We start from the raw sequence: 57,671 nt of genomic DNA, 5'->3' as shown, positions 1-57,671 counted from the left end.
ACGGCAGCAGAGCGGTCTGCGTGGTGGAGATGACGCTGTTGGCGATGCCGTAGAGGGCCATCGCGGCGTAGACGATCCACAGCCCGGTGCCGTCCCGCACGAGCAGCAGGGGCAGCAGGGCCGCCGCCATGCAGCAGTTCACCGTGACGATCAGGCGCCCGCGCCGGACGCGGTCGGCGAGAACGCCGTACAGCGGGGAGAGAAGGCCACCCAGCGCCAGAACCAGGTACACCGTGCCCGCGGATCCCGAACTCCCGGTGAGCTGCTTGACCCAGATGCCGGCCGCGAACAACAGCATGCTGTCGCCCAGCGCGGAAATCACGGCGCCGGCCAGGAAGAGCCGGAAGGCGGAATCTCCGAGCACGCGCAAGGTGTCACCCGCCTCCCCCGATGAACTGACCAGCCGTCAGCGCGCGGCCTTCATCCCTCGTGCGAGAGGGAGTCCGGCGGCAACTCGAGCCGGGCATGCGGCCCCACACGCCCCTGACCGGTTCACCGCCCAGGGGGCAGGGGTGGCGGGCGGTGCGGGGGAGGGGGCCGGCATGCGGCGATCGTCCGCACCCCCGGCCGGGGCGCGGGCGATCGCCGGCGGTCAGATGTCCCGGAAAAGACTCGACGACCCTGTGAGCTGCGCAGATTCACTGCGTGAGGCAGGTGACCTGGGAAAATGTCCTTTCCCTTCTTTCACCTTCGTGCCGCTTGATGCAGCTGAAAGTCCCAGAAAAGTCCCAGAGGCAGCCGGAGCCCTTCAGCCTGCCCGCCGGGTCAGGAATCGACCGGCGCCGGACCCGGCCTCCGTCTCGTCCGCCCAGGGCGGGTTCGCACCGGCGACGGAGCATGTCAGGGCGGCGACCTGAGCAGCGAACGAGCAAGCGTCGGTGACGTCGTCGAGGGTCAGCCCATCGAGCCGGCCGCCGAGGTGTCCGAGGGCGGCGAGGCGGTGGAGGAGGCCCGCGGTGAAGGAGTCTCCGGCTCCGACGGTGTCGACCACGGTGACAGGAGGGGCCGTGACGGTGACGCGCATGCCGTCGAATGACGCGAGGGCGCCGTTGCCGCCGAGGGTGATGACGACGAGGCGGACGCCGGCCGCGTGCCAGATGTCGCACGCCTCGTCTAGCCCGGTGTCAGGGGCGAGGACGGCGCAGTCGTCCTCGCTGAGGCGGAGGATGTCGGCGAGGGCGCACCAGTGGGGCAACCGTTCGCGATAGGCGGAGGGGGGTACGAGCAGGGGGCGGACGTTGGGGTCGATGGACACGGTGGCGTGCTCGCGGACCTGGGCGAGGTGTTCCTCGATGCGGTTGCCGGAGGGCCGGCGGATCAACGCGAGGGAGCCGGTGTGCAGGCAGACCGCGTCGTCGTGCCGCGTCGCGGCGAGTTCGCTGCTGGTCCACTGCCAGTCGGCGGCGCCCTCGGCGTAGAAGGTGTATGCGGCCTGGCCGGTCGCGTCGAGGTCGGCGACGGCGAGTGTGCTGGGCTCGGAGGTCGTCACGCTGTCACCCAGGTCGACGCCGGAGGCGCTGAGGCGGGTGCGGAAGAGCGTGCCGAAGGCGTCACGGGAGAAGCGTCCGAGGAATCGGGTGGGGGTGCCGAGCCGGGCGAGGGCGACAGCGGTGTTGGCCGGGCCTCCTCCGGCCAGCGCCCGCAGGGCCAGTCCGCCGGAATCGGACCGGTCGTGGTCCTCGAAGATGTCGGCGACGCACTCGCCGAGGACGTCGACACTGCCGGGGGACCCGGGTCGGGCCATGGTGACTTTCTGCCTTTCAGGTAGGGCGCGGGGCTGTCGCCCCGCGCCGCGGAACGCAGCCGAGGGCGCGGCAAGGGCGTGGGAGCTGCGGTGGACATGTCTGCCGTGCCCGGTGCGGAATGCGCGTGGCCTTTCCGTGTGGTGGGCCGGCCTCCAGGGCTCGTGTGGCCCTGGAATCAAGCGCCTTGCATTCCCCGGCCCGCCAGTTGGGCTTCTCGGGGGAGGTCTTCCGGGATCAGATTCCAGGCCGCGACGGCGAACTCACCGCGTCCTGACCCTGTCGTGCGGGCCTGCAGCTGCCACGGCCCGTCGGTGGACGGGTAGAACCGCAGGGTGAGGACCTGCTCGTCGGCCAGGTAGACCTCGGCTATCGAGCGGTCCACGATCACGCGGAGCTCGACGGGGGTGTTGGGGTGTGCCGCGGCCGGGCAGGGAGCGGTGTACACGCCTCCCCGTGCGCGGGTGTCCGTCGAGGCGTGGGTGCGGTCGACGACGAGGCGGCCTGCTGTGGGGTCGAGGCTGATGTCGAGGTACTCGGAGCCGTCGGCGGAGGTGATCAGGCGCAGCCCGCTGGTACCGGTGGTGTCCGGTGTCAGGGCGGCCGTGAGGTCGAAGGTGTGGCCGATCCGGCCGAGTTCGGCCGGCTCGGCCCGTGTGACGTGGCCGGTTCCGTGCAGGACACGCGGGCCGCGCAGGGCCAGCAGTTCGCGGGCGGGGCGCTGGGCGACCGTGCCGTCGGCGGTGAGGCTGACCTCTCGGGGGAGCGTGAGGACGCCTGCCCAGCCGGTTTCGTGTGCCCAGGCGTCGTCCCGGGCCTCCCAGGCCCAGCCCCACATCAGCCAGCGGTCTTCCCCGGGCGCCTTCAGTAGGGCGGGGGCGTAGAAGTCGGGACCGTGGTCCAGTGGCACGGGGGCCGTGGCCGCTTCGTAGCGCCCCTCCTTCTCCTGGCCGGTGACGACGGTGGTGTGGCTGGGGCCGCCCTGCGGTGTCCAGTCGCTGAGGATCAGAACGCCGTGATCGCCGAAGGTGGCGTACTGGGGGCACTCCCAGCCGATCGGGCCCGCATCAGCGGTGGTGTCGCTGGTGTGGAAGGGGCCGCGGTACGTCCAGTGCTCCAGGTCCTCGGACTCGTACAGCAGCGCCGCGGCGCGGCCGTCGTCGAGGGCGGAGCCGACCAGCATCCGCCAGCGTTCGTTCTGCCGCCAGACGTAGGGGTCGCGGTACATGGTGGTGCCGGCGGGCGGTTCGGGGATGAGCAGGTCGGGCCGCTTGGTCCAGGTGTGGCCGTTGTCGTGGGACTCGGCGGTGGTGACGGGCTGCCACCAGCGGTCGTTGCGGTGGGCGGAGTAGAAGGCCACCATGCGGTCGCCGGTGGAGATGGCGTTGCCGGAGTAGCAGCCGTCGGCGTCGTATCCGCCGGGCGTGGGGGTGAGGGCGACGGGGAGGGGTTCCCAGGTGAGCAGGTCGGGGCTTCGGTAGTGGCCCCAGTGCATGTTCGCGTGCTGGGGGCCGTGCGGGTTGTACTGGAAGAAGACGTGGTAGTGGCCGTCGTGGAAGACCAGGCCGTTGGGGTCGTTGATCCAGTTGCGGGGCGGTCGCAGATGGACGGCGGGCAGGTGGGGGTCGGCAGGCGACGTGGACACACGGGGCCTTTCTCAGGGCGTGCGAGGCACACGGAAGTCATGAGGACGGGGCGGATCCGACAGCGCGGGTGCGGGGTCAGCCCTTGACGCCGGTGGAGGCGATGCTGTTGACGAACGACCGCTGGAACGCCACGAACAGGGCGAGGATCGGCACGGTGATCATGGAGGAGTAGGCCATGATCTGGCCCCAGCCCACGTTGAGCTGGAAGAAGTAGGAGATGCCGACCATCACCGGGCGCAGTTCCTCGCTCTGGACGACCATCAGCGGCCACAGGTAGGAGTTCCAGGCCGGCAGGAAGGTGAGGATGGCGACGGTGGCGACGGCCGGGCCGGACAGCGGCATCACGATGCGGCGGTAGATGGTGAACCAGCCGGCGCCGTCCATGATCGCTGCTTCGTCGAGTTCCTTGGGGATGCTCTGGAAGAACTGGTGGAAGAAGAAGATCGAGAAGGCGTTGGCGACGAACGGCAGGATCTGCACCTGATAGGTGTCCATCCAGCCGGTGGTCCACTCCAGGTGGAAGCCGTTCACGCGCAGGAGCGGCAGCTGGTTGACCCACCACACCAGCGGCAGCGCGAACGTCTCGAACGGCACGATGAGCGTGGCGATGACCGTGGTCAGGACGACCTTGCGGCCGGACCACCGCATCCGGGCGAGCGCGAAGGCGGCCAGGCTGTTGACGATGATGCCGAGGACCACGGTGATCGACGAGATCAGTACCGAGTTCAGCAGGAAGCGCGCCGCGGGGACCCGGTCGAACATGGCCGTGTAGTTGTCCAGCGACAGAGCCCCGACCGGGAGGAAGGCGCTCACCGAACCCAGGTCGCCGAAGATCTGGTCGTCCGTCTTGAACGACGAGACCAGCATGAAAACGAGCGGGAGCGCGAAGACCAGGGCCAGGACGATGCGTCCGGCATGACCGCCGAGTCGCTTGAGGAGGGAGGTCATGTCAGTCCTTCTCCCGGGTCAGGAACCGCTGGACGAGCGACACGGTCAGGACGAGTACGAAGAAGATCAGCGAGATGGCCGCCGCGTAGGCGGTCTGCTGCTGGTCATAGCCGGTGCGCACCGCCTGGAAGACGACGGTGGTGGTGGAGTCGAGCGGGCCGCCCTGCGTCATCACCCTGATCTGGGTGAAGAGGCTGAACGCCGCGATCGTGATGGTGACGAGCACGAAGGTGCGCGTGGAGCGCAGCCCGGGCCAGGTGACGTGGCGGAAACGCTGCCAGGTGGTGGCCCCGTCGAGTTCGGCGGCCTCGTACAGTTCGGCGGGGATGGTCTGCAGACCGGCCAGCCAGATGATCATGTGGAAGCCGACGCCCTGCCACACCGACATCAGGATGATGGCGGGCATCGCGGTGGCCGGGTCGCCCAGCCAGTCCGGGCCCTGGAAGTGGCCGAGGGTCAGGGTCGAGACGATGTTGTTGACCAGGCCGTCCTGCCGGTAGAGGAAGGTCCACAGGAGGGACACCACGACCATCGAGGTGACGACGGGCAGGAAGTAGACGGTCCGGAAGAAGTTGATGCCCCGCACCTTGGCGTTGACCAGCAGTGCCAGGACGAGGGCGAGGCCGGCCTGGAGCGGGACGACGACCACGGCGAAGTAGATCGTGTTGCGCAGGGACTTGTAGAAGACCGGATCGGTGAAGAGCTGGGTGAAGTTCCTCAGGCCCACGAAGCGGGCTGGGGTGGGCGAGATGAGTCTCGCGTCGGTGAAGGCCAGGGCGAAGGCTAGGGCGACCGGTACGACGAGGAAGACGATCAGCAGCACGACGGCCGGGGTGGCCATGCCGAGGGCGGTGAGGCTTTCTCGGCGACGGGCGTTGTTCGTGCGGGTTCGCCGGACCGGGCGCAGCCGCTGGGGGGCTGCGGTCTTGGTGGTCACGGTATCTCCAGGGAGCCGGTCCGGTTCGGGCTGGGTGGTCGGGGGCCCGAACCGGACCAGGGCGGGTCAGCCTGAGTAGTTGTTGTTCGTCTTCAGGTTGTTGTCGATGTTCTTCGCGGCCTGGCCGAGGGCGTTCTTGGGGTCGGCGCCGGCCAGGATGTCCTGCGCCGCCTTCTGGAACTCGGTGGAGATGTAGGGGTAGGCCGGGGTGACCGGTCGCAGGGTCGCGTACTTCTGCGCGAACTGGACGAGCACCGCGAACCTGCCGCCGGGCTGGTAGTCCTCGACCTGTGTGGCGGCCTCGTTGGTGGCGGGGATGGTGCTGGTCGCCTTGGCGTAATCGACGAAGTACTTGGTCTGGCGGGAGAACTTCAGCCACTCCTGCGCGCCCTCCTTGTTGGAGCAGGTGGAGCTCATGGCCCACTGCCAGGAGGCGCCGCCGATCTTCGGGCCCTTGCCGAAGTCGACCGGCGGGATGATCGCCAGGTCGTCACCGAGCTTCTCGGCGTTCTTGGTGGCGTTCCAGCTGCCGTCCCACTGGATGGCGCTCTTGCCGGCGAGGAAGTCCTTGTTGGGGTCGGCGCCGGACTTCTTGGCCATGTAGCCCTTGGTCACCAGCGACTGGAACCAGTCGCCCCACTCCACGGACTCCTTGCCGTCGAGGGTGCCGGTGGCGGTCTTGTAGCCGTTGCGGTCGATCAGGTCGCCGCCGAAGCTCTGCAGCTGCGGGGAGTAGGCGTAGGGCCACCACTCGCCGCTGCCGCCGGTGCCCATCTCCAGCGGGTAGGTGAACTTGCCGCTCTTCTTCAGCTTGGCCAGGGCGGCGTCGAACTCGTCCTTGGTCCAGGGCTTGTCCATGGTGGGGATACGGATGCCGTGCTCGTCGAGGACGGACTTGCGGGCGAAGAAGGCCAGGGAGACGTCGTAGTGCCCGAAGGAGTACAGCTTGTCGTTGTAGGTTCCGACGGTGCTGTCGAGCTGGTCCTCGACCGGCACCTGGCTGCCGGTGACGTCGATGGGGGCCAGGTAGCCGCCCCAGGCCCAGTTCGCCACGTTGGGGCCGTCCACGTCGAGCAGGCAGGGCAGCTTGCGGGCCGAGGCGGCGGCGACGACGGAGTTGTTGTAGTCGGTCTGCGGGAACGACTGCAGCTCGACCTTGTACTTGCTCTGGGAGCCGTTGAAGTCCTTGATGATCTTCTTGACGACGTCGAGCTCGGCCGAGTTGCCGGCGTTGTGCGTCCACAGGGTCAGCGTGTCACCGCTGGCCCCGGACGAGCTCCCGCCACTGCCGGACGCGCATCCGGCGACGAGCGCGGTTGCCGCCGCGGCGGCTACACTCGCAGCAGCGAGGCGCCTTGTTCTGAACACCACGAGGTTCCTCCATCTCACGGAGGCGGGTCTTGCAGGACCCGCCCTGGGCGACCGGTTGCGTCGGTCGCTGTTCTTGGTGGCCGTCCCGCGCCCGCTCCGGACTCTCGGAGCGGGTGGCGGGACGGCTGTCTTGTGTCGCCGGCCTAGTTCCCGGCTGGGGCGCCGAGGGAAGAACGCTCCCGCAGCGGCATGGGGACCCGGTGGACGATCGGGTCGAGGGGCCCTCCGCGCAGGATGAGCTCCACGGCCAGGCGTCCGAGCTGGTAGTGCGGCAGCTTCAGCGTGGTGAGCGCGGGCCGCAGCACGGAGGCGATGTCCTGGTCGTCGAACGAGATCACCGACACGTCTTCGGGCACCGACAGCCCCGCCTCGGCGAGCGCCTGGTAGGCGCCGAAGGACACCCTGTCGGCGAGGCACACCAGCGCCCGGGGCCGGGTCCCCGCCGCCAGCAGGGCGGACACCTCCCGGTAGCCGTCCAGCGTGTCCCAGTCGCATTCGATGACGCCGTCCAGGCGGGCGCCGCCCTCGCGCAGCACTTCCTCCAGGCCGCGCATGCGTTCGTTGCCGGCGATGATCCCCTCGGGCGTGGCCGGGACGGCCTGGTGGCCGCCGATCGCCCAGATGCCCTGGGTGTGGCCGGCCGCGAGCAGGGCGCGGGCCGCGCCCCGGCCGGCCTCCAGCTCGTCCGGGATGACGGAGGGGGCGTCGAAGCCGGGGGCCAGACAGTTCAGCAGCACCACGCGGCGGCCGAACAGTTCCTTGGGCGGAGTGACGTACCGGGTGAACATCGTCGCGTAGATCACCGCGTCGACCTGGCGGTCCAGCAGCGCGTGGACCAGCGAGGACTCGGCGGCGCGGTCGCCGCCCGCCTCGGTGATGAACAGCAGGTTGTCCCGCTCGCGGGCGGCCTCCATGGCGCCGCGGATGACGTCGCCGGCGAACGGGGTGGTGGTGATCCGGTCCGAGACGAACCCGATGGTCTGCGTGGACTTCGTCCGCAGGCTGCGCGCGGTGACGTTCGGGCGGTAGCCCAGCTGCCTGGCCGCTTCCAGGACCCGTTCCCGGGAGGCGTCGGAGATGCGCATGTCGGTGCGGCCGGACAGGGCGAACGACGCGGTCGTCGGCGATACGCCCGCCTCGCGGGCGACGTCGGCCATGGTCACGCGGCGTTCGGACATCGGTGGATCAGCTCCGCTCGGCTAAATCGGATTAGCAAGATGCGATGAGATTGCTTCACTCGTCATGCGCTGTCAACACCCCGGACATCTCGCCTGCGTAACGGTGACTTTCTGTACCGATTTGCACAGCTCTGGGTAGTGCGAAGCTGAGATTCGTATGCGTTAGCTCTTGCTTTAGCGGCGACGGCGCCCGAACCATGCCGATCCATCACCTAAATCGAATTGGCAGGCCGTCAGGTCGCCGTCTGTCACGCAGCCCAGGAGGCAGCATGAGGAGAAGAACAGCCCTCAGGGTCGTATCCGCCGCCGTCGGCGGTGCCGTCGTGCCGCTCTCGTTCGCCCCCGCTTCCGCCGCCCCCGGCGGCCGGCCCGAAGGCCCCCAAAAGCCCACCGCCCGCTGGGACTTCGACGAACGGTCCGGCGCGGTCGCCCGCGAGGCGGTCTCCGGATCGGCCGCCCCGGTGGACTACGTCTTCAACGACGCCCGGTACAAGCCCGACAGCGACCCCGTACGCCGCCGTGGCGTGCAAGGCCGGGCCCTGTACTTCGACGGCTACTCGACCTACGTGACCGCCGAAGGACCCGGCAAGCTCGACCTCGCCGAAGGCATGACCGTCGACGTGTGGATCGCCCCCTACGCCTACGAGCACGGCATCGACGGCAAGCCCCAGGCGCTGGTCAACCAGCACGACCCGGGCGCGAGGACCGGCTTCCTGCTCGGCCTGCGGCGTTTCGGGCAGATCGTCTTCCAGCTGGGCTTCGGCACCGACCTGATCGAGGTCAAGGGCGCCCCGGACCAGCCGGCCGCCAAGGGCCGGTGGAGCCACGTCACGGCCACCTACGACCCTGCCGCCCACCAGCTGCGCCTCTACCTCGACGGCCGCCTGATCGGCACCACCGTCACCCCCGACAAGGCCCCCGAGCCCGCGCCGGGCGAGCCCTTGCTCATCGGGAAGCACAACCGCCCGACCCTGCTCAACGGCGAGTTCCACGCCAACATGTACATGGGCCTGATGGACAGCCTGACCCTGCGCCCGGGCGCCCTGGACGACGCGACGGCGCAGCGCGAGCACGCCGAGAAGATCGCCGCGCTGCCCGGTCACCGCGTGCCTCGCCCGGACCTGACCCACCACCGGTCCCGTTTCGACGGCGACCGGCACCGCCCTCAGTTCCACATGCTGCCGCCCTGGCACTGGATGAACGAGCCGCACGCCCCGGTGTACTTCAAGGGCAAGTACCACATCTTCTACCAGCACGACCCGCTCGGACCGTTCTGGGGACAGATCCACTGGGGCCACGCCGTCAGCACCGACATGGTGCACTGGCGCGACCTTCCCATCGCCCTGGCCCCCGCCGCGGACTCCGCCGGCCCTGACGGCATCTGGTCGGGATCCGCCTGCGTCGACGGCGACCGCGGCCCGGTCCTCTTCTTCACCGGCGGCGACGACCGGCTGCCCTACCGCCAGCGCACCGGGCTCGCCGTCTCCACCTACCCGGCGGACGGCGACACCGACCTCCCCACCTGGACGATGCGCTCCGAGCCGGTCACCGAAGCCCCCGCGAACCTGCCGGCCGGACCGGGAACCGCGTGGGCGGAGAACTTCCGTGACCCGTTCGTCTGGGAAGAGGACGGCGTCTGGTACCAGCTCGTCGGCAGCGGCATCGTCGACTACGACGGCGCCCAGGTCACCCGCAAGCACGGCGGAACCGCTCTCCTCTACACCGCACGCCGGCCCGAGGGCCCGTGGGCCTACAAGGGCCCGCTGCACTGGAACGACCTCGCCACACTGCCCGAGCCCGGTGAGGTGTGGGAGCTGCCTGTGCTCCTCCCGCTCCCCGGTCCCCGCGGCAGGCGCACCGGCAAGCACATCCTGCTGATCTGTCCGTGGTGGGAGGGGTTCAACCCAAACGCCGTCAAGCACACGTACTACTGGATCGGCACCTTCGACAAGCGCGAGCACCGCTTCGTCCCCGACCACGAAAAGCCCCGCGAGTTCGACTTCGGCGAGCACTTCACCGGCCCCTCCGGCTTCGTCACCCCCGACGGCCGATCCGTGGTCTTCAGCATCACCCAGGACCGCCGCACCGAGCAGCAGCACGCCCAGTCCGGCTGGGCGCACAACGCCGGCATGCCCGTGTCCGTCTCCCTGCGCCAGGACGGCACCCTCGGCGTCGAGCCGATCGCCGAGGCCGCCGGTCTGCGGGGCACGCGACTGGCCCGCATCCGGCACACCTCGGTGGCGGAAGCGAACCGGCGGCTCGCCGCTGTCTCCGGCGACCTGCTGGACATCCACGCCGTCATCGAGCCGCGCGGCGCGCGGACGATCACCCTGGCGGTTCGAGCCTGCGCCGACGGCACCGAAGAGACCCTGCTGACCTACGACACGGACGAGCGCCGCTTCCTGATCGACCGCGGCCGCTCCAGCCTCGACCCGGACGTCCGCAAGGGCGTCCACGGCGGCAGCGTGGAACTCGACGGCGGACGCCTCACCCTGAGGGTCCTGCTCGACCGCTCGATGCTGGAGGCGTACGTCAACGGCACCAACAGCATCACCAGCCGTATCTATCCCACCCGCGAGGACGCCACCGGCCTGCGGCTGGCCGCCGACGGCGGGTCGGCACGCGTCGTGTCCCTGGACGCCTGGCGCATGAACGGCGCCTACGACACCCCGGCCGCACCCGCCGCGTACGACCCGCCGCGGCCGGCAGACGTCGACGCACTGCCCAACCACGACTTCGCCACCGGCGACCTCACCGGATGGACCGTCGTCTCCGGCACGACCTTCAGCGACGCCAACGTCACCACCCGCACCGACTGGGGCTGGGGCGGCCCCTTCTACCAGGCCGAGACCGAAGCCGACCCGACCGGCCACCACCTGTGGGGATTCAACCCTGCCGGAGGCGGCGACGGCGCCACCGGCGTCCTGCGCTCCGCCACCGTGGTCCTCGGCGGAGACGGCGTGATCGACCTGCTCGTGTCCGGCGGCAACGACCCCGACCGGCTCTACGCGGCCGCCGTCCGCGCCAGCGACGGAAAGGTGCTGGCCAAGACCACCGGCCGGAGCACCGAGCAGTACCGCCGAGTCGTCTTCGACCTCTCCGCCCACATCGGCGACCGGATCTACATCGAGGTCGTCGACCAGGCCGACGGCGGCTGGGGCCACATCAACGTCGCCGACGTCAACGTCCCCGTCCGGCGCCCCTGACCCCCACCCCCTGCACGCGTCGGCCCCGGGCCGTGCCGCGCCCAGGGCCGACGTTCACCCCGCCCGATCAACCCAACCCCACACCGACGGAGATTCGTATGCGAACCCGTGCTCCATCGAGAACGGCGACCAGCCGCAGTTTGCAGCGCCTGCTGCTCACGCTCGCGATATGTCTGGGTCTGACATCGCCCGTGATGACGCAGACCGCCAGCGCGACCGAAACCAGCCTGTCGAACCCCGGCTTCGAGACCGGCGACCTCAGCGGCTGGACCACCACCGGCACCGCCTTCACCGGGGCGGTCACCGACGACCCGGGCTGGGGCTGGGGCTGCTGCTTCAACCAGCAGGGCTCCCACCACCTGTGGGGATTCGCCGGCGGCGGTGACGCCGCCACCGGGACGGTGACGTCCGAGCCGTTCACCCTGACCGGTACCGGCATGGTCAGCGTCCTGGTCTCCGGCGGACGCAACGACAACGACCTCTACGCCGCCCTGACCACCCTCGACGGAACCGTCCTGCACAAGGCCACCGGCACCGACAACGAGTCGTACCGCCGCGTCACCTGGGACGCCCGCGAACACCTCGGCAAGCAGCTGCGCATCACCGCCGTCGATAAGGCCACCGGCGGCTGGGGCCACATCAACCTCGACGACGTCCGCGTCGGCACCGACCCCGCACCCGATCCGACCGTGAAGGGACTGGCCGCCCACTGGGACTTCACCGAAGGCCAGGGCACCACGACCAGGGAGAAGGTCAGCCAGGCCGCCGACCCCATCAGCTACGTCTTCACCGACGCGCAGTACAAGCCGGACAGCGACCCGCTCTGGCGCCCGAAGAACGAGGCTGACGGTGTTCTCTCCGGCGCCCTGCTGTTCGACGGCTACTCCACCTGGGTCACCCGGGCCGCGGATCAGACGCAGCTGTCCACGGACGGCCTGACCCTTGAGGCATGGGTCGCGCCGCGTGCGTTCGAGTGGGGAGACGACGGCAAGCCGTCCGTCGTCGTCAACCAGCAGGACAAGGCGGCCAAGCGGGGCTTCTCCCTCGGTGTCGGCCGACACGGCAGGTGGCAGTTCGGCATCGGAACCGGCGACGCCTGGTACGAGGTGACGGTCCCCAAGCCGGCGGCCCTGGCCGCGGGCAAGTGGGCACACCTGTCCGCCGTCTTCGCTCCGAACGAGGGAGCGATCAGGCTCTTCCTCAACGGTGAGCAGGTCGCCCAGACCGCCGTCCCCACCACCGCGCGGCTGGCCAAGGCCGACGTTCCCCTGATCATCGGCCGTCACAACCAGCCGGCCATCATCAATGGCACGTTCGCCGTGAACATGTTCAACGGACTCATCGACGAGGTGAAGGTCCACAACAGCGCCCTCACCCCGGCCTCGATCACGGCCGGCCACCAGAAGGACGTGCAGTCCTTCGCGGGCGGTACCACTCCCAAGGCCCAGATGGAGATGGACCGCTCCCGGTACGACGGGGACCGCTACCGTCCCGGCTACCACTTCACCGCCCCGAACCACTGGATGAACGAACCCCACGCCCCCATCCAGTACAAGGGCAAGTACCACCTCTTCTACCAGTTCAACTCCCACGGCCCCTACTGGCACAACATCGCCTGGGGACACACCGTGAGCGAGGACCTGGTCCACTGGCGCGACCTGCCCGTCGCCCTCGCGCCCACCGAGGACAGCGTGGCGCCCGACGGGGTCTGGTCCGGCGATGCCGCCTACGACAGCAACGGTGTGCCCGTCCTGCTGTTCACGGCCGGCAACGACGCGCAGCGCCCCAACCAGGCCACCGGTCTCGCCCAGCCCGTCGACCCGGCCGACACCGACCTGGTCGAGTGGAAGATGCACCCCACCCTCGTCACCAGCCAGACCGCCGACCTGAACGTCGGCGCCGGCCGCAAGGTCCGCTTCGGCGACTTCCGCGACCCCTTCGTCTGGCAGGAGGGAGACACCTGGTTCCAGCTGATGGGCTCGGGCGTCCAGAGCACCGACGGCAAGGACATCGGCGGAACCGCCCTCCTCTACACCTCCAAGAACCTCACCGACTGGACCTACTCCGGCCCCCTCATGGTCGGTGACGTGGCAGCCCACCCCAAGACCGGACAGGTCTGGGAGCTGCCCACCTTCCTGCCCATCGGCAAGGACGCCCAGGGCCGCGAGCGCCGGGCACTGCTCATCAACCCGGCCTTCCCCGCCGGCCCCGGCGAGTACAGCAGCAAGTACGTCTACTACTGGGTCGGCACGTGGGACGCCGCGAACCGCCGCTGGACCCCCGACACCACCGAGCCCAAGCTCATGGACTACGGCGACCACTTCACCGGCCCCAGCGGAACGGTGGACGACAAGGGACGCTCCCTCGTCTTCAGCATCGCCCAGGACCGACGCACCGAACGTGCCCACTACGACGCCGGCTGGGCCCACAACGCCGGCCTGCCCATCGAGCTGTCCATGCGCCCCGACGGAGACCTCGGCTTCCGCCCCGTCGAGGAGGTCTCCCGCCTCCACACCGGAGCACCGCTCCTGGACATCACCACCCCCACCTCCCTCGCCGACGCCAACAACCGCCTGGCCGGCATCAAGGGCGACATGCTCCACATCAAGCTGACCATGGAACGCGGTAGCGCCGGCACGTTCGGCCTCGACGTGCTCCGCAGCCCCGGCGACGAGGAACGGACCCGCCTGTTCTACGACGCCCCCGCAGGACAGCTGGGCGTCGACCGGACACGCTCCGGGAACAACTCCAGCGCCGAACCCGGCTTCGGCATCCACAAGGGCCCGCTGACCCTCACCAACAACACTCTGACCCTCGACGTCTTCGTCGACCGCTCGATGATCGAGGCGTACGCGAACGACCACAAGTCCATCACCACCCGCGCCTACCCCTTCCGCCAGGACTCCCTCGGCCTGCGCCTGTTCGGCGACGGCAGTACCGTCAAGTCCATGACCGTCTGGAAGATGGGCAACATGACCGACTGACCCAGCCACGTTGTTCGACGACACCGGGCATCCATGCCCATGCCGGCCCGGTCCGCGGTCTCGCCGCGGGCCGGGCCGGCGCATAGCCTGATTTCGCTGTTCGCGGGCGGGTACGGCGTGGGCGCAAAGTCCCAGAAGAATCCCACGAAGCGTCGCCACGCCTCCTGATGGTGGGCATTGGCGCAGGTCAGAGAGGTTTCGTCAGTTATTATCTGACGATCTTTCAAATGTCGCGGAAGATCTCGATCTGCGCCCCGATCGAATTCAGCCGCTCCGCCAGGTCCTCGTAACCTCGGTTGATGACGTACACGTTCCGCAGCACCGACGTGCCCTCCGCCGCCATCATCGCCAGCAGGACGACCACCGCCGGGCGCAGGGCCGGGGGGCACATCATCTCGGCGGCGCGCCAGCGGGTCGGGCCCTCGACCAGGACGCGGTGCGGGTCGAGGAGCTGGAGCCGGCCGCCGAGGCGGTTGAGGTCGGTCAGGTAGATCGCGCGGTTGTCGTAGACCCAGTCGTGGATCAGCGTCTTGCCCTGCGCGGAAGCGGCGATGGCCGCGAAGAACGGGACGTTGTCGATGTTCAGGCCGGGGAACGGCATCGGGTGGATCTTGTCGATCGGCGCCTCCAGCTTGGAGGGCCGGACGGTGAGGTCCACCAGGCGGGTGCGGCCGTTGTCGGCGAAGTACTCCGGGGTGCGGTCGTGGTCGAGGCCCATCTCCTCCAGGACCGCCAGCTCGATCTCCAGGAACTCGATGGGGACGCGGCGGACCGTCAGCTCCGACTCGGTGACGACCGCGGCGGCGACCAGGCTCATCGCCTCGACCGGGTCCTCGGAGGGGGAGTAGTCGACGTCCACGTCGATCCGCGGCATGCCGTGCACGGTGAGCGTGGTGGTGCCGATGCCCTCGACCTTGACGCCGAGCGCCTCCAGGAAGAAGCACAGGTCCTGGACCATGTAGTTGGAGGAGGCGTTGCGGATGACGGTGACGCCGTCGTGGCGGGCGGCGGCCAGCAGCGCGTTCTCGGTGACCGTGTCGCCGCGTTCGGTCAGCACGATGGGGCGGTCGGGGCGGACGCCGCGGTCCACCACCGCGTGGTACTGGCCCTCGGTCGCGGCGATGTCCAGGCCGAACCGGCGCAGCGCGATCATGTGCGGCTCGATGGTGCGGGTGCCGAGGTCGCAGCCGCCGGCGTACGGCAGCATGAAGCGGTCCAGGCGGTGCAGCAGCGGGCCGAGGAACATGATGATCGAGCGGGTGCGTCGGGCCGCGTCCGCGTCGATGGAGCCCAGATCGAGGTCGGCCGGAGGCACGATCTCCAGGTCGACGCCGTTGTTGATCCAGCGGGTCCGCACGCCGATGGAGTTCAGCACCTCCAGCAGGCGGTAGACCTCCTCGATCCGGGCCACCCGGCGCAGCACCGTGCGCCCCTGGTTGAGCAGCGAGGCGCACAGCAGGGCTACGCACGCGTTCTTGCTCGTCTTCACATCGATCGCGCCGGACAGCCGGCGGCCCCCCACCACCCTGAGGTGCATCGGACCCGCGTAGCCGAGCGAGACGATTTCGCTGTCCAGGGCCTCACCGATGCGGGCGATCATCTCAAGACTGATGTTCTGGTTGCCGCGCTCGATGCGATTGACGGCGCTCTGCGAGGTGCCGAGCGCCTCGGCAAGCTGTGACTGGGTCCAGCCACGGTGCTGCCGGGCGTCACGGATGAGCTTGCCGATGCGTACGAGGTAGTCGTCTGCCATGGGACTGAGGTTATCTCAGATATGAGATGGCACCTCTTGGGGGGTCCATTCGGGTGACGGCTCGTCAACGCCGCTTCGTGGTACGCGTGCGACGCCATCCGAAAGGTCCGGGCAAATCGACCGATGTCGTACGACGTCCGGTGCTGCTCACGGTCTGCCGCGGGCCGTTCCGGCCGCCCGTGGTGATGGACCAGGAGTGCCGGTTGATGTTCAGGCGCACCCCGGGAAGGATGCGGAAACTCTTACGGAACGTCAGGGGCATGGATGCCTCCAGGTCGGGGTCGGGTCCCTGTGGTGCGGTTACCCCGACTCGGCGCACTGATGACCCCCGGTGACGGCACACGTCGGGACGGCACACGTCGGGATGGCACACCGCGCCGGCGTCCTTGCGCCGAGAAAATCTCGGTTGATCCGGAACCCGGCGCCTGAATACTGGCTGTCGTCTCAGTCGATCCGGAGTCGATCCGGACCAGTTGAAGGGCCTCAGAGATTGGCCATGCACGATGACCAAGTGGACGTGACCATCGACATCGTCGCGGCCTTGATCCGCGAGCAGTTCCCTCAGTGGAGCGGCAAGGCGGTCCGGCACCTGCCGTCGACCGGGACGGTCAACGCCATCTTCCGCATCGGGGACGACCTCTCCGCGCGTTTCCCGCTGCGTCCGGCCGAGGCCGCGGAGGCGCTGGCGGTCCTGGAACGGGAAGCCCGGGCGAGCGCGGAGCTGGCGCAGGTGGTGTCTCGGTTCCCCGTTCCGGAACCCGTCGCTCTGGGAAAGCCTGGAGCGGGCTATCCCATGCCGTGGTCGGTCCAGACGTGGCTGCCGGGAACGGTCGCCCTCGATGCCGACCCGAGTGGGTCGGACGCTTTCGCCGAAGACCTCGCGGCCTTCATCGCGGCCCTGCGGGAAGCCGGGACGCGGGGGCGGCGGTTCAGCGGCGAGAACCGCGGCGGCGTTCTCGCTCACCATGACGACTGGATGGCGAAGTGCTTCGAGGAGAGTGAGGGGCTGCTCGACGTGCCCCGGCTGCGCCGGGTGTGGAGCCGCTTCCGGGAGTTGCCGCGCACGAGTGCCGACGTGATGAGCCATGGTGATCTGATTCCCGGCAATGTGCTGGTCGCGGGAGACCGGCTCGCCGGTGTGCTCGACACCGGCGGCTTCGGCCCGGCCGACCCCGCGCTGGATCTGGTCGGTGCCTGGCATCTGTTGCGGACGGGGCCGCGGGAGGTGCTCAGGCGAGCGCTGGCCTGTGACGATCTGGAGTGGGAGCGCGGCAAGGCTTGGGCGTTCGAACAGGCGATGGGTCTTGTCTGGTACTACGCCGAGAGCAACCCGACGATGAGCCGCCTGGGGCGCAGGACACTCGACCGCGTCCTGGAGTCGATGGAGCCCACTCGCACTCCTGTCGGTACGGCCGCCCGGCACCCCTGGTAGGCCCCTCGTGCGACCGGGTTCGCTGGAGAACGCCTCGACCGGACGACAGCGGACAGCGCACCGCGCCGGGCCGGGGCATGACCATCCGGCCCCCATGTACTAGAGTTATCTCGATATCGAGATATCTGCCGAGGCGCACTGCCGCCGCCACCCTGGTAAGGGTTACCTAACTTAGCCTTACCTTAGCGGATCGGTCTACACGGCGTGGCGGCAGGATGCGGTGAAACGCGCACATCAATGAAGGAGACTGTCGTGTCGGCGAACAGCTTCGACGCCCGCAGCACGCTGCAGGTGGGCGACGAGTCGTACGAGATCTTCCGGCTTGACAAGGTCGAGGGCTCCGCCCGGCTGCCTTACAGCCTGAAGGTCCTGCTGGAGAACCTGCTCCGCACCGAGGACGGCGCGAACATCACCGCCGACCACATCCGTGCCCTCGGCGGCTGGGACTCCCAGGCCCAGCCGTCGCAGGAGATCCAGTTCACGCCGGCCCGCGTGATCATGCAGGACTTCACCGGTGTCCCGTGCGTCGTGGACCTCGCCACCATGCGCGAGGCCGTGAAGGAGCTGGGCGGCGACCCGGCGAAGGTCAACCCGCTCTCCCCGGCCGAGCTGGTCATCGACCACTCCGTCATCGCCGACAAGTTCGGCACCCACGACGCCTTCGCGCAGAACGTGGAGCTGGAGTACGGCCGCAACAAGGAGCGCTACCAGTTCCTGCGCTGGGGCCAGACCGCCTTCGACGACTTCAAGGTCGTCCCGCCCGGCACCGGCATCGTCCACCAGGTGAACATCGAGCACCTGGCCCGCACGGTCATGGTCCGAGGCGGCCAGGCCTACCCCGACACCCTCGTCGGCACCGACTCGCACACCACCATGGTCAACGGCCTCGGCGTCCTCGGCTGGGGCGTCGGCGGCATCGAGGCCGAGGCCGCGATGCTCGGCCAGCCGGTCTCCATGCTCATCCCGCGCGTCGTCGGCTTCAAGCTGACCGGCGAGCTGCCCACCGGCACCACCGCCACCGACCTGGTGCTCACCATCACCGAGATGCTGCGCAAGCACGGTGTGGTCGGCAAGTTCGTCGAGTTCTACGGTGAGGGCGTCGCCGCCACCTCCCTCGCGAACCGCGCCACCATCGGCAACATGTCGCCGGAGTTCGGCTCCACCGCCGCGATCTTCCCGATCGACGGCGAGACCATCAAGTACCTGAAGCAGACGGGCCGCTCCGAGCAGCAGCTCGCGCTGGTCGAGGCGTACGCCAAGGAGCAGGGCCTCTGGCTGGACCCGGCCGCCGAGCCGGACTTCTCCGAGAAGCTGGAGCTGGACCTGTCGACGGTCGTCCCGTCGATCGCCGGCCCGAAGCGCCCGCAGGACCGCATCGTCCTCGCGAACGCCGCCGAGCAGTTCAAGCAGGACGTCCGCAACTACGTCGACGCCGTCGACGAGGCCGGCCAGGAGTCCTTCCCGGCCTCCGACGCCCCGGCCGTCGCCCCGAACGGCGCCCCGTCCAACCCGGTCACCGTGACCGCCCCCGACGGCTCGACGTACGAGATCGACCACGGTGCGGTGACGGTCGCGGCCATCACCTCCTGCACCAACACCTCCAACCCGTACGTCATGGTCGCCGCGGCGCTCGTGGCGAAGAAGGCGGTCGAGAAGGGCCTGACCCGCAAGCCGTGGGTCAAGACCACCCTCGCCCCGGGTTCGAAGGTCGTCACCGACTACTTCGACAAGGCGGGCCTGACGCCGTACCTCGACAAGGTCGGCTTCAACCTCGTCGGCTACGGCTGCACCACCTGCATCGGCAACTCCGGCCCGCTGCCGGAGGAGGTCTCCAAGGCCGTCAACGACCACGACCTCGCGGTCACCTCGGTCCTCTCCGGCAACCGGAACTTCGAGGGCCGGATCAACCCCGACGTCAAGATGAACTACCTGGCGTCCCCGCCGCTGGTCGTGGCCTACGCGATCGCCGGCTCCATGAAGGTGGACATCACCAAGGACGCCCTGGGCACCGACCAGGACGGCAAGCCGGTCTACCTGAAGGACATCTGGCCCTCCGAGGCCGAGGTCAACGACGTCGTCGCCAGCGCCATCGGCGAGGACATGTTCTCCAAGTCCTACAGCGACGTCTTCGCCGGCGACGCCCAGTGGCAGGCGCTGCCGATCCCGACCGGCAACACCTTCGAGTGGGACGCGGAGTCGACGTACGTCCGCAAGCCCCCGTACTTCGAGGGCATGACGATGGAGACCACCCCGGTCTCCGACATCACGGGCGCCCGCGTCCTCGCCAAGCTGGGCGACTCGGTCACCACCGACCACATCTCCCCGGCCGGCGCCATCAAGGCCGACACCCCGGCCGGCAAGTACCTCACGGAGCACGGCGTCGAGCGCCGCGACTTCAACAGCTACGGCTCGCGCCGCGGCAACCACGAGGTCATGATCCGCGGCACGTTCGCCAACATCCGCCTGCGCAACCAGATCGCGCCGGGCACCGAGGGCGGCTACACCCGCGACTTCACCCAGGACGGCGGTCCGGTGTCGTTCATCTACGACGCCTCCCGCAACTACATCGAGCAGGGCATCCCGCTGGTCGTCCTGGCCGGCAAGGAGTACGGCTCCGGCTCGTCCCGCGACTGGGCCGCCAAGGGCACCGCGCTGCTCGGCGTCAAGGCCGTCATCGCCGAGTCCTACGAGCGCATCCACCGCTCCAACCTCATCGGCATGGGCGTCCTGCCGCTCCAGTTCCCGGAGGGCGCCTCGGCCCAGTCCCTCGGCCTGACCGGCGAGGAGACCTTCTCCTTCACCGGTGTCGAGGAGCTGAACAACGGCACCACGCCGCGCACGGTCAAGGTCACCACCGACACCGGTGTGGAGTTCGACGCGGTCGTCCGCATCGACACCCCCGGCGAGGCGGACTACTACCGCAACGGCGGCATCATGCAGTACGTGCTGCGCAGCCTGATCCGCAAGTAAGCGGAACGCCAGAGCGGTCGAGGGCCGCATCCCCGTTCCCGGGGGTGCGGCCCTTCGCCGTGCGCCGACCGTTTACAACCGTCCCGGTGGGCGTTAGCTTCCAGGGCGGGGCAGGGTGGGAGCGCTCCCAAGCGGGCGGACCGGAACCCGTCCATGGGCCGCTCCCGCCCTGCCTGTCCGTCGTGTTCACCACATCGCCAAATGATGCACGTGACCCTTGTCATTTCGATCACTAACTCTCGTATAGTTACGGTCGGTTGATCACGTGAACACTCGACTACGCGCACGTTCCCCCCTGGACGACATCGAGGCCGCACTCGAAGCGGCTGCCCGAGGACCTGATTGATGACCGCGCAAGCCAGTCCCGGCGACCGCCCCCGGATACGACCCCTGCTCCTCATCGCCCTGGCGGCCGCCGCCGCGTCGGCGCTCGCCGTCGGCTGGGCGGTGTCCGAGGCACCGGCCTCCGCGCGCGGTGCCGTCGGCTGGGTCGGCGGCGTCGCCGCCGTCCTGCTGTGCGCGGCCGTCACGGTCGCCGCGCACGGACTCCGCTCCGCCAAGGAGACCCGGGCCCGGCTGCACTCGGTGAGCACCGAGACCGGACGCCTGCTGGGCGAACGGGAGGCGCTCACCGCCAAGTGGCGCCAGGAGCACCAGCGGCTGACGGAGAGCGCCGCGCACGACCGCGCCCTGCTGCTCGACGAGTTCGCCCGTGAGCGGGACCGGCTCGCCCAGCAGCACCAGGCCGACCGCAACCGGCTGGAGCAGGAGGTGCGGCGCCTGTCCGGACAGGTCGAGCGCGCCGTCGCCGACCGCGCCGCGGCGATCTCCGCGACCGCCAACGCCGCCGCCCGGATGCAGGCGCTCGCCACCGGCACCCTCGCGGACCTGCGGGCCATGGAGGAACGGCACAGCGACGAGGACGTCCTCGCCGACCTGCTGCACCTGGACCACCGCACCGCGCAGGCCGGCCGCCTCGCCGACTCCATCGCCGTGCTCTCCGGCGCCCGCTCCGGCCGCCGTTGGGCGCGCCCCATCGGCATGGAGTCCATCCTGCGCGGCGCGATGGGCCGGATCAGCGGCTACCAGCGCATCCGGCTGCACGCCGCCAGCAGCACGGCGGTCGTCGGGCACGCCGCCGAAGGCGTCATGCACGCCCTCGCCGAGATCCTCGACAACGCCGCCAACTTCTCGCCGCCCAGCGCCGAAGTGCACGTCTACGTCGAAGAGGTCCCGGCGGGCGTCATCGTCTCCGTCGAGGACAGCGGCCTGGTCATGAGCGACATCCAGCTGCGCCGCGCGGAGCAGGCCGTCTCCGGCGGCGCGACGGAGCTGGGCGGCCTCACCGGAACCCGGCTGGGCCTCGCCGTGGTGGGCCGACTGGCCCGCAAGCACGGCCTGAAGGTCTCCTTCCGGCCCTCGGCGCGCGGCGGCACCGGCGTCCTGGTCCTCATCCCGCAGGACATCCTCACCGAGGCGCCCGCCGAACCGCGGCCCGTCCGGGACGCTTCGCCGCGCCCGGTCCGCGCGGCGCACCCCGCCCCGGCCGCCTCCGACGCCCCGGCCGCCCCGGTCCACGAGCGGAGCGAGGCGGAGGCGCCCGGCCGGGCCTTTGGCGGGCTGCCCAAGCGCCGCCGCGGCCACACGCTCGCCGCCGCGGAGCGGACGCGCACCACCTCCCGCGCCGACGCTCCCCGCGTCGACGCGGCCGAGGACCTCAAGGTCCGGGCCGCGCGCTTCGGCGACTTCCGCCGGGCGGTCCGCTCCGCGGAGTCCGGCTCCGAGACGACCGGCCGCCACCCGCTGCCGGAGCCGCCCGACGATCCCGAGGCGCGCACCCGTTCCACCGACACGGCACTCGACGTACCGACCCCCTCGCACCCGGAAGGCGACACCACCTCATGACCGGCACGACCACCGTCGACGAGAAGCTCACCTGGCTCATCGAAGGGCTCCTGGAGCGCACGCCGGGCGCGCGACACGCCCTCGTGCTCTCCCGCGACGGGCTCAAGCTGTGCCGCACGCCGGAACTGACGGTCGACCAGGCGGACCAGCTCGCCGCGATCGCCGCCGGGATCCAGTCGCTGTCGCACGGTGCCTCCATGGAGTTCGGCGACGGCAGCGGCGGAGTGCGCTCGTCGATGACGGAGTTCTACGGCGGCACCCTGTTCATCGTCGAGGCCGGTGAAGGCGCCCACCTCGCCGTCGTCACCACCGAGGAAGCCGAGCCGGGCCTGGTCGGGCACAACATGAGCGAGCTGGTGGAGCAGCTGGGCGAGCACCTGACCGCCCAGCCGCGCACCTCATGAGGCGGCCCGGCAGGGACGACGCTCCCGACCGTCTGTACACGCTGACCGGGGGCCGCAGCCGCTCCGGGCCGGACAGTCCGTTCGACCTGGTCACCCTGGTGGTGGCGGAGAGCGACCCGGCTCCCGGCATGCAGTCGGAGCACGCGGCGATCCTGCGGATGGCCCAGCTGCCCATCGCCGTGGTGGAGGTCGCCGCGGAGCTGGGGCTGCCGGTGAGCATCACCAAGATCCTGCTGTCCGACCTCCTCGCCGCGGGGCGGGTCAGCGCCCGCCACCCCCGCACATCCGCCCTTCCCGATCCCGACATCCTGGAGCAGGTGCTCGTTGGACTCCGCAGCCTCTGACGCGCGCACCCCGCTGGGTGCCTCCGCCGACAACGGTCTGAAGATCGTCGTCGTGGGCGGTTTCGGCGTCGGAAAGACGACCATGGTCCGGTCGGTCAGCGAGATCCGTCCCCTCAACACCGAGGAGACGATGACCCGGGCCGGCGAGACGGTCGACGACATCAGCGAGGTGCGCGGGAAGACCGCGACCACCGTGGCGTTCGACTTCGGCCGGATCACCCTCGACCGGCGCAACGTGCTGTACCTGTTCGGGGCGCCGGGGCAGGAGCGCTTCTGGTTCCTGTGGGACCGGCTGTTCTCCGGCACGCTCGGCGCGGTCGTCCTGGTCGACGCCCGCCGTATCGAGGACTCCTGGTACGCGATCGACCGGCTGGAGCGGCACGGCACGCCGTTCATCGTGGCCTGCAACGACTTCGGCGGCCCCCGCCACACCCACGAGGAGGTCCGGGACGCCCTCGACCTCGACCCCGAGGTGCCGCTCGTCGACTGCGACGCCCGCTCCCGTGAATCCAGCAAGCAGGTCCTGATCACCTTGGTCGAGCACATCCAGCGGCACCTCGGCGAACGGACCGCCCCCGCCTCGTCCTTCCGGGAGACCGTGTGACCACCGAAGCCGTTCCGCTCAGCGGCTCCCGCTTCCAGACCGAACCGGCCCAGCTGTACCGCGAGATGCGCCGCGACCACGGCCCCGTCGCCCCCGTCCTGCTGGACGGCGACGTACCGGCCTGGCTCGTGCTCGGCTACCGCGAACTGCACCAGGTGACCGGCGACCCGGTCCTCTTCAGCCGTGACTCGGGCCTGTGGAACCAGTGGGACACCATCCCCGACGACTGGCCCCTGCTGCCGATGATCGGCCGCGACCAGCCGTCCGTCCTCTACACCGTCGGCGAACGCCACCACCAGCGCGCCGGCATGATCGGCAAGGCCCTGGAGGCGGTCGAGCCGTCGCTGCTGCGCCGGCACTCCGAGCGGTTCGCCGACGAGCTGATCGACGCCGTCTGCACCACCGGCACGGCGGACCTCGTCGGGCAGTACGCGATGCTGCTGCCGGTGCGGGTGCTGGCCAAGCTGTACGGCTTCTCCGACGAGGAGGGCCCCGGCCTCGTCACCGCGCTCAACGACATGATCGACGGACGGGAGCGGGCCCTCGACGGCCAGCGCCACCTCGCCGGGTCCATGGCCGAGCTGGTGGCCAAGCGCGCCGCGGTGCCCGCCGACGACGTCGTCTCCCGGATGCTGGCCGACCCCGGCGGGTTCACCGAGGAGGAGGTCATGCAGGACCTCATGGTCATGACCGCCGCGGGACACCAGCCGACCGCCGACTGGATCGGCAACTCGCTGCGCCTGATGCTCACCGACGACCGTTTCGCGGCCTCCCTGTTCGGCGGGCGCCACAGTGTCGCCGAGGCCATGAACGAGGTGCTCTGGGAGGACACGCCGACGCAGAACGTGGCCGGCCGCTGGGCGTCGCGCGACACCCATCTCGCCGGCCGCCACATCCGCGCCGGCGACCTGCTGCTGCTCGGCCTCCAGGCCGCCAACGCCGACCCGCAGGTGCGCACCGACGCCTCCGCGCTCACCGGAGGCAACAGCGCGCACTTCTCGTTCGGCCACGGGGACCACCGGTGCCCGTTCCCCGCGCAGGAGATCGCCGAGGTGATCGCCCGGACGGCCATCGAGGTCGTCCTCGACCGGCTGCCCGACATCGACCTGGCGGTCCCGGCCGAGTCCCTGACCCGTCGTCCCTCGCCGTGGCTGCGCGGACTGACGGAGCTGCCCGTGCGGTTCACACCCACCCCTGCTCTGGGAGGCAACTGACCATGACGTCCGCCACCGAAGAAGTGCGGATCCCCCTGGACCCCTTCGTCACCGACCTGGACGGCGAGAGCGCCAAGCTGCGCGCTGCGGGACCGCTCGCGGCGGTCGAGCTGCCCGGCGGGGTCCCCGTGTGGGCCGTCACCCGGCACGCCGAGGCCAAGGCCCTGCTGACGGACCCGCGGCTGGTCAAGGACATCAACCGGTGGAGTGCCTGGCAGCGCGGTGAGATCCCGGCGGACTGGCCGCTGATCGGCCTGGTGAACCCGGGCCGTTCGATGCTGACCGTGGACGGCGCCGACCACCGGCGGATGCGCACGCTCGTCGCCCAGGCCCTCACCCCGCGGCGCGTGGAGGAGATGCGCGCCCGCATCACCGAGCTCACCGAGCGGCTGCTGGACGCGCTGCCCGCGGACGCGGACGTCGTCGACCTCAAGGCGGCGTTCGCCTACCCGCTGCCGATGTACGTGGTGGCCGACCTCATGGGCATCGACGAGGACCGGCTGCCGCGGCTGAAGGTGCTGTTCGAGAAGTTCTTCTCGACCCAGACCCCGCCGGACGAGGTCGTCGCCACCCTGATGGAACTCGCCGGGATCATGGCCGAGACGGTCGCGGCGAAGCGGGCCGCCCCGGGCGACGATCTGACCAGCGCGCTCGTGCTGGCCTCCGAGGACGGCGACCGGCTGACCGACGAGGAGATCGTCTCCACCCTGCAGCTGATGGTGGCGGCCGGGCACGAGACCACCATCTCCCTCATCGTCAACGCCGTCGTCAACCTGTCCACGCACCCCGAGCAGCGGGCCCTGGTGCTCTCCGGCGAGGTGCCGTGGTCGGCGGTGATCGAGGAGACCCTGCGCTGGTCCACCCCGACCTCGCACGTCCTGATCCGGTTCGCCACCGAGGACGTCCCGGTCGGCGACAAGGTGATCCCCGCCGGGGACGCGCTCATCGTGTCGTACGGCGCGATAGGCCGCGACGAGCTGGCGCACGGGCCGACGGCCGGCGACTTCGACATCACCCGCGAGACGCGGACCCGGCACATCTCCTTCGGCCACGGCCCGCACGTGTGCCCCGGAGCGGCGCTCTCCCGGCTGGAGGCGGGCGTCGCCCTGCCCGCGCTCTACGCCCGCTTCCCGCGGCTCGACCTCGCGGTGCCGGCGTCGGCCCTGCGCAACAAGCCGGTGGTCACCCAGAACGACCTGTTCGAGCTGCCGGTCCGGCTCACCGCCTGACGTCGGCGCACTCGACCTCCGGCGACGCCCCGTACGGCTCGGTCTCCGTACGCCCGCCGGAGGTCGAGCCCGCCAGGCACAGCTGACCGTCCATCAGCCGCAGGTCCACGATGAATTCCACCCGGTCCCCGGACGATCGCGGCCCGTCGACGCTCGCCTCCGGGTAGCCGAGGCCGCGCAGCCGCTCGGCGACCTGCGCGGGCCGCGGCTCGGACAGCTCCCGCAGTGTCTCGGCGATCCGGCGCGCGTGCACGTCGGCCTCGCACTTCTCCGCCGGGGCGAGCTCCACCTCCCGGCTGGGGTCCACCGGGGTGCCGCTGGGCGGCTCGTCCGTGGGCAGGGGCGGGGCGGCGGGCTCGGGCGGGGCGGAGCCGGACTGCCGTGCCGCCTCCAGTTCCGCCAGTTCGCGCGCCTCCTCCTCCGGCAGCGTGGGCATCGGCGGCTCGCCCACGCACGGCTCGGCGAGGTCGATGAGCAGCCGCATGTACTCCAGCAGCTCCGCGTCGCCGGAGGCGGCCCCTTCGTCCGCCGGGGACTCGGCCCCGGCCCTCGCGGCCGGGCGGGCACGGGTGCCGTCGTCGTCCGCCGCCCGCTCGGTGCCGCACGCGCTCATGGCCAGGGCGCAGAGCGCGGCCAGTGCCGCGCCGGAAAGTCTTCTCATGCCCCGAAGTCTGGCCGGGCCCGGCGGACCGGACATGAGTAGCGCTACCTAGGGCGCGGCCGCGCCTACTCACGTCGGGTCCGCCGCCGCGGCCGGCGACTCCGCCTCCGGCGGCGCCCCTTGCGATCCGGCGGCGCCCCTTGCGATCCGGCACCGGCCGGTGCGCCGGGTGACCGGCCGTGCCCCGGCGCATATGCGGACGGAGCCTGACGGGACGGCGTGCGCCGGCGGCCGGGAGACGACCGCCGCCGTCGTGTCGCCGCAGGCCGGACCACGGCGCCGTCAGCGGGACACCGGCACCGTAAGCGGCGTCCCGGGGCCATAAGCGGAACCGTAAGGAGACCCGAGGGGGATCCGAAGGTGCGTGCCGCACAGTGGGAAGCGTGCGTGGGAACGGCGGGGTGGGGCCGAGGGGGCTTGTGATGAATGGCGAGGACCGGCTGCGGCTGGTGATCCTGGTCGGCGCGGCGCGGGAGAGCCGCTTCGGACTGGCGGCGGCCGAATGGCTCGCCGTCCAGGCCCGGCTCCAGAAGGACTTCGAGGTCGACGTCATCGACCTCGCCACCGCCTGGCTCCCGGACCTGATGACCGCCGACCCCGTCGTGCCGCGGCCCTCCGCGGTGCGGGACCTCTCGCCGTGGCTCGCCGCCGCGGACGCCTTCGCCGTGGTGACCCAGGACTACCGCCTGGGCTGTCCGGCTTCCCTCAGGAACGCCATCGACTGGTACGACCGCGAATGGCACGCCAAGCCCGTCGGCTTCCTCAGCTACGGCGAGGCGTCGGGCGGACTGGGCGCCATCGTCCAGCTGCGGCAGGCCTTCGCCGAGATCCACGCCATGACGGTCACCGAGACCGTCAGTTTCCACCACCACGAGAAGCGCTGGGGCCCCGAGGGCCAACTGCTCGACTCGGCGGTCTGCCAGGCGCAGGCCACCGCCATGCTCGGACGGCTCGGCTGGTGGGCCCGGGCCCTGCGGCGCGCCCGCGCCATCGAGCCCTACGAGGATCCGGCCCACGTGTACGCGGAGGAGTGACAGCACATGGACACCAGGTGGTTCCGGCGGTTCGGTGAGCCGCTGGCCGAGGCGCCCCGGTTGCTCTGTTTCCCGCACGCCGGCGGAGCGGCCAGCGCCTACGCGCCGATGGCCCGCCGACTGTCCCCGGAGGTCGACGTGGTGGCCGTCCAGTATCCGGGCCGCCAGGACCGTCGCAACGAGGCGCCGGCCGACGGCATCCTCGACCTCGCCACCCGGATAGCCGACGGGATGGACCTCGACGACCCGAGGCCCTTCGCCTTCTTCGGCCACAGCATGGGAGCCCTCGTCGCCTTCGAGACCGCGCGCGTCCTGCACAGCCGGTCCGCCCAGGCTCCCGTCCGTCTCTTCCTGTCCGGGCGCGGGGCGCCCGGACCCGACCACAACCCGCACGACCGGCTCGTGGACGACGCGGCCATCCTCGCCGCGGTCCGGAACCTCGGAGGCACCGACGCCTCGTTCCTGGACGATCCCGAGCTGCGGGACATGGTGCTCCCGACGCTGCGCGCCGACTACGGAGCACTGGCCGGGTACCGCTGGACCGCGGGCCCCGCGCTGAACAGCCCCCTCACCGTGCTCGTGGGCGACTCCGACCCGGTCGTACCGGTCGCGTCGGTGGACGGCTGGGCACGACAGACGCGACAGGACAACGAGGTCCTGGTCCTCGCCGGGGGGCACTTCTATCTGAGCGAGCGGCTGGACGAGGTGCACGCGATCGTCACCAGCCGCTTGACGACACTGAGTGGGGGAAGCAGTGGAATTCCGGATCTTGGGCCCGTTGGAAGCGTCGGCGGGCGGACGGAAGCTGGCGCTGGGCGGACACAAGCAGCGAGCGGTGCTGGGGATGCTGCTGCTGCGCGCGAACCGGGTCGTCGCGACCAGCGAACTGCTGGCAGCGCTGTGGCCTGAGGACAACCGGCCCACGACGGCCCGCAAGATCGTGCAGAACGCGGTGTGGGGTCTGCGCGCGCTGTTCGCCGAGGACAACGGGGGCCAGCACCCGGCCGCACCCGCCCTCGTCACCCAGGCCCCCGGCTACGTCCTGCGCGTGGACCCCGAGCACGTCGATCTGCACCGCTTCAACCAGCGGGTGGCGGAAGGCCGGGCCTGCCTCTCCGCCGGCCGCCACGAGGAGGCCGCCGGTCTGCTGCGCGCCGCCCTCGACGAATGGCACGGCACCGCGCTCGCCGACCTCGCCGAGACGGGCACCGACTGGCCCGAGCTGACCGCTCTGAGCCAGCTGCGCCTCGACGTCATGGAGGACCGCTTCGAGGCCGAGCTGCGCAGCGGCCGGCACCACGAGATCCTCGGCGAACTGGTCTCCCTCGCCGAGGAGGAGCCGCTGCGCGAACGGCTCTGCGGCCAGCTCATGCTCGCGCTGTACCGGTGCGGCCGGCAGGCCGAGGCGCTGGACGTCTTCAGCCGGGTCCGCCGGTCCCTCGTCGACGAGCACGGACTGGAACCGTCGCGCGAACTCCAGTCGCTCCAGCAGAACATCCTCACCCACGACCTGTCCCTGACGCCCAGGGCCGCCGCCGCGCCGGAGCGCGAAGCGCCCCGGCACAGCCCGGTCCCGCCGCCCGAGCGGCCCGCCGACCGGCCGGCCGCGTTCGACCGGGCGGCCGCGGCGGCCGCGTTCGAGCGGGCGCCGGAGCGGCGGCCGGGCGACCGGTCCGGTGTGTTCGAGCGGGCGCCGGAGCGGCGGCCCGCCGGCCTTCCCGCGCACCGCCTGACGACCGATGCGCCGCAGGCGGGCGCCCCACGCGGACGGGCGGCCGAACCGGTCCTGCGCACCGAGCGCAGGACGGTCGCGCTGCTGCTGGTGCGCAACCGCTTCCCCGATCAGGCCACGGCCTTCGCCGAACTGCGCTCGTCCGTCACCCTGCACGACGCCGTCACCGCCGTCGCCGAGAGCGTCGTCGAACTCGGCGGCACCCTCGCCGGATCGCTCGGCTACGTCTCGATGGCGGTGTTCGGGCTGGACGACGACGGGAGCGACGCCTCCTTCGACGCGGTGCTGGCGGCCATCGAGCTGCGCGCCCGGCTGAGCCAGGTGCCCGGACCGACCTGGCACGCGGTCGTCTCCGCCGGCGAGGTGCTGGTCCGCCGGGACACGCAGGGCGAACCCACGTCCGTGTCCGTCGTCGGGCGGCTGGTCGACGAGGCGCGCTCGCTGCTCGCCGGCGTCCCCGCCGGGGAGATCCAGCTCACCGGCGACGCCGTGCGCGACACCGCCGGACTCGTCCGGCAGGCCCCGCACGAGCGGCCCGGCGTGCGTGTGGTGGCCGGACTGCGGTCCGACGACGACGCCGCGCTGCCCGCCCCGCCCGGCGGCCACGGTGCCGAACGCGCGGTGCTGAAGGGCCTGATGGACCGCACCCGCCGGCATGACGTGCCGCACCTGGTGACCATCCTGGGCGAACAGGGCACCGGCAAGACGCGCTTCCTCACCGATTTCGTCCGCGACATCCAGGGCGGGGCGGCGCGCGTGGTACGCGTGCGGGCCGACCGGGGCGCCTGGTGGACCGTGCCCGACCTGCTGCGGCTGTGCTGCGGGCTGGGCGCCGCCGACGCGGAGAGCGACCGGCTCGCCGAGGTCGTCCGCAGGGTCGCCGGCCGCGGCACGACCGCCGAACGGCTGCTGCGGCAGATCCGCGCGGCTCAGGAGTGCGGCGCCGAGGACGGCGACGCGGACCGCAAGGAGCGCGAGGCGCTGGAGAGCTGGCGCGAACTGCTGGTGCTGCTCGCCCGGGAACAGCCGCTGGTGCTGTGCGTCGACGACGCCCACCTCGCCGAGGACGCCGTGCTGGACCTGCTGGAGTGGCTGGCCTCCGAACCGCAGGACGCGCCCCTGTTCATGGTCGCGTGCGCCCGGCCGGCCCTGCTGGAACGGCGGCCCTTCTGGGGCGCCGGACTGCGCCACACCGGAACCCTCACCCTGGAGGGCATGCCCGGCCCGACCGACCACGCGCTCGGCGCGGGCTGGGTACGCGAACCCGCCGTCCATCAGCCGTCGGGCGGGCATACGTCGGGGCGGTGAGCGCCGGCACCGTGGGTGGAGCGCCGGGCGGGCCCATGACCGGGTGGTCAGCGGCCGGCACGGGAACGGTCGGTGCGGCGCCGGGCGGCCGGTGAGTGGCCGGCGCCGCGGCCGTGGCGCCGGTGGGCAGACGACCGGGCGGTGAGTGGCCTGCACCGGTACCGCGGGCGCGGTGCCGGGCGTGCGCATGACCGGGCGGTCAGCGGCCGGTACGGGTATCGCGGGTGCGGTGCCGGGCGGGCCAGGTTGGTCGCCCGGTTGCGCGGGCGGTGACGGCGAAGGAGGGGAGAGGGCCGGGTCACGGAGGGCGCGCCGTACGGCGGCCGACGGGACCGGGCCCGGAGGGTGGGAGGAGCGGCGTGTCGGGGGACCGGGCCCGGAGGGTGGGAGGAGCGGAGTGTCGGGGGACCGGGCCCGGAGGGTGGGAGGAGCGGAGTGCTGGGGGACCGGGCCCCGAGGTCGGAGGAGCGGGAGTGGGAGGTCCGGATCCTCGAACGCCAAGACTCCGCCTGCCGGACGGGAGAACCCGCGCCGGCCGAGAAGCCCCGCGACGGGGAGGGGCCACCGGGCGGGCCCGGGACCTGAGGACCCCAGCGGGGGCGAGGCACCGCAGGGGACGGAAAGCCCCGCGCCGGCCGAGATGTCCCGCGCCCGGGGAGGGACCACCGGGCGGATCCCGCTCCGGAAGCCCTCACCGGAGGCGAGGACCCGCAGGGGACGGAAAAGCCCTGCACCGGCCAAGAAGTCCCGCGCCGGCGAGGAGCCATCGGGCGAACCCCGGACCGGAGGGCTCCACCGGGGCCGAGGCCCCGCGCAGGGGACGGAAAGCCCGCTGCGCGCGGCGAGTTCGAGCGGCTGCCGGCACCGGCCGAGACGTCCCGCGCCGAGGGAAGGGCCACCGGACGGATCCCCGAACCGGAAGACCCGACCCGACGCGAGGACCCGCGGCGGACGGAAGGACCCGCGCCGAGCGTGAAGGCCGACCAGTCCGGACCCTGCGAACGCGCAGCCCACCAGGCGGACGGATGCCCATCCGAGAAGACCCCCGCCGGGAGGCACCTTCCCCCGGCGCGGGCCCTCTCCGTCGGCGTGCTGCTCCCGTCCGATGGGTCCTTCCGGGCGGCATGTCGCTCTTGGCCGGTGGGGCCTTCCCGGCGGGAGCACCACGCCGCCCGGTCCGACTCGGTCCTACCGGTGGTGAGGTGCTGCCGGTGCCAAAGGCCGCGCGGTGATCGCTCAGCGGGGGGAGTGGGGGAGTGCGCCGGAGCGGGTGGGGTCGCCGCCCGGGCCCGGTTCGGTGGCGAGGACCTGCCAGCGGGCGGGGGCGGTGGCCACCCGGCGGTAGTCGAAGCGGTGCTGGGTCGCGCGGCGCGTGACGTCGCACACGTGGACCTCGCCCGCCGGGGTGCGGCCCAGCATCGCCTCGCACTGGTCGACGAGGTCGCCGCCGGTCCACGGCCGGCCGGTGCCCGGTGCCGGTGCGGGCGATCGGTACACCAGGGCCGTGCCGGTGGCGACCGCGGCGTGCACGGACAGGCCCTGGACCAGCGGGGTGGGCGGGCCGAGCGGGGAGCCGGGGGTGGTGAGGAAGTCCCGGACGGCCAGCGCGGCCCGGATGGCGCGCTCGGCGCCGTCCTGAGGCGCATGCGGGTCTCCCACGAACAGCCCGAGCAGCACGGAGCCGATCGAGGTCGCCACCATGCCGCCCGCCTCGGTGACCTCCTCCCGCGCGAACTCGCACACGCTGTCGAGGACGCGGTCGACGTCGTCGGCTGACATGCCGTCGTACGAACCGGTGCCGAAGCCGATCCGCAGCATCAGCACACTGCCGGGCCGTTGGCTCTCCGTGCCGGTCTGCTCGATGTGCCCGCCCCTCTCGGCCTCGGCGCGCGCGGCGATGCCCGCGGGCGTGGACGGTGCGGTGGGTGCGGCCGCCGGGCGGGGCCGGGTGCCGGCGGTGTCCGGGGCGGCAGCCGGCCCCGCCGAAGCGTGGGCGTCGTGTCCGGCCGGGGCGTGGGCGTCGTGTCCGGACCGGGTCGGGGCCGCGGGTCTCGCCCGGTCGTGGTGCTCGTCGGCGGGGCCTCCGGGCCCGGCGGCGCGTGGCACGGGCCGCGTCGGGCGGCCGTCGGCACGGCCCGGCACGGCCGGGGTGGTGGCGGGGGGCAGGGGGCGGTCGGTGCGCGGCCGGGCGAGGAGGTCCAGCTGGGGGTCCTGGGCGAGGATGGAGCGCTGGAGCTGCTGGATGCCCCGGCCGGGTTCGAGCCCGAGGCCCTCGACGAGGGCGGCGTGGATACGGGTGTACACGCCGAGCGCGTCGGCCTGGCGCCCGCACCGGTACAGCGCCAGCATCAGCTGCTGCGCGGCGCGCTCGCGGAGCGGTTCGGCGCGGACGAACCCGTCCAGGTCCCGCAGTATGGACTGGTGTTCGCCGCATTGGAGTTCGACTTCGAAGCAGTCCTCCATCACGTCGAGCCGCTTCTGCTCCAGAGCCAACAGCTCCGGCCACTCCAGCCCCACCTCGGCCAGATCCGCGAGCGCCGGCCCGCGCCACAGGGCCAGCGACTCGCGCAGCGCGCCCCGGGCCCGCTCCGCGTCACCGGCCGACAGGGCCGCCCGGCCCTGCGCCGCCAGCCGCTGGAACCGCAGCAGGTCCACGCGTTCGGCGGGCACCCGCACCATGTATCCCGGCGCCCGGGTCAGCAGCTGCGCCGTGTCCGGTTCGTCGTCCGGCACGGTCAGCGACCGGCGCAGCCGCCACACCGCGTTCTGAAGGATCTTGCGCGCGGTGCCGGGCACCTGGTCGGCCGGCCACAGCGCCGCCGTCAGCTGCCGCGCGGACACCACCTGGTTGGCGTGCAGCAGCAGATAGGCCAGGGCCGCGCGCTGCCGTGTGCCGCCGAGCCGGACCGGTCCGGCCGTACTTCCCACTTCGAGTGGTCCCAGCAGTCGGAACTCCATGTGTCTCCCCCGTCGTCCGCGCCGGCGGCCAACGCGCGCCGGCGGTGCTGTGCGGGCCGGATGGCCCCAGGTGGGACAACGTCCGGCCGCGCACGTTTGTTCTCGCCGGGTCAGCCGGTGGCCGCTCCCGCCAGTCGCGCGCCATCACCGTCGCGCAGCAGCTCGCAGATGTCCCGCAGGCCGGCCCCCAGCCGGGCGATCTCCTCGTCGGCCAGCTCGATCGACGGCTCGAACCGCAGGGTGTTGACCGCGCTGGCCGTCGGGAAGGTCCGCACCCGGTGCTCGCGCAGCAGATGACCGGCCAGGAAGTACCCGAACAGGCCTGATCCGGCCAGCCCGCGCACCGCCTCCGACGCCGCGTCCGACTGGTCCTGGAACTCCAGGCCCAGCATCAGCCCCTTGCCGCGGACCTCCTTGACCTGCTCGGGGAAGTCGTCGCGGACCGACTCCAGCATGGCCCGCAGGGCCGCGCCGCGTTCCTCGGCCCGGCGGTAGGCGGCCCCGCCGTCGGCCTCCAGCAGCTCCAGGACCTTCAGCGCGATCGTGCAGGAGAAGCTGTCCTTGGCGAAGGTCGAGCTGTGCACGATCTCGAACTCCCGCCGGTAGCGGGCCTCGCGCACCAGCATCACCGAGGTCTTGGCGATGCCGCCGCCGAGCGTCTTGGCCAGCGTGTAGTAGTCGCCGCGCAGGCCCACCTGCGACGAGGCCAGCAGGGTGCCGGTGCGGCCCATGCCGCTCTGGATCTCGTCGACGACGACCGGGCAGTCGATCTCCTCGCAGAAGCGCTGGATCGCCTCGGCGAACTCCGCGGTCAGCACGTGGATGCCGCCCTCGCCCTGGACGGGCTCCAGCAGGAAGGCGCAGAACACCGGGAACTCCCGCTCCACGACGTCCACCTGCTTGCCGGCGACGGTGAGTTCGAAGACGACACCGCGGTCGCGTTCGTGGATCTCCTTCAGCGCCTCGGGCCGGTCCCACGGCACGAAGCGCGCCTGCGCGGCCAGTGACCGGAACGGGGTGCGGTACGCCTCGTTGTGGGTCAGCTGCACACTCGTGCCGAGCTTGCCGTGGAAGCCGCCCTCCAGGGCGAGGAACAGCGGCGGGCGCTCCAGCTGAGCGGTGTTGTGCTCCGCGAGCCGGCGCTCCAGCTCGGCGAGCGCCGCGGCCGGTCCCTCCGCGGCGCCGACGCCGAACCGTCGCAGCACCCGGTCGGCGACGACGGCGCCGTCGCCGGCGACGGCGTCCCGCGCCGAGCGCGCGGACCGCTCCAGCTCCTCGCCGAGCGCGGCGATGCGCATGCCCCGGTCCATCTCGGCGTGCTTGACGGCCGCTTCGACGGCCTCGGCGCCGGTGTTGGCGAAGATGGCGAAGTAGGGCTCGTCGGTGCCGAGTTCGCGGTGGACGATGCGGTTCAGCTCGGACGCGAGGCGGTTGGCGTAGGGGTGGCGGGAGAACTGGGCGTGCACGGGGGTCCCGGCCTCCAGCAGCTCCCGGGCGCAGCGGACGATCTCCGGATGGTTGTGGCCGAGCAGCACCGACCCGTAGCCGCCGGCGAAATCGGTGATCGCGATCTCGCCACCGTCCGCACCGCGCTGGTACAGCGTGTTCCCTTTGGAGCGCACGTACTCGACGGCCAGACCGGCCATGCCCAGGACTTCGCGGAGATACGGTTCGGCGAGTTCCGGCCCTTCGGCCGCGGAGTTGTTGGTGTCCATGAGCACAGATTGCGCCATTCGGGTCAACGGCCGGTCATTGCCAGCTCATAAGCACCGCACAGGCGGGCGGGAGCAGGCGATTACCGGCCGATGAGGAGCCTTCGAAAACGTGGCGGTACGTTGACGAACGCGGGCCCTGGTTCGCCAACGGCAGGGCCTGAGCGTGCCCCGCGAAAAGGATCGGAGAATACGGAATGAATTCCGCGCCCGCTGACCTCGACGCAGTCACCGCGGTCCCCAGCCCGCCAGCCCACGACGCGGTGACCCCCGCGGTGCTGCGATCCGTGATGTCGCGGTTCGCCACCGGAGTCACCGTGATCACCGTGGGCGGCGAGCACCTGCACGCGATGACCGCCAACGCCTTCAGTTCGGTGTCCCTGGAACCGCCGTCGGTGCTGTGCAGTGTGGGGCACAGTGCGGTGATGCACGGGGCCCTGACCTCGGCGGGCCGGTTCGCCGTCAACATACTCGACGTCGGACAGGAACCGCTGGCCCGGCACTTCGCCGACAAGAACCGCACCCTGGGCGCCGCCCAGTTCGACGGCGTCCCGTGGACGCCGGGCGAGCGGACGGGCGCCCCGCTGCTGGGCGGCTCGCTGGCCTGGCTGGAATGCGAACTCACCGCCGCGCACGAGTTCGGTGACCACACCATCTTCATCGGCACCGTGATCGGAGCGGGCCAGTTCACCGAGGGCCGTGGACTGCTGTTCGTCGACGGCCGATTCGGCCGCCCCGAATTGTCCGCGCGCTGACCCGCGGCCTCCCGGAGGCCGGGAAAAGGCGGCAAGGCGATCCGATGACCCGTTCATGACCGCGATGAGATCGGCGAATGCCGTGACCGTGAACTGTTCGTTCCCCGCCCCTGCTTTCATGGCACGTCTGTAAAAGCACCACGGAGTGGGAATTGGAGTTGTACATGACCGGCAATGACCGTTCACCGGTGACCGTCATCGGCCTCGGGCTGATGGGCCAGGCGCTGGCCTCCGCCTTCCTGAAGGGTGGTCACCCGACCACCGTCTGGAACAGGTCCGCCGACAAGGCGGCGGACCTGGTCGCCGGGGGAGCCGTGCTCGCCGGCAGCCCGGACGAGGCGGTCACGGCCGCCGAGCTGATCGTGGTCTGTGTGTCCGACGACGACGCGCTGCACGCCGTACTGGACCCGGTGGCCGAGAAGCTGCGCGGCCGCGTGGTGGCCAACCTGACCTCCGGCTCCTCGGACCAGGCGCGGGCCAACGCCGCGTGGTCCGCGGAGCGGGGTTTCGGCTACCTCGACGGCGCCATCATGACCGTACCGGCCGGCGTCGGGGCCCCGGAGTCGGTGTTCTTCTACGCCGGCCCCAAGGAGGCCTACGACCGCAACGCAGAAGCGCTGGCCCTGCTCGGCGGCGGCACCACCTACCTCGGTGAGAACCACGCCCTGGCGCCGCTGTACGACGTGGCGCTGCTCGGCACGATGTGGGGGACGCTCAACAGCTTCCTGCACGGTGCCGCGCTGCTCGCCACGGCGGACGTCAAGGCGTCGGAGTTCCTGCCCTGGGCGACCAAGTGGGTGGACGCCGTCAAGATGTTCGCCACGGACTACGCCGGGCAGATCGACGCCGGTGACGGCGCCTACCCCGCCCGGGACGCGACCATGGAGGTGCACGCCGGTGCGCTGAAGCACCTGCTGCACGAGAGCGAGTCGCAGGGCGTCAACGCCGAACTGCCGCGGTTCGTCGACGGGCTGATGCAGCGCACCATCGCCGCGGGCTTCGGCAAGAACAGCTACGCCAGCATGATCGAGCTGTTCCGCACCCCGGAGAAGTAGTGAAGTAGACGAGCCACCCGAATACCGAAGGGCCCGGACCGGTTCCCCCGCCGCTCCGGGCCCTTCGTGTGTGTCGTCCGCCGGCCCTGTGCATCTACCCGCACCTGCGCCTCCGTGCGGAGACGGCGGCGGCGGCCCGCACGACCTCGTCGGTCGCGCGGGCCGCCGCCGGCCGGGGGCCGCCGCACCGGCCCCCTCACACAGAGGTCGGTGGGGTGCGAGCGGGCCTCACAGGAAGTACGTGCCGGGTTCCAGACCCATCAGCACCCGGCCCTGCACCTCCAGGTTGGCGCCCAGCTGCACCAGGGCGTGCAGCGAGAAGCCCTGGATGTCGCGGTGGAAGCGCTGGAGGTCCACGTCGGAGCGGATCACCGAACCGCCGCTGGCCGCGTACAGCGTCTCGACCGCCTCCTTGGCCAGCTGGCCCGCGTAGGCCGTCTGGCCGCGGATGACGGCCTTCTCCGCGTCGGTCGGCTGCTCGCCCGCGTCGGCCGCCCGCTGGAGCACCTCCAGCCAGCGCTCCGACAGGGCACGCGCCGCCTCGATCTTGTTGGCGGCGATCGCCAGCTGCTGCTGGGTGGGCGGGTGTTCGCGCTGGTCCGTCCAGTCCGTGTAGGTGATGCCGCGGCCCGGCACCCGCTCCAGGAACAGCTCGTACGCGCCCTCGGCGATGCCGACGAGGGTCGCGGCCACGCTGGACAGGATGTAGCCGAGCAGCCCGTAGTTGCGGCCGGTCGCACCGGTGTTGGAGCGGTCACCGGTCGCGCTGACCATGGCCTCCTCCAGCGGCACGGTGCGGTGCGCCGGCACGAACAGGTCGGCGGCCTTCACCGTGCCGCTGCCGGTGCCCGCGCCGGACGTGACGTGCCAGTCGTCCTCCAGGGTCAGCTCGGCCGTCGGCACCAGCGCGACCAGCTCCTGGTGAGTCCCGTCCGGCTGCTCCACCAGCGCGGCCAGCAGGTCCCAGTCGGCCCCGCGGACACCGGAGTTGTACCGCCAGGTGCCGTCCAGCCGGTACCCGCCGTCGACCGGCTTGAGCGTGCCGCTCGGCGCGAACACGATCGACACCCGCGTCGAACCGGAGGCGAAGACCTCCTCCTGCGCCCGGTCGGGGTAGAGGCTGACCGCCCAGGCGCTGGTCAGCCACACCATCGTCAGCCAGCCGGTCGACGGGCAGCCGCGGGCGACCTCGGAGATGATCCGCGCCTGCTGCGCGGCGTCCAGGTCGAGACCGCCGTACGTCCTGGGCACCGCGGAGCGGAAGACCCCGGCCTTCTCCAGGAGCTGAATGTTCTCCTCGACGATCCAGCGCCGCTGCTCGCTCTCCTGCCCGTTGCGGCGCAGCGTCGGCACGGCGGCACGCACGCCGTCGAGCACGGAGGCGAGTTCTTCTTCGGTGGCCATCGGACTTCTCCTCGTCGCACGGGATTCAAAACGGCGCGGGTCACGCTGTGCGTTCACGCTATGCCGGATGATTCGCGGAACGGAAAACCCGTGATCTCATCCCGGTAATGCGTGCGGAACCCGACGGGAGCCTGCCGGGACCGCGGCGAGGACAGCCGATTACCCGTCGATTACCGATCGATTGCCGCCGGATTGACGGGCGGTGGGCGGGCTTTTCGGCGGCCCGGATCCGTCTGGCACTATGAGCGCATGAATGAGCCTTGGGACGCCCTTGTTTCCGCCGCCGCCGAGGACAGCGCGGCACTTATCGAGAAATGCGCCGGGGACTGGTCCCGGCCCGCCGGTGAACTGACCTGGAGCTGTACGCAGACCGTCGACCACCTCTCCCAGGCGGTGTACGGCTACGCGGCGCTGCTCATCGCCCGGCCGACCGACCGCTATGTGGCGCTGCGGGTCGCCATGGACCCCTCGGCACCCGCCGACGAGATCGCGGAGAGCGTCCGGATCGGCGCCACCCTGCTCGCCCAGACCGTGCGCACCACGGACCCCGCGGCCCAGGCGTGGCACCCCTGGGGTCCGGGCGACGCCAGCGCGTTCGCCGCCGCCGGCGTCCTGGAACTCCTCGTGCACAGCCGGGACATCGCCCAGGGCTTCGGCATCGAGGCCACCGCCCCGGACGACGAACTGTGCGCACCCGTTGTCGACCGCCTGTTCCCCGGGGCGCCGAGCGGCCACCGGCCCGCCGACACCCTCCTGTGGTGCGCGGGCCGGATCGCGCTGCCCGGACTGCCCCGGCGGACGGACTGGCGCTGGTACGGCGAGACGCGCTGACCGGCCGCCGCCGGACACACGAACGCCCCCCGGGCCGGCCCGGGGGGCGTTCGCATGCCGCGTACGGCGTGGTTACTCGGCGGCCACCAGGCCCGTCGAGGCCACCGGCCGGTCGATGGCCATCATCCAGCGGCCGTCCTCGACACGGCGCAGCACATCGGTGCAGACGCCCTCCAGGTGGACCGGCTCGCCGTCCTTGCCCACGGTGTCGATGCTGTACCGGACGCCGACCAGGGCCACGTCGCCGGCCACGTACGAGTGCGTCAGCTCCGCCTTCAGCGAGGGCTTCGCGGCCAGGAACTCCTTGAACCACGCCAGCCGCGCCGCCCCGGTGAGGGGTTCGCCGGAGAAGTTGGAGATGGCGTCCTCGCGGTAGAGGCTGTCGAATATCGCCCCGTCGCCGGTGTTGAACGCCTGGAGGAAGACCTCGTTCTGGGTGTCCGGGTCGTCGGTGAGGTCAGGGTTGTTCGGGTCGAAGTCGGTGCTGAAGTCGTAGGCCATGGTGAACCGGCCCGCCTCTCTGTGAAGGATGACTGGGACGTGCAGGGTCGTGGGACTCGAAACGCTCGGTCACTCCAGGCCGAGGGTCTGCCGGGCGGCGCGCAGACCCGACTCGACCGCCCCGTCCAGGAAGCCCGACCAGCCGTTCGCCACGTCACCGCTCGCGAAGGCGACACGGCCGCTGGTGTTGTGGATGGACGGGTACAGCGAGGTGAGCTGGCCCGGCTTGCGGAAGGCCCAGCCGCCGCGCGCGTAGGGGTCACGGCCCCAGTCGTGCGCCCGCACCTCGATGATGTCCAGCTCGGCGCCCAGCTGCCGGACAGCACTGGTGACCTGGGCCTTGTCGGCGGGGTTGAGGGTCGGGTCGGTGCTGAAGGCCACGTACAGCAGGCCCTGGCTCGTCTCCTTGAAGGGCATGAGCATGGGGATCGGCGAACCGCCCTCGGCGCCCTGTGCGGAGAACTTCCCGGCGCCGGCCTTCGCGTGGATGAACATCTTGTACGCGTTCGGCACCGCGATGCCCTGGGAGCCGGCCGTGGTGTGCGCCGCCGGCAGCGACGGGGAGAACTTGATGGTGGGCCAGACGTTGACCGGTACGGCCACGACCACGTTGGTCGCGCTGTAGCGCACCCCCGACTTCAGCGTCACGTACACCAGCGAACCGGTGTCGGTGACCGACGCGACCGGGGAGTTCAGCCGCAGCACCGGCTTGGCCTCGGCCAGCATGGCGTTGAGCAGCCCGGACGTGCCGTTCGCCATGCGCCAGCGCTGGGTGTCGGCCCAGCCCTGGTTGCTCCAGCCCGCCAGCGACCACCAGTGCGACAGCATGGTGAGCGCGCCCTGCGTGCTGGACCCGCCCGAGTAGATCGCCGTCTGCCCGTTGACCAGCAGCTCCTCCTCGGCGGTGAGGCCGAGCTGGTTGAGCCGGTCGCGCAGCGACAGCCGGTCCAGGCTCGCCAGGAGGTCCGACCGGTACAGCGGCTCGAAGGGCCGCTCGAAGTACTGGCGCGACCCGTCGAAGAGCCGCTCCAGCACCGCGCCCGTGCGGTTGAAGGCGTCCTCCGGGGTGAACTCCTTCGGACCGGAGGGCGTCGGCAGGAGGACCCGGTCCACCGGGTGCTCCTCCGCCAGGGCGATGTTGTACCGCTTCAGTTCGGCGGCGATGTGCGGCTGGGTGGTCTCCACCCAGGTGCCGCCCATCTCCACCTGGTGACCTCCGAAGGTGTCGACGTAGGTGCGGCCGCCGATGCGGCCGCGCGCCTCCAGGAGCAGCACCCGCTTGCCGCGAGCCCGCAGTTCACGGGTGGCGGTGATCCCCGCGAATCCCGCTCCGATCACGATGACGTCGTACGGCCCCTCCTCGGCCGCCCGCGCCGGGGCGGCGGCGAGCACGGGGGCCGCCGCCAGAGCAGCCGAGCCGCCGATCGCCTTGAGCAGGGTCCGGCGCGAGGGGCGCCGCGACGTCGTGGCCTTGGCGGTGGTGTCGTTTAGGTGTCTCATGTCTTCCACAAGGATGTTTGGTGCGCGTCTGACGACGGCCCGACGGATGGGATGCGGGGGCGGGAAGCGGGGGGGAACGGGAGGACGGCGAGAGGCGGGGGGACCGTCCGGGCCGGACTACTCCTGGCCGTACGGGTCGTCGACGGCGTACCGCCAGATGCCGTCCTCGCCGAGGCGCAGCACGTCCACGCCGGTGCCCGTCAGGTGCTCCGGCTTGCCGTCGTCGTCGACCGTGTCGATCTCCCAGTCGACGATCAGCAGCGCGGTGTCACCGGTCACGAAGATCTGCCGCGTCTTGGTGCTGATCTTCGGGCCACGGGCCAGGAATGCCCGCTGGTACTCCCGGCGCGCGTCACCGGTCAGCGGCCGGCCCGGCTCCCAGACGGCGACGGCCTCGTCCGTGTAAAAGAAGTCCATGGCTTCGAAGTCGCCGCGGTTGAACGCGTCGACATATTGCGAGGTGTGCTTTTCCACGGTCTCGTGCAGCTGTGACATGAGAACTGTCGACCTGCCTTCTCGTTGTCGGCGTTCGAGTCATTTCCGGTACGGAAGGTATTCGAGGCCGTTCTGCGGGCCGCTCATCGGGCGGTAATCAAGTGATCTCGCATCGCGGAATTACCCGATCGAGATTGCCTGCTGAGGGGCGGGAGAGAATGCCCGGCCTACGATCGGCCCCAGGTTTCGGCACCAGATCGGAAGTCTCGGTAATTCGGCCGGAAAGGCAGTCGGGCACGATGACGAATCAGCGGAACGTGGAAACAGCCGTGACGGGTGGCGGCGAGGGCGAGGCGATCGCGGTCGTCGGCCTGTCCTGCCGCCTGCCGGGCGCGGACGGGCCCGAGGCGTTCTGGGAGCTGCTGCGCACCGGCTCGGACGCCATCACCCCGGTCCCCGCGGACCGCTGGCGCTCGGCGATCGGCGAGGACACCCCCGAGGACACCGTCCCCGGCATGCGCCGCGGCGGCTTCCTCGACCGGATCGACACCTTCGACGCCGCGTTCTTCGGCATCGCGCCGCGTGAGGCCGTCACCATGGACCCGCAGCAGCGGCTGGTGCTGGAACTCGCCTGGGAGGCACTGGAGCACGCCGGCATCGTGCCCGCCGCCCTGCGCGGCAGCCGCACCGCCGTGTTCGTCGGCACCCTGCGCGACGACTACGCGGCCCTGCTCTACCAGCACGGCGCCGCCGCGGTCACCCAGCACACCATGGCCGGCGTCAACCGGGGCGTCATCGCCAACCGGGTCTCCTACCACCTCGGCCTGAACGGCCCGAGCCTCACCGTCGACTCCGCCCAGTCGTCGTCCCTGGTCGCCGTGCACCTCGCCTGCGAGTCGCTGCGCTCCGGCGAGTCCGACGCGGCGATCGTCGCCGGTGTCAACCTGAACATCCTCGCCGAGGGCGCCGTCACCGAGGAGCGCTTCGGCGGCCTGTCGCCGGACGGCACCACCTACACCTTCGACGCCCGCGCCAACGGGTTCGTCCGCGGCGAGGGCGGCGCCGCCGTCGTCCTCAAGCCGCTGTCCCGCGCGCTCGCCGACGGCGACACCGTGCTCGGCGTGATCCGTGGCAGCGCCGTGAACAACGACGGCGCCACACCCGGCCTCACCGTCCCCGGCCAGGACTCGCAGGAGCGGGTGCTGCGCGAGGCGTACGAGCGGGCCGGCGTCGACCCCGCCACCGTGCAGTACGTCGAACTCCACGGCACCGGCACCCCGGTCGGCGACCCCATCGAGGCCGCCGCGCTCGGCGCGGTGCTCGGCGCCGCCCGCACCGGCGACCGGCCGCTGCACGTCGGCTCCGTCAAGACCAACGTCGGCCACCTGGAGGGCGCGGCCGGCATCACGGGCCTGGTGAAGACCCTGCTCGCGCTCTCGCACCGCGCGCTGCCCCCGAGCCTGAACTTCGGCACCGAGAACCCGGCCATCCCGCTCGCCGAGCTGGGCCTGCGGGTGCAGCGCGAGCTGACCGGCTGGCCCGCGCCCGACCAGCCGCTGATCGCGGGCGTCTCCTCCTTCGGCATGGGCGGCACCAACGCCCACGTCGTGCTGGAGGAGGCGCCGGACACGCCCGCGGCGTCCGGCGCCCGGCAGGAGGACGGCGTCCCGGAGCGGGACGGAACCCCGGTGGACGGCGCCGCCCTGCTGCCCTGGGTCGTCACCGCCCGCGGCGAGAACGCGCTGCGCGCGCAGGCCGGCCGGCTGCGCGAGTTCGCCGCTGACCGCGACGCGGACGCCGCCGACCTCGGCTTCTCCCTCGCCGCCACCCGCACCGTGTTCACCCACCGCGCCGTCGTCCTCGCCGACGACCGGGACGGCATGCTGACCGGGCTGGACGCGCTGGCCGCCGACACGCCCGCCCGGAACGTCGTCACCGGTGTCGCCGGCCCCGGCCGCACCGCCCTGCTGTTCACCGGGCAGGGCGCGCAGCGCATCGCCATGGGCCGCGAACTGCGCGCCGCCTTCCCGGCGTTCGCCTCCGCCTTCGACGAGGTGTGCGCGCACTTCGCACCGCTGCTGGACCGCCCGCTCGCCGAGGTCGTCGACTCCGGCGAGGGCCTGGACGACACCGGCTACACCCAGCCCGCGCTGTTCGCCGTCGAGGTGGCCCTGCACCGGCTGGTGGCCGGCTGGGGCGTGCGCGCCGACCTGGTCGCCGGGCACTCCATCGGCGAGATCGCCGCCGCGCACATCGCCGGGGTGTTCTCCCTGGAGGACGCCGCCAAGCTGGTCGCCGCGCGCGGCCGGCTCATGCAGGCGCTGCCCGCGGGCGGCGCCATGGTCGCGGTCCAGGCCGCCGAGGCCGAGGTGCTGCCGCTGCTCGCGGGCCTGGAGGACGAGGTCGCGGTCGCCGCCGTCAACGGGCCCCGCTCGGTGGTGATCTCCGGCGCCGCCGAGCAGGTCGCCCGGATCGCGGACCGGCTCGCCGCCGACGGCCGCCGCACCCGCCGGCTGACCGTCTCGCACGCCTTCCACTCGCCGCTGATGGCGCCCATGCTCGACGAGTTCCGCCGCTTCGCCGAACAGCTGACCTTCCACGAGCCGCGCGTCGCCGCCGTCTCCACCGTCACCGGCCGCCCCGTCGCCCCCGGCGAGTGGAGCTCGCCCGGCTACTGGGTCGAGCAGGTACGCCGCCCCGTGCGGTTCCTGGACGCCGTGCGGGCGCTGGAGTCCGCGGGCGCCACCACCCTGCTGGAGCTGGGCCCCGACGCCGTCTGCGCCACGATGGCCGCCGACTGCCTCCAGGACACCGACGCCGTCGCGCCGATCGCCGCGCTGCGCTCCGGCCGGCCCGAGCCGCGCACCCTGCTCACCGCGCTGGCCCAGGCCTTCACGCGCGGCACCGACGTGGACTGGGCCGCCGTCCACGCCCAGGCGGGCGGCCGGCGCGTCCCGCTGCCCACCTACGCCTTCCAGCGGGAGCGCCACTGGATCGGCGGCCCCGCGCGTGCCGCCGCCGCGTTGCCGCAGACCGCCGAGCAGCCGGCCCCCGCCGCCGGCCCCGCACGCCGCCCCGCCGCCGGCACCGACACCACCGCCGTCGTCCTCGACAGCGTCGCGGCCGTCCTGGAGTACGGCCCGGACCGCCGCGTCGAGCTCCACACCACGTTCAAGGACCTCGGCCTGGACTCGCTGATGTCGGTCGAGCTGCGCGACGCGCTGTCCGCCGCCACCGGCCTGCGCCTGCCCGGCGGCCTCCTCTTCGACCACCCGACCCCCGCCGCCCTGATCGCCCACCTCGACACCCGGCTCGCCGAGACCGGCGCCGCCGAGGCGGACGACGTCACCGCCCCGGCCGCCGGAGCGGACGAGCCCATCGCGATCGTCGGCATGGCCTGCCGCTACCCGGGCGGCGTCGGCTCGCCGGAGGACCTGTGGCGGCTGCTCGCCGAGGGCGGCGACGCCATATCCGGCTTCCCCGTCGACCGCGGCTGGGACCCCGGCCTCTACGACAACGACCCGGCCGCCGGCGGCCACAGCACCGTCCGCGACGGCGGCTTCCTGCACGACGCCGCCCTGTTCGACAACGAGTTCTTCGGCATCTCGCCGCGTGAGGCCCTTGCCATGGACCCGCAGCAGCGCCTGCTGCTGGAGACCGCGTGGGAGGCCGTCGAGCGGGCCGGCCTGGACGCCGCCGCGCTCAAGGGCACCCGCACCGGCGTGTTCGTCGGCGCGACCGCCCTGGAGTACGGGCCGCGCATGCACGAGGCCCCGGAAAGCGTCGAGGGCCACGTGCTGACCGGCACCACGCCGAGCGTGCTGTCCGGCCGGATCGCCTACCAGCTCGGTCTGGTCGGCCCGGCCGTCACCGTCGACACCGCCTGCTCCTCCTCCCTGGTCGCCCTGCACCTGGCCGTGCGCTCACTGCGCTCGGGAGAGACCACCCTCGCGATCGCGGGTGGCGCGACCGTGATGTCCTCGCCCGGCATGTTCGTGGAGTTCTCCCGCCAGCGCGGCCTGGCCCCCGACGGCCGCTCCAAGTCCTTCGCCGCCGCCGCCGACGGCACCTCCTGGTCGGAGGGTGTCGGTCTGCTGGTGGTGGAGCGGTTGTCGGACGCGCGGCGCAACGGGCACCAGGTCCTCGCGGTGCTGCGCGGCAGCGCGGTGAACCAGGACGGTGCGAGCAACGGTCTGACCGCGCCGAACGGTCCTTCGCAGGAGCGGGTGATCCGGCAGGCGCTGACCGACGCGCGGCTGGCGCCGGCCGACGTGGACGCGGTCGAGGCGCACGGCACCGGCACCCGGCTCGGCGACCCGATCGAGGCCCAGGCGCTCCTCGCCACCTATGGCCAGAACCGTGAAGACCCGCTGTACCTGGGGTCGTTGAAGTCGAACATCGGGCACGCGCAGGCCGCCGCCGGCGTCGGCGGTGTCATCAAGATGATCCAGGCGATGCGCAACGACCTGCTGCCGCGCACTCTGCACGTCGACGAGCCCTCGCCGCACGTCGACTGGACGGCCGGCGCCGTCGAACTGCTCACCGAGGAACGTCCGTGGACGCGCGGCGACCGCCCGCGCCGGGCCGCCGTCTCGTCGTTCGGCATCAGCGGCACCAACGCCCACGTCATCATCGAGGAAGCGGACCCCGAGCCCCCGGCACCGGCCACCACCGAGCCCCCCGCCGCCGACGCGGGCGAGGCTCCCGCCGGCCCGTGGCTCCTCTCCGCGCACAGCCCCGAGGCACTGCGCGCCCAGGCGGCCCGCCTGCGCGAGTCCATCACCGGCGCCGACCCCGCCGACATCGGCTGGTCCCTCGCCGCCACCCGGACCGCCCTGCCGGAGCGCGCCGTCCTGACCGGCGCGACCCCGGACGCGCTGACCGCCGCCCTCGCCACCCTGGCCGACGGCGGCAGCGCGCCGGACGTGGTCACCGGCAGCGCCGCCGGAGCGGGCCGCACCGCGTTCCTCTTCACCGGCCAGGGCGCCCAGCGCCTCGGCATGGGACGCGAACTGCACGCGTCCTCACCGGTGTTCGCCGCCGCCCTGGACGCGGTGTTCACCGCGATCGACCCGCACCTCGACCGCCCGCTGCGCGAGGTGATGTTCGCCGCCGACGGCAGCCCCGAGGCGGAACTGCTGCACCGCACCGCCTACACGCAGCCCGCCCTGTTCGCCGTGGAGACCGCCCTGTTCCGGCTCGCCGAGCACCACGGGACGGTGCCCGACCTGCTGGCCGGGCATTCGATCGGCGAGGTCACCGCCGCGCACGTGGCCGGGGTGCTCACCCTGGAGGACGCCGCGAAGCTGGTCGCCGCGCGCGGCCGGCTGATGCAGTCCGCGCGGCCCGGCGGCGCCATGGTCGCCATCGAGGCCGGAGAGGCGGAACTCGCCCCGGAGCTGGCGGAACTGACCGGTCGGCTCGCCCTCGCCGCCGTCAACGGACCCACCTCCGTGGTGGTCTCCGGCGACGAGGACGCCGCCGTGGAACTCGCCGCGCGCTGGGAGGCCCGCGGACGGCGGACCCGCAGGCTCCACGTGAGCCACGCCTTCCACTCGCCGCACATGGACGACGTCCTCGACGAGTTCCGCGAGGTCGCCGCCGGCCTCGCCTTCCGCCCGCCGCGCATCCCGGTCGTCTCCACGGTCACCGGCGACGTGGCCACCGCGGAGCAGCTCACCTCACCGGACTACTGGGCCGACCAGATCCGCCGCCCCGTCCGCTTCCTCGACGCGGTGCGCACCCTCGCCCGGCACGGTGTGAGCGTCTTCGCCGAGGCCGGTCCCGACCCGGTCCTGACCTCCCTCACCCGCGCCGCGCTCGGCGACACCGTGACCGCCGTCCCGCTGATGCGGACCGGACGGCCCGAAGCGGACGCGTTCACCGGCGGGCTCGCCCTCGCCTGGGCGCACGGCGCGCCCCTGGACGCCACCACCTTCCACCCCGGCGGCCGCCGCGTCGACCTGCCCACCTACGCCTTCCTGCGCAGCCACTACTGGCTCGCCCCCGACGGCCCCACCGACGCCCGCGGCCTCGGCCTGGACCCCGCCGACCACCCGCTGCTGCACACCGCGGTGGACGTCGCGGGCCAGGACGACCTGCTCCTGACCGGCCGGCTGTCCACGGACACCCACCCCTGGCTCGCCGACCACGCCATCGGCGGCACCGTCCTGGTGCCCGCCACCGCCTTCCTCGAACTCGCCCTTGCGGCGGGCGGGCGCCTCGGCGCCGACCGGGTCGACGAGCTGACCCTGGAGGCCCCGCTGGTGCTGCCCGAGCACACCCCGGTGCGCGTCCAGGTCGCCGTCGGAGCCCCGGACCCCTCCGGCGGCCGCACCTTCGGCGTGTACGCCCGCCCCGACGCCGGGTCCGGCGAACCGGAGACCTGGACCCGGCACGCCTCCGGCGCCCTCGGCGCCGGCCCGGCCGGCGCCGCCCCCGCCGAAGTACCGGCCGAGTGGCCGCCCGCGCACGCCACCGCCGAACCGCTGGACGGCGTCTACGACCGGCTGGCCGGCCTCGGCTACGGCTACGGACCCGTCTTCCAGGGGCTGACCGCCCTGTGGCGGTCCGGCGACGAGCTGTACGCCGAGGTCGCGCTGCCCGCCGACCAGCACGCCGGCGCCGACCGGTACGCCCTGCACCCGGCGCTGTTCGACGCGCTGCTGCACCCGCTGGTCCTGCACGCCGCCGGCACGGAGAGCGGCGCCGACTCCATCCGGCTGCCCTTCGCCTGGTCCGGCCTCACTCTGCACGCGGGCGGCGCCACCACTCTGCGCGTGCGCATCACCCCCGCCGGCGCCGACGGCTACGCCCTCACCGCCGCCGACCCGGCCGGCGCGCCCGTGCTCTCCCTGGAGCGGCTGACCCTGCGGCCCATCGCCCGCGACCAGCTCGCCGCCGCCGTCACCCGCCGGACCGACGCGCTTCACGACATCGAGTGGCAGCCGGTCACCGTGCCCGACGCACCGGACCTCACCCTCGCGGAGGCGGCGGACGGCGAACTCCCCGAGGCCGACGCCCTGGTGGTGCGCGCCGAGCTGCTCGCGACCGAGCCCGGCGCGGACCGCGCCGCTGCCGCGCGCCGCACGGCGAGCGCCTTCCTCGGCCTCGTCCAGCGCTTCCTCGCCGACCCCCGGCACGAGAACACCCGGCTCGTCGTCGTCACCCGCGGCGCGGTCGCCGCGGCACCCGGCGAGGACATCCGGTCCCTGGCCGCCGCCCCCGTGTGGGGCCTCGCCCGCACGATCCAGTCGGAGCACCCGGACCGCATCGTGCTCGTCGACGCCGACACCGACACCGACGCGGGCACCGACGGCGTACGCGCCTTTGGGCCGGGCCACGACGCCCCGCTGCTGCGTGCCGCCCTCGCGGCCGGAGAGCCGCAACTGGCGGTGCGCGACGGCTCGTTCCTCGCCCCGCGGCTCGTCCGGGCGGCGGCCGGCGGACAGCTGCCCGACCGGCTCGCCGACGGCGCGGTGCTGATCACCGGTGGCACCGGCGGACTCGGCGCCCTCTTCGCCCGGCACCTGGTGACCGAGCACGGGGTGCGCGAGCTGGTGCTGGTCAGCCGGCGCGGTCCGCAGGCGCCGGGCGCCGCCGAACTGTCCGACGAGCTGCGCGCACTGGGCGCCGAGGTGGCGGTCGAGGCGTGCGACGTCGCCGACCGCGCCCAGCTCGCCGAGCTGATCGACCGCGTCGGCCCGCGGCTGACCGGCGTCGTCCACACCGCCGGCGTCCTCGACGACGCCACCGTGGAGAGCCTGACGGACGAACAGCTGGAGCGGGTCCTGCGGCCCAAGGCCGACGCCGCCTGGCACCTGCACGACCTCACCCGCGACCTGGACCTCGCCGCGTTCGTGGTGTTCTCCTCCGTCTCAGGTCTGCTCGGTACCGCCGGCCAGGCCAACTACGCCGCCGCCAACGCCTTCCTGGACGCCCTCGCCGCCCACCGCCGCGCCCACGGCCTGGCCGCGCTGTCGCTCGCCTGGGGACTGTGGGACGCCACGCACGGCATGGGCGGCACCCTCGGCGAGGCCGACCTGGCCCGCTGGAGCCGGGCCGGCATCCGGCCGCTCACCCCGGAGCAGGGCCTCGCCCTGTTCGACGCGGCGCTCGCGGGCGACCGGGCCCTGCGCGTGCCCGCCGCCTTCGACCTGGCCGCCCTGCGCGCCGCCGGCACCGAACCCGCCGCCCTGCTGCGGGCCCTGGTCCGCACCCGGCCCCGGCGCACCGCCGCCGCGGCCTCGGCGGGCGGCGGCTCCGACTGGTCGACACGCACCGCGGCGCTGCCCGAGGACGAGCGCCGCGAGACCGTCCTCGACCTGGTGCGCGGCACCGTCGCCGGCGTCCTCGGCCACTCCGACCCGCGACGCCTGGACCCGCAGCGGGCCTTCAAGGAGATCGGCTTCGACTCGCTCGCCGGGGTGGAGCTGCGCAACCGCCTGAACACGGCCACCGGGCTGCGGCTGCCCGCCACCGTGGTCTTCGACCACCCGTCCCCGCAGTCCGTCGCCGAATACCTGCTGTCCCGGCTGACCGGCGTCACCGCCGCCGCCGTCCCGGCCCGTCCGGCCCGGCGGGTCGCGGCCGACGAACCGATCGCCATCGTCGGCATGGCCTGCCGCTATCCCGGCGGGATCGGCTCGCCGGAGGACCTGTGGCGGCTGGTCGCCGAGGGCCGGGACGCCATCAGCACCTTCCCGGAGAACCGCGGCTGGGACCTGGAGACCCTCTACGACCCGGACCCCGAGCGCACCGGCACCTCGTACGTCCGCCACGGCGGCTTCCTGCACGAGGCCGACCTCTTCGACCGCGAGTTCTTCGGCATCTCCCCGCGCGAGGCGACCGCGATGGACCCGCAGCACCGGCTGCTGCTGGAGACCGCGTGGGAGACCTTCGAGAGCGCCGGCCTCGACCCCGCCGGCCTGCGCGGCTCCCGCACCGGCGTGTTCACCGGCGCCATGTACGACGACTACGTCTCCCGGCTCGCGGCCAGCCCCGAGGAGTACGAGGGCTTCCTGCTCGCCGGCAACCTGTCCAGCGTCGTCTCCGGCCGGCTGTCGTACACCTACGGCTTCGAGGGTCCCGCCGTCACCGTCGACACCGCCTGCTCGTCCTCCCTGGTCGCCCTGCACCTGGCGGCGAACGCCCTGCGCAACGGCGAGTGCGACCTCGCCCTCGCCGGCGGTGTGACCGTCATGGCCGGACCGCACGTCTTCATCGAGTTCTCCCGCCAGCGCGGCCTGGCCCCCGACGGCCGCTCCAAGTCCTTCGCCGCCGGCGCGGACGGCACCGGCTGGTCGGAAGGCGTCGGCCTGCTCCTCGTCGAGCGGCTGTCCGACGCCCGCCGCAACGGCCACCAGGTGCTTGCGGTGCTGCGCGGCAGCGCCGTCAACCAGGACGGCGCGAGCAACGGCCTCACCGCCCCGAACGGCCCCTCCCAGGAGCGGGTCATCCAGCAGGCCCTGCACAGCGCGGGCCTCGCCCCGGCGGACGTGGACGTCGTCGAGGCGCACGGCACCGGCACCCGGCTCGGCGACCCGATCGAGGCCCAGGCGCTGCTGGCCACCTACGGCCAGGAGCGCGAGGAGCCGCTGTACCTCGGCTCGCTGAAGTCGAACATCGGGCACTCCCAGGCCGCCGCCGGCGTCGGCGGTGTCATCAAGATGATCCAGGCGATGCGCAACGACCTGCTGCCGCGCACCCTGCACGTGGACGAGCCCACGCCGATGGTCGACTGGGAGGCGGGCGCCGTCGAACTGCTCACCGAGGAGCGGCAGTGGCCGCGCGGCGACCGCCCGCGCCGGGCCGGTGTCTCCTCCTTCGGCATCAGCGGCACCAACGCCCACGTCATCATCGAGGAGCCGGACGCCCCCGCCCCCGCGGGCGAGCCGCAGGCCCCCGGGACCGCGCCCTACCTGCTCTCCGCACACCTCCCGGACGCCCTGCGCGCCCAGGCGGCCCGGCTGCACGAGCACGTCACCGCGCACCCCGAGGTGCCCCTCGCCGACCTCGGCCACTCCCTGGCCACCACCCGCGCCCTGCACGACCGGCGGGCCGTCGTCGTCGCCGCCGACCGCGGCGAACTGCTCGACGGACTCGCCGCCCTGGCGCGCGGCGAGAGCGGCCCGAACGCGCTGACCGTCCCCTCCGGACGGCCGGGCAAGACCGCCGTGCTGCTCACCGGACAGGGCTCCCAGCGCCTCGGCATGGGCCGCGAACTGTACGCGTCCTCACCCGTGTTCGCCGCCGCGTTCGACGAGATCTGCGGCCACCTCGACCGCACGCTGGTCCGGCCGCTGAAGACCGTGCTGTTCGCCCCCGAGGACTCCGCCGACTCCGCGCTGCTCGACCAGACCGCGTTCACCCAGGCCGCGCTGTTCGCCGTGGAGACCGCGCTGTACCGGCTCGCCGAGCACCACGGCATCACCGCCGACCACCTGCTCGGCCACTCCATCGGCGAGGTCACCGCCGCCCACCTGGCCGGGGTGCTGGACCTCGCGGACGCCGCGGTCCTCGTCGCCGAACGCGGCCGGCTGATGCAGGCGGCCCGCGAAGGCGGTGCCATGGCCGCCGTCGAGGCAACCGAGGAGGAGGTGCGCGAGCTCCTCGCGCCGTACGCCGGCCGGGTGTCCGTCGCCGCCGTCAACGGGCCCCGCGCCACGGTGATCTCCGGGGACGCCGACGCCGTCGACGCCCTCGCGGAGGAGTTCCGCGCCCGCGGCAGCCGCACCAAGCGCCTCCCCGTCAGCCACGCCTTCCACTCGCCGCACATGGACGAGGTGCTGGACGAGTTCCGCGCCGTCGCGGCCGGACTCACCTTCCACGCCCCGCGCATCCCGGTCGTCTCCAACGTCACCGGCGAGTTCGCCACCCCCGAGCAGCTCGCCTCACCCGAGTACTGGGCGCGGCACATCCGGGAGGCCGTCCGCTTCTACGACGGCGTACGGTTGCTGGAGGAGCACGGCGTCACCGAATGGCTGGAACTCGGCCCGGACGGCGTGCTGACCGCCCTGGTCCAGCAGTCGCTCACCGCCGAGGCGGGCACCGTCACCGCCGCGCTGCGCCGCGGCCGGCCCGAGCACCGCACCTTCACCACGGCGCTCGGCCTGCTCGCCGCGCGCGGCGTCCGGCCGCGCTGGGACACCGTGTTCCCCGGCGCGCGGCGCACCGCACTGCCCGGCTACGCCTTCCAGCGGCAGCGGTACTGGCTCGACGCGCCCGCCACCGTCGGCGACGCCGCCGGGTTCGGGCTGGCCGCCGCCGACCACCCGCTGCTCGGCGCCGGGGTGTCCCTCGCCGACCGCGACGAGCACATCTACACCGGACGCCTCTCCCGCCACACCCACGCCTGGCTGACCGACCACGCCGTCGCCGGCAGCGTCCTGGTGCCCGGCACGGGCCTGCTGGAGATAGCCCTCGCCGCCGGCGAGCGCACCGGCACCCCGGCCGTCGGCGACCTCACCCTCGCCACCCCGCTGACACTGCCCGAACGCGGCGCGGTACGGCTCCAGGTGACGGTGGGCGCAGCCGACGCCGACGGCACCCGGCCGGTGCGGATCCACTCCCGGCCCGAGGACGGACCGGCGGACGACGACTGGACCCTGCACGCCCACGGCACGCTGCACCCCCAGGACACCCCCGCCCCGGCCGCCACGCTCGCCGCCTGGCCGCCGCCCGGCGCCGCCGAGACCGACCTGACCGGCGCCTACGACCGGCTCGCGGCCCAGGGCTACGCCTACGGGCCCGCCTTCCGCAACCTGCGCCGCGTCTGGACGGCGGGCACCGACCTGTACGCCGAGGTGGCGCTCGACGCGGACCAGCACCGGCACGCCGCCCGGTTCACCGTCCACCCGGCGCTCCTCGACGCCGCCCTGCACACCCTGCTGCCAGGCGTCGCCCGCGAGGGCGGACAGCCGCTGCTGCCCTTCGCCTGGTCCGGCGTCACCGTGCACGCCACCGGCGCCTCGGCGCTGCGGGTGCGGCTCGCTGTCACCGGCACCGACTCCCCGGTCGCCGCGCTGACCGTCGCCGACGAGACGGGCACCCCGCTCGTCACCGTCGACGACCTCACGCTGCGCCCGCTGTCCGCCGAGGCCCTGTCCGCCGCGTCCGCGCAGCCCGACGGCCTGCTCCGGGTCGACTGGACACCGCTGACCGGCGACGCGCCGGAAGCGACCACCGACGCATGGGCCGTGGTCGGCGAGCCGGGCCCCGCCGCCCTGGGCCTGACCGGCGCCACCGCGTACCCGGACCTCGCCGCGCTGCGCGGCGCGCTGGACGCGGGCACACCGGCACCCGCCGTGCTGGTCCTGCCGTACACCGGCGAAACGGCCGGCGAGCTGCCGGAGGCGGCGCGCGCGGCGCTGCGGAGCGCGCTGACGGACATCCAGACCTGGCTCGCGGACGACCGGCTCACCGCCACCCGCCTCCTCGCGGTGACCCGCGGCGCCGTCGCGACCGCGCCCGGCGAGGACGTGACCGACCTGGCGCACGCCCCGCTGTGGGGTCTGCTGCGCTCGGCGCAGTCCGAACACCCCGGCCGCGTCCAGCTGCTGGACGCCGGCCCCGACACCGATCCCGCCGGACTCGGCTCCGCGCTGGCCCGCGTGGCCGCCGGCGGCGAACCGCAGAGCGCGCTGCGCGGAACGGACCGCCTGGTGCCCCGGCTGGCCCGGGTCCGCCGCTCCGAGGAGCCGCTGCCGCGCTGGGACCGGGGCGCGGTCCTGGTCACCGGCGCCACCGGCACCCTGGGCGCCGTCCTGGCCCGGCACCTGGTCACCGAGCACGGGGTGCGCGAGCTGGTGCTGGTCAGCCGGCGCGGTCCGCAGGCGCCGGGCGCCGCCGAACTCTCCGACGAGCTGCGCGAACTCGGCGCCGAAGTGGCGATCGAGGCGTGCGACGTCGCCGACCGCGCCCAGCTCGCCGAGCTGATCGACCGCGTCGGCCCGCGGCTGACCGGCGTCATCCACACCGCCGGCGTCCTCGACGACGCCACCCTCGAAGGCCTGACCGGGGAGCGGCTGGACGCCGTGCTGCGGCCCAAGGCGGACGCCGCCTGGCACCTGCACGACCTCACCCGCCACCTCGGCCTCGACGCCTTCGTGCTCTACTCCTCGATCGCGGGCCTCCTCGGCACCGCCGGCCAGGCCAACTACGCCGCCGGCAACACCTTCCTGGACGCCCTCGCCGCCCACCGCCGCGCCCACGGCCTGCCCGCGCTGTCCCTCGCCTGGGGCCTGTGGGACCAGTCCAGCACCATCACCGGGCACCTCGCCGACACCGACCTGCGCCGCCTCGCCCGCTCCGGGCTGCTGCCGCTGGCCACCGACGACGCCATGGCCCTCCTCGACGCCGCGCCCGCGGCGGGCGAGAGCGTCCTCGGCGTCACCCGGCTGGACCTGCGCGCGCTGCGCGACCGGGCCGCCGAAGAGATCCCGGCGGTGCTGCGCGGACTCGTACGCGCCCGGGCCAGGAAGCCCGCCGCGTCCGCCGGGCCCGCCACGGACGGCGGTCCCACGCTCGCCGACCGGCTCGCGCCGCTGTCCGCCGCCGAACGCGACCGGCTCCTCACCGACCTGGTGCGGGCCCGCGTGGCCGCCGTGCTCGGCCACTCCGACCACGCGGCGATCGACGCCGACCGCCCGGTGCAGGAACTCGGCTTCGACTCGCTGACCGCCGTCGAACTGCGCAACCAGCTGGGCGCCGAGACCGGCCTGCGCCTGCCCACCACCCTGGTCTTCGACCACCCGACGCCCAGGGCCGTGGCCGGCTACCTGGCCGGGCAGCTGGCGGTCGAGGAGACCACACCCGACGAGCCGGTGCTGACCGAACTGGCCAGGCTGCGGACCGTCATCGAGTCCGTCGCCGGGGACCGCGACGCCCACGACCGGATCACCGCGCGGCTGCGGGAACTCCTCGCCGCCGCCGACACGGCGGCCCAGGTCGCCGCTCCCGCCGACAGCGGCGACGACGACCTGGACTCGGCCACCGACGAGGAACTGTTCGCCCTCGTCGACGAGTTCGACTGAGCCGGCCGCCGACGAGCCCTCGGGTGCGCGGGGCGCCACACCGTAACCCGCGCACCTGAGGACCCCAGGAACCCGAGGCACACCACCCCACGACACCCGGGAGTTGACAGACCATGGCGGGCGAGGACAAGCTCCGCGACTATCTCAAGAAGGCCGTCGCCGACGCCCGTGAGGCGCGCCGGCAGCTGCGGGAGATCGAGGAACGGCGCCACGAGCCGATCGCGATCGTCGGCATGGCCTGCCGCTACCCGGGCGGGGTCGGCTCGCCGGAGGACCTGTGGCGGCTGGTCGTCGACGGCACGGACGCGGTCACCGCGTTCCCGCAGAACCGCGGCTGGGACCTGGAGAGCCTCTACGACCCGGACCCCGACCGCACCGGCACCTCGTACGGCCGCGAGGGCGGCTTCCTGCACGACGCCGACCGGTTCGACCCGGAGTTCTTCGGCATGTCCCCGCGCGAAGCGGTGGCCATCGACCCCCAGCAGCGCCTGCTGCTGGAGACGGCCTGGGAGGGCTTCGAGGACGCCGGCATCGACCCCACCGCCCTGCGCGGCTCCCGCACCGGTGTGTTCACCGGCCTCATGTACAGCGACTACGGCTCCCGGCCGCACCTGCCGCCGGAGGACTTCGAGGGCTACCTGTTCAGTGGCAGCGCGGGCAGCATCGCCGCCGGCCGGCTGTCGTACACGTACGGCTTCGAGGGGCCGGCCGTCTCCGTCGACACCGCCTGCTCCTCCTCCCTGGTCGCCCTGCACCTGGCGGCGAACGCGCTGCGCAACGGGGAGTGCGACCTGGCGGTGGCCGGCGGCGTGACCGTGATGTCCACGCCGGTCGCGTTCGTGGAGTTCTCCCGCCTGCGCGGCCTGGCCCCCGACGGCCGCTGCAAGTCCTTCGGCGCGGGCGCGGACGGCGTCGGCTGGTCGGAGGGTGTCGGTCTGCTGGTGGTGGAGCGGTTGTCGGACGCGCGGCGCAACGGGCACCAGGTCCTCGCGGTGCTGCGCGGCAGCGCGGTGAACCAGGACGGTGCGAGCAACGGTCTGACCGCGCCGAACGGTCCTTCGCAGGAGCGGGTGATCCGGCAGGCGCTGGCCGACGCGCGGCTGGCGCCGGCGGACGTGGACGCGGTCGAGGCGCACGGCACCGGCACCCGGCTCGGCGACCCGATCGAGGCCCAGGCGCTGCTGGCGACCTACGGGCAGGAGCGTGAACAGCCGCTGTACCTGGGGTCGTTGAAGTCGAACATCGGGCACGCGCAGGCCGCCGCCGGCGTCGGCGGTGTCATCAAGATGATCCAGGCGATGCGCAACGACCTGCTGCCCAGAACGCTGCACGCCGAGAAGCCGTCCCCGCACGTGGACTGGACGGCCGGCGCCGTCGAACTGCTCACCGAGGAACGTCCGTGGACGCGCGGCGACCGCCCGCGCCGGGCCGGTGTCTCCTCCTTCGGCTTCGGCGGCACCAACGCCCACGTCATCCTCGAGGAGGCGCCCGCCCCTGCCGCCGAGGACGCCGACGGCACCGAGCCCGCGCCGGCGCCCGTCCGGGTCCCCGTCCTGCCGTGGCTGCTGTCCGGCCGTACGCCCCAGGCCGTCACCGCGCAGGCGGAGCGGCTGCTCGACCACGTCGAGCGGCACCCCGGCCTGGACCCGCAGGACGTGGCGTACACCCTCGCCACCGCCCGTGCCGCCCTCGACCACCGGGCGGTGGCCGTCGGCGGCGACCGCGAGGCTCTCCTCGCCGACCTGCGCACCCTCGACACCTCCACCGCTTCCGACACCGCCCTGGGTTTCGTGTTCTCGGGTCAGGGTGCGCAGCGGGTGGGGATGGGGCGTGAGCTGGCTGCTTCGTATCCGGTGTTCGCTGCCGCGTTGGACGAGGTGTGCGG

The 57,671-nt window shown here is 72.6% G+C and carries 33 protein-coding genes and 1 pseudogene (1 of these 34 running past the window's edge); 18 read left to right on the top strand and 16 right to left on the bottom strand.

Translation table 11 applies throughout. The features are described from left to right. From ABT232_RS31970 to ABT232_RS31940, 7 genes are all read right to left on the bottom strand, one after another. Positions 1-364: the start of an MFS transporter gene (locus ABT232_RS31970; RefSeq protein WP_351846475.1), read on the bottom strand. The gene continues 776 nt to the left of window position 1, outside the view; only the first 364 of its 1,140 coding nucleotides appear in the window; its start codon is at positions 362-364; the stop codon falls past the left edge of the window. 384 nt (positions 365-748) lie between these two features. Next, positions 749-1,744: a carbohydrate kinase family protein gene (locus ABT232_RS31965; RefSeq protein WP_351846473.1), complete on the bottom strand. Its 996-nt coding sequence runs from the start codon at positions 1,742-1,744 to the stop codon at positions 749-751. 176 nt (positions 1,745-1,920) lie between these two features. Continuing rightward, complete coding sequence (locus tag ABT232_RS31960; RefSeq protein ID WP_351846470.1) at positions 1,921-3,387, bottom strand: glycoside hydrolase family 32 protein; 1,467 nt, start codon at positions 3,385-3,387, stop codon at positions 1,921-1,923. A 76-nt stretch (positions 3,388-3,463) separates the two neighbouring features. Then, positions 3,464-4,336 (bottom strand): carbohydrate ABC transporter permease, encoded by an 873-nt coding sequence (locus ABT232_RS31955; RefSeq protein WP_351846468.1) that lies wholly within the window; start codon positions 4,334-4,336, stop codon positions 3,464-3,466. A 1-nt stretch (position 4,337) separates the two neighbouring features. Next, on the bottom strand, positions 4,338-5,273 hold the full coding sequence (locus ABT232_RS31950) for a carbohydrate ABC transporter permease (RefSeq protein ID WP_351846466.1): 936 nt from the start codon (positions 5,271-5,273) through the stop codon (positions 4,338-4,340). A gap of 66 nt (positions 5,274-5,339) precedes the next feature. Next, positions 5,340-6,641 (bottom strand): ABC transporter substrate-binding protein, encoded by a 1,302-nt coding sequence (locus ABT232_RS31945; protein ID WP_351846464.1) that lies wholly within the window; start codon positions 6,639-6,641, stop codon positions 5,340-5,342. A 146-nt stretch (positions 6,642-6,787) separates the two neighbouring features. Continuing rightward, positions 6,788-7,822 carry a LacI family DNA-binding transcriptional regulator gene (locus ABT232_RS31940; RefSeq protein ID WP_351846461.1) on the bottom strand — a complete coding sequence of 345 codons (1,035 nt, stop codon included), beginning with the start codon at positions 7,820-7,822 and terminating at the stop codon, positions 6,788-6,790. A gap of 269 nt (positions 7,823-8,091) precedes the next feature. Between ABT232_RS31940 and ABT232_RS31935 the strand changes: the two genes are divergently transcribed. Further along, positions 8,092-11,028 carry a glycoside hydrolase family 32 protein gene (locus tag ABT232_RS31935; protein ID WP_351846458.1) on the top strand — a complete coding sequence of 979 codons (2,937 nt, stop codon included), beginning with the start codon at positions 8,092-8,094 and terminating at the stop codon, positions 11,026-11,028. A gap of 194 nt (positions 11,029-11,222) precedes the next feature. Then, the gene (locus ABT232_RS31930) at positions 11,223-14,012 is read left to right on the top strand and encodes a GH32 C-terminal domain-containing protein (protein WP_351846456.1); all 2,790 of its coding nucleotides are present in this window, start codon (positions 11,223-11,225) and stop codon (positions 14,010-14,012) included. 223 nt (positions 14,013-14,235) lie between these two features. Here the strand turns inward: ABT232_RS31930 and ABT232_RS31925 are convergent, their stop codons facing one another. Continuing rightward, the gene (locus ABT232_RS31925) at positions 14,236-15,765 is read right to left on the bottom strand and encodes a helix-turn-helix domain-containing protein (protein WP_351846454.1); all 1,530 of its coding nucleotides are present in this window, start codon (positions 15,763-15,765) and stop codon (positions 14,236-14,238) included. A 64-nt stretch (positions 15,766-15,829) separates the two neighbouring features. Continuing rightward, positions 15,830-16,027, bottom strand: coding sequence for a DUF4236 domain-containing protein (locus ABT232_RS31920; protein ID WP_351846451.1), 198 nt, complete (start codon positions 16,025-16,027; stop codon positions 15,830-15,832). 234 nt (positions 16,028-16,261) lie between these two features. Here ABT232_RS31920 and ABT232_RS31915 point away from each other — a divergent pair, with 234 nt between their 5' ends. The 8 genes from ABT232_RS31915 to ABT232_RS31880 all read left to right on the top strand — a co-directional run bounded on the left by ABT232_RS31915 (position 16,262) and on the right by ABT232_RS31880 (position 25,867). Then, positions 16,262-17,197: an aminoglycoside phosphotransferase family protein gene (locus tag ABT232_RS31915; protein ID WP_351846448.1), complete on the top strand. Its 936-nt coding sequence runs from the start codon at positions 16,262-16,264 to the stop codon at positions 17,195-17,197. A 252-nt stretch (positions 17,198-17,449) separates the two neighbouring features. Continuing rightward, positions 17,450-20,167: an aconitate hydratase AcnA gene (gene acnA, locus ABT232_RS31910; RefSeq protein WP_351846445.1), complete on the top strand. Its 2,718-nt coding sequence runs from the start codon at positions 17,450-17,452 to the stop codon at positions 20,165-20,167. 345 nt (positions 20,168-20,512) lie between these two features. Beyond that, positions 20,513-22,072, top strand: coding sequence for a sensor histidine kinase (locus ABT232_RS31905; RefSeq protein ID WP_351846442.1), 1,560 nt, complete (start codon positions 20,513-20,515; stop codon positions 22,070-22,072). Further along, positions 22,069-22,476, top strand: a complete 408-nt coding sequence (locus ABT232_RS31900) for a roadblock/LC7 domain-containing protein (protein ID WP_351846440.1) — start codon at positions 22,069-22,071, stop codon at positions 22,474-22,476. Before ABT232_RS31905 ends, ABT232_RS31900 begins: the two co-directional genes overlap by 4 nt. Beyond that, positions 22,473-22,820 carry a DUF742 domain-containing protein gene (locus tag ABT232_RS31895; RefSeq protein WP_351846438.1) on the top strand — a complete coding sequence of 116 codons (348 nt, stop codon included), beginning with the start codon at positions 22,473-22,475 and terminating at the stop codon, positions 22,818-22,820. Before ABT232_RS31900 ends, ABT232_RS31895 begins: the two co-directional genes overlap by 4 nt. Then, complete coding sequence (locus ABT232_RS31890) at positions 22,801-23,424, top strand: GTP-binding protein (RefSeq protein ID WP_450871943.1); 624 nt, start codon at positions 22,801-22,803, stop codon at positions 23,422-23,424. Before ABT232_RS31895 ends, ABT232_RS31890 begins: the two co-directional genes overlap by 20 nt. Further along, positions 23,421-24,638, top strand: coding sequence for a cytochrome P450 (locus ABT232_RS31885; RefSeq protein WP_351846435.1), 1,218 nt, complete (start codon positions 23,421-23,423; stop codon positions 24,636-24,638). The genes ABT232_RS31890 and ABT232_RS31885 overlap by 4 nt, the downstream gene beginning before the upstream one ends. A 2-nt stretch (positions 24,639-24,640) precedes the next feature. Then, positions 24,641-25,867, top strand: a complete 1,227-nt coding sequence (locus tag ABT232_RS31880; RefSeq protein WP_351846432.1) for a cytochrome P450 family protein — start codon at positions 24,641-24,643, stop codon at positions 25,865-25,867. Here ABT232_RS31880 and ABT232_RS31875 read toward each other — a convergent pair. Then, the gene (locus tag ABT232_RS31875; protein WP_351846429.1) at positions 25,857-26,528 is read right to left on the bottom strand and encodes a hypothetical protein; all 672 of its coding nucleotides are present in this window, start codon (positions 26,526-26,528) and stop codon (positions 25,857-25,859) included. The two genes, ABT232_RS31880 and ABT232_RS31875, sit on opposite strands and share 11 nt — an antisense overlap. Before the next feature lie 422 nt (positions 26,529-26,950). Between ABT232_RS31875 and ABT232_RS31870 the strand changes: the two genes are divergently transcribed. The 3 genes from ABT232_RS31870 to ABT232_RS31860 are packed head-to-tail and all read left to right on the top strand — an operon-like array spanning position 26,951 to position 30,602. After that, complete coding sequence (locus tag ABT232_RS31870) at positions 26,951-27,562, top strand: NADPH-dependent FMN reductase (RefSeq protein ID WP_351846426.1); 612 nt, start codon at positions 26,951-26,953, stop codon at positions 27,560-27,562. Between the two features lie 6 nt (positions 27,563-27,568). Next, the gene (locus ABT232_RS31865; protein WP_351846423.1) at positions 27,569-28,471 is read left to right on the top strand and encodes a thioesterase II family protein; all 903 of its coding nucleotides are present in this window, start codon (positions 27,569-27,571) and stop codon (positions 28,469-28,471) included. Next, entirely contained in the window at positions 28,407-30,602 is a 2,196-nt protein-coding gene (locus ABT232_RS31860; RefSeq protein WP_351846500.1) for an ATP-binding protein, read from the top strand. Before ABT232_RS31865 ends, ABT232_RS31860 begins: the two co-directional genes overlap by 65 nt. 1,236 nt (positions 30,603-31,838) lie before the next feature. Here ABT232_RS31860 and ABT232_RS31855 read toward each other — a convergent pair. Further along, the gene (locus tag ABT232_RS31855; protein WP_351846421.1) at positions 31,839-33,560 is read right to left on the bottom strand and encodes an AfsR/SARP family transcriptional regulator; all 1,722 of its coding nucleotides are present in this window, start codon (positions 33,558-33,560) and stop codon (positions 31,839-31,841) included. Between the two features lie 110 nt (positions 33,561-33,670). Beyond that, positions 33,671-35,275 (bottom strand): aspartate aminotransferase family protein, encoded by a 1,605-nt coding sequence (locus ABT232_RS31850; RefSeq protein ID WP_351846419.1) that lies wholly within the window; start codon positions 35,273-35,275, stop codon positions 33,671-33,673. 194 nt (positions 35,276-35,469) lie between these two features. Here ABT232_RS31850 and ABT232_RS31845 point away from each other — a divergent pair, with 194 nt between their 5' ends. Both ABT232_RS31845 and ABT232_RS31840 read left to right on the top strand, forming a co-directional pair. Continuing rightward, on the top strand, positions 35,470-36,027 hold the full coding sequence (locus tag ABT232_RS31845) for a flavin reductase family protein (RefSeq protein WP_351846416.1): 558 nt from the start codon (positions 35,470-35,472) through the stop codon (positions 36,025-36,027). Between the two features lie 164 nt (positions 36,028-36,191). Then, the gene (locus ABT232_RS31840; RefSeq protein ID WP_351846414.1) at positions 36,192-37,082 is read left to right on the top strand and encodes an NAD(P)-dependent oxidoreductase; all 891 of its coding nucleotides are present in this window, start codon (positions 36,192-36,194) and stop codon (positions 37,080-37,082) included. Positions 37,083-37,310: 228 nt separating this feature from the next. Here ABT232_RS31840 and ABT232_RS31835 read toward each other — a convergent pair whose 3' ends face one another. Further along, positions 37,311-38,486, bottom strand: a complete 1,176-nt coding sequence (locus tag ABT232_RS31835; RefSeq protein WP_351846411.1) for an acyl-CoA dehydrogenase family protein — start codon at positions 38,484-38,486, stop codon at positions 37,311-37,313. Between the two features lie 249 nt (positions 38,487-38,735). Here ABT232_RS31835 and ABT232_RS31830 point away from each other — a divergent pair, with 249 nt between their 5' ends. After that, positions 38,736-39,317 (top strand): maleylpyruvate isomerase N-terminal domain-containing protein, encoded by a 582-nt coding sequence (locus ABT232_RS31830; protein WP_351846408.1) that lies wholly within the window; start codon positions 38,736-38,738, stop codon positions 39,315-39,317. Between the two features lie 72 nt (positions 39,318-39,389). Here the strand turns inward: ABT232_RS31830 and ABT232_RS31825 are convergent, their stop codons facing one another. The 3 genes from ABT232_RS31825 to ABT232_RS31815 all read right to left on the bottom strand — a co-directional run bounded on the left by ABT232_RS31825 (position 39,390) and on the right by ABT232_RS31815 (position 41,813). After that, positions 39,390-39,818 (bottom strand): YybH family protein, encoded by a 429-nt coding sequence (locus ABT232_RS31825; RefSeq protein WP_351846405.1) that lies wholly within the window; start codon positions 39,816-39,818, stop codon positions 39,390-39,392. Between the two features lie 69 nt (positions 39,819-39,887). Next, positions 39,888-41,318, bottom strand: a complete 1,431-nt coding sequence (locus tag ABT232_RS31820; protein WP_351846403.1) for a flavin monoamine oxidase family protein — start codon at positions 41,316-41,318, stop codon at positions 39,888-39,890. A 117-nt stretch (positions 41,319-41,435) separates the two neighbouring features. Beyond that, positions 41,436-41,813, bottom strand: a complete 378-nt coding sequence (locus tag ABT232_RS31815) for a YybH family protein (protein ID WP_351846400.1) — start codon at positions 41,811-41,813, stop codon at positions 41,436-41,438. Positions 41,814-42,052: 239 nt separating this feature from the next. Between ABT232_RS31815 and ABT232_RS31810 the strand changes: the two genes are divergently transcribed. Both ABT232_RS31810 and ABT232_RS31805 read left to right on the top strand, forming a co-directional pair. After that, the gene (locus ABT232_RS31810) at positions 42,053-55,786 is read left to right on the top strand and encodes a type I polyketide synthase (RefSeq protein ID WP_351846397.1); all 13,734 of its coding nucleotides are present in this window, start codon (positions 42,053-42,055) and stop codon (positions 55,784-55,786) included. A gap of 122 nt (positions 55,787-55,908) precedes the next feature. Then, a pseudogene (locus ABT232_RS31805) lies at positions 55,909-57,671 on the top strand (type I polyketide synthase); the annotation flags it as partial.

Source organism: Streptomyces sp. NPDC001532 (genome assembly GCF_040298625.1).
In the GTDB taxonomy this organism is placed as follows: Bacteria; Actinomycetota; Actinomycetes; order Streptomycetales; family Streptomycetaceae; genus Streptomyces.
Note: the sequence above shows the minus strand (reverse complement) of the source record. Positions and strands in the feature narration are given on the sequence as shown.

Coding starts and splice junctions, on each gene's coding strand:
- ABT232_RS31965 (WP_351846473.1), bottom strand. CDS start 1,744: ATGGCCCGACCCGGGTCCCCCGGCAGTGTCGACGTCCTCGGCGAGTGC.
- ABT232_RS31955 (WP_351846468.1), bottom strand. CDS start 4,336: ATGACCTCCCTCCTCAAGCGACTCGGCGGTCATGCCGGACGCATCGTC.
- ABT232_RS31940 (WP_351846461.1), bottom strand. CDS start 7,822: ATGTCCGAACGCCGCGTGACCATGGCCGACGTCGCCCGCGAGGCGGGC.
- ABT232_RS31935 (WP_351846458.1), top strand. CDS start 8,092: ATGAGGAGAAGAACAGCCCTCAGGGTCGTATCCGCCGCCGTCGGCGGT.
- ABT232_RS31930 (WP_351846456.1), top strand. CDS start 11,223: ATGACGCAGACCGCCAGCGCGACCGAAACCAGCCTGTCGAACCCCGGC.
- ABT232_RS31925 (WP_351846454.1), bottom strand. CDS start 15,765: ATGGCAGACGACTACCTCGTACGCATCGGCAAGCTCATCCGTGACGCC.
- ABT232_RS31920 (WP_351846451.1), bottom strand. CDS start 16,027: ATGCCCCTGACGTTCCGTAAGAGTTTCCGCATCCTTCCCGGGGTGCGC.
- ABT232_RS31915 (WP_351846448.1), top strand. CDS start 16,262: ATGCACGATGACCAAGTGGACGTGACCATCGACATCGTCGCGGCCTTG.
- ABT232_RS31905 (WP_351846442.1), top strand. CDS start 20,513: ATGACCGCGCAAGCCAGTCCCGGCGACCGCCCCCGGATACGACCCCTG.
- ABT232_RS31900 (WP_351846440.1), top strand. CDS start 22,069: ATGACCGGCACGACCACCGTCGACGAGAAGCTCACCTGGCTCATCGAA.
- ABT232_RS31895 (WP_351846438.1), top strand. CDS start 22,473: ATGAGGCGGCCCGGCAGGGACGACGCTCCCGACCGTCTGTACACGCTG.
- ABT232_RS31880 (WP_351846432.1), top strand. CDS start 24,641: ATGACGTCCGCCACCGAAGAAGTGCGGATCCCCCTGGACCCCTTCGTC.
- ABT232_RS31875 (WP_351846429.1), bottom strand. CDS start 26,528: ATGAGAAGACTTTCCGGCGCGGCACTGGCCGCGCTCTGCGCCCTGGCC.
- ABT232_RS31870 (WP_351846426.1), top strand. CDS start 26,951: ATGAATGGCGAGGACCGGCTGCGGCTGGTGATCCTGGTCGGCGCGGCG.
- ABT232_RS31865 (WP_351846423.1), top strand. CDS start 27,569: ATGGACACCAGGTGGTTCCGGCGGTTCGGTGAGCCGCTGGCCGAGGCG.
- ABT232_RS31860 (WP_351846500.1), top strand. CDS start 28,407: ATGCTGCTGCTGCGCGCGAACCGGGTCGTCGCGACCAGCGAACTGCTG.
- ABT232_RS31855 (WP_351846421.1), bottom strand. CDS start 33,560: ATGGAGTTCCGACTGCTGGGACCACTCGAAGTGGGAAGTACGGCCGGA.
- ABT232_RS31850 (WP_351846419.1), bottom strand. CDS start 35,275: ATGGACACCAACAACTCCGCGGCCGAAGGGCCGGAACTCGCCGAACCG.
- ABT232_RS31845 (WP_351846416.1), top strand. CDS start 35,470: ATGAATTCCGCGCCCGCTGACCTCGACGCAGTCACCGCGGTCCCCAGC.
- ABT232_RS31840 (WP_351846414.1), top strand. CDS start 36,192: ATGACCGGCAATGACCGTTCACCGGTGACCGTCATCGGCCTCGGGCTG.
- ABT232_RS31835 (WP_351846411.1), bottom strand. CDS start 38,486: ATGGCCACCGAAGAAGAACTCGCCTCCGTGCTCGACGGCGTGCGTGCC.
- ABT232_RS31830 (WP_351846408.1), top strand. CDS start 38,736: ATGAATGAGCCTTGGGACGCCCTTGTTTCCGCCGCCGCCGAGGACAGC.
- ABT232_RS31825 (WP_351846405.1), bottom strand. CDS start 39,818: ATGGCCTACGACTTCAGCACCGACTTCGACCCGAACAACCCTGACCTC.
- ABT232_RS31820 (WP_351846403.1), bottom strand. CDS start 41,318: ATGAGACACCTAAACGACACCACCGCCAAGGCCACGACGTCGCGGCGC.
- ABT232_RS31815 (WP_351846400.1), bottom strand. CDS start 41,813: ATGTCACAGCTGCACGAGACCGTGGAAAAGCACACCTCGCAATATGTC.
- ABT232_RS31810 (WP_351846397.1), top strand. CDS start 42,053: ATGACGAATCAGCGGAACGTGGAAACAGCCGTGACGGGTGGCGGCGAG.